Genomic DNA, 57,671 nt, shown 5'->3' on the forward strand with positions numbered 1-57,671 from the left:
ATGCATTTCAATGTGGGAGCCAGCCTGCTGGCGATTGGGCCGGTACAGACGACAGGAAAGTCGAAATTAACGACCCTTCTTCCAGAGATACGCCCCCACCAGAATCCCCACCCCACACAGCACCGCCACGTAATACGCCGGCCCCATCGGGCTTTCCTTGAGCAGCAGGCTTACGATCATCGGCGTCAGACCACCGAAAATCGCGTAGGCAACGTTGTATGAAAACGACAGGCCGCTGAAGCGCACCACCGGCGGGAACGCCTTGACCATCACATACGGCACCGCACCGATGGTGCCCACCAGCAGGCCGGTCACGGCGTACATCGGGAACAACCAGTCCGGGTGGTCGGCCAGGTTGTGATAGAAGGTCCAGGAGCTGGCCAGCAACGCGGTACAACCGATCACGAAGACTCGCCCCGCTCCAAAGCGATCCGCCAGGGCACCGGAAATGATGCAGCCAAAGCTCAGCAGCACAATCGCCACGCTGTTGGATTGCAGGGCTGTGGTTGGCGAGAAATGGTAGACCGTCTGCAACACGGTCGGGGTCATCAGGATCAGTACCACAATGGCGGCGGACAGCAGCCAGGTCAGCAGCATGGAAATGGCGATAGCACCACGATGATCACGCAGCACCGCACGCAGCGGCACTTCTTCGGCCAGGGCCTTGCGCAGTTGCAGTTCGGCGAACACCGGGGTTTCGTGCAGCCAGCGGCGCAGGTACACCGAGAACAGGCCGAACACACCGCCCAGCAGGAACGGGATCCGCCAGGCGTAATCCGACACTTGCGCCGGGGTATAAACGCTGTTGATCGCCGTGGCCACCAGTGAACCCAGCAAGATACCCGCCGTCAGTCCGCTGGTCAGGGTGCCGCAGGCATAACCGATATGGCGTTGCGGCACGTGTTCGGAAACGAAGACCCAGGCGCCGGGCACTTCACCACCAATCGCGGCGCCCTGGATCACCCGCATCAACAGCAACAGGATCGGCGCCCACATGCCGATCTGCGCATAAGTCGGCAGCAGGCCCATGATCAGGGTCGGCACCGCCATCATGAAAATACTCAGGGTAAACATCTTCTTGCGCCCCAGCAGGTCGCCGAAGTGCGCCATCACGATGCCCCCCAGCGGCCGGGCCAGGTAACCGGCGGCGAAGATGCCGAAGGTCTGCATCAGGCGCAGCCACTCGGGCATGTCCGCCGGGAAGAACAGCTTGCCCACCACCGTGGCGAAGAACACGAAGATGATGAAGTCGTAAAACTCCAGCGCGCCCCCCAGGGCCGACAGCGATAGTGTCTTGTAGTCGCTGCGGGTCAATGGACGTGCTGGTTGTGAAGGCTGCGCGATACTCGAGGGCGCTGTGGTCATGGCAAGGGCTTCTCTTATAGTCAGGTCTGCCGCCCCAACAACGCTGGCAGGGGCTCGGGCAGGTCCGGCACGATAGCAAATTGTTCGAAAAAGCACATAGAGGTGCTTATTTGACGGTCAAAATGAGAACCGGACGGTCGTATCGGAGTCTACCGACCGATATACTCGCAACTGTGCAATGGCTTGCAAGGGTTGCTGTGCGAAAACGCCTGTCAGGTTCATAGGCGATTTCGCAGAGTTTCCCTTTAGGCGCCTTATGGAAAACGTGACGAACGTAGTATGTTCGGTGCTGAATCGTTTTTCCTGAAGACGGCTACCACCAGGCATTACCAATGAAGAGTCACGGGTCAGAGGCACCCCCGGCATGATAGAGCTCGAACAAGAAGATCCGATCCCGCAAGGCGACCTGGCCCTGCAAATCACCGCGCTTCCCCGCGAAACCAATGGCTTTGGCGATATTTTCGGCGGCTGGCTGGTGGCGCAGATGGATTTGGCGGGTACCGCGATGGCCAGCAAGGTAGCCGGTGGTCGCGTGGCCACGGTGGCGATCGACCGCATGGCGTTTCTGGTACCGGTGGCGGTGGGCGCCCAGCTCTCCTTCTATACACAGGCACTGGAAATCGGCCGCAGCTCGATCCAGATGATGGTCGAGGTCTGGAGCGACGATCCGCTGTCCAGCGAATGGCGAAAAGTCACCGAAGCGGTGTTCGTATTCGTCGCCATCGATGGCAGCGGCCGCACTCGCTCGGTTCCGCCTCGCGCCCGTTAAAGAGCCTCGTTAAACCCGGCGACCGTTTTACGGTCCATTGCAGTCCTGTCACTGATCGAGAGCTGTCCCATGAGCACGCCCAACGTTGAAGCCGTGAAACTGGATGAACTGAACTGCTGGCGCATCCGCCACAGTCAGGCCGAATTACTGGTGGCCCAGCAAGGCGCGCACATCCTCAGTTATCAATTGGCTGGTGAACCGCCAGTGATCTGGCTCAATGACGAGGCTGTGTTCAAGGCCGGCAAAAGCATCCGCGCCGGTGTGCCGGTGTGCTGGCCGTGGTTCGGCAACTTCTCGCGTAACCCGCAGAGTGTGCAGGCGATGCGCGTCGGCAACGAGCCGCCAAGCGCTCATGGCTTGGTGCGCGCGATGGACTGGGAACTGGGAGGCATCGAAGCCGAGGGCGAAAGCCTGAAGGTCGAATTCCTCCTGCCCTACCCTGAAGGAGGCTTGCCAGGCTGGCCGCATCAGGTGGACTTGAAGCTGAGCATTCGCCTGGACGAGCAACTGCACATCAGCCTGACCAGCCACAACCAAGGCGCTGAAACAGTGACCATCAGCCAGGCACTGCACAGCTATTTCGCCGTCAGTGATGTGCGCAACGTGCATGTCGAAGGTGTGGATGGCTTGAATTACATCGAGACGCTGGATAACTGGAAAACCGTCACCCAGACCGGCGATCTGCGCTTTGACGGCGAAACCGACCGCATCTACCTCGATCCTCCGGCAAAACTGAGCATCGTCGACCCAACCTGGGAGCGGCGCATCGAGCTGACCAGTACCGGCTCGCGCTCGGCGGTGATCTGGAACCCATGGATCGACCGCGCCGCGGCATTCAGCGACATGGCCGACGATGGCTGGCAGCGCATGTTGTGCATCGAGACGGCGAATGTGATGGATGATGTGGTGGCATTGGCGCCGGGAGCCAGCCATACCCTGGGCGTGAGCATCGCCAGCAAGCCTAACTAATATCCAAAAGCCATTGTGGGAGCGAGCCTGCTCGCGAAGGCGGCATAACAGTCAACATTGATGTTGGATGTTATGGCCTCTTCGCGAGCAGGCTCGCTCCCACAGTTTTGATTTTCTACAGGTCTGACTCCTGCACCACCCGCACCTTCGCCGCATCCAGCGCATAGGCCGCGTCCGCCAGGTCGTTGCTGACCTTCTCGATCTTCAGCGTGCCAGTAACCCACAACGGCGTGTAGATATCATTGAGCTTCAGGCCCTTAGGGTAACGCACCAGCACCAGTTGATTGGGCGGAGGTGGCGGTACGTGGATGCAGGCGCCGGGGTACGGCACGAGGAAGAACAACGTGCTGTGGCCCTTTGCATCGGTTTCCAGCGGCACCGGATAACCGCCCAGGCGGATGTTCTTGTCGTTCATCGACGACACGGTCTTGGTCGAATACATCACCGCCGGCAGGCCTTTGCTCTGCTTCATGCCACCCTTTTCGGTAAAGGTGCCATTGGCTTCGGGGGAGTTGTGGTCGATCTCGGGCATGGCCTCGAGGGCTTTCTGGTCCGACTTGGGCATCAGTTCCAGCCAGTCGGTTTCCGGCAGTTCGCCGGCGTGGGCAAGGCCCGTACCCAGGAAAACAAGAGTCAACAGAAGACGGCGCATGAAAATGCTCGGTAGGGTTGAGGAAATCGCCGGGCATTCTAGTCCTCCCGGGCTGCGCAGCCGAGAGGACTTTGTCGCCTGAATCAGTTCTTTTTGATCAAGCCGTAGATGACCAGCAAGATGACAGCGCCCACCAGCGCACCGATGAAGCCTGCGCCTTCACCCGCTTGATAGAAGCCCAGGGCCTGGCCGCCGTAAGTGGCCGCCAACGAACCGCCGATACCGAGCAGGATGGTCATGATCCAGCCCATGCTGTCATCGCCCGGTTTCAGGAACCGTGCCAGCAGGCCGACGATCAAGCCGATAAAGATGGTTCCGATAATTCCCATGGCATTTCCCTCTGATTTGGTTGGTTATGCGAAAGCCTAGTCAGACTTTGGCATCCTGCCATGAGAGAACGGCGGCCCCGCAATGGTTCCGCCGCTGCCAAATGAAACTGATTTACTCGGCGATGAGCGCTTCGACCTTGAGGATCTGCGCGGCCAGCGTTTCGCGGTCTGCACAGCGCAGGTTGGCGTGACCGACCTTGCGGCCGACCTTGAACGCCTTGCCGTAGTGATGCAGATGGCAATCGGCAATGGCCATGACTTTCTCGGTCTCCGGCACTTTGCCGATGAAGTTGACCATCGCGCTTTCGCCGACCTTGGCGGTCGAACCCAGCGGCAGGCCAGCGACCGCCCGCAGGTGGTTTTCGAACTGGCTGCACTCGGCGCCTTCGGTGGTCCAGTGCCCGGAGTTGTGCACTCGCGGGGCGATTTCGTTGGCCTTGAGGCCGCCGTCGACTTCGAAGAACTCGAACGCCATCACGCCGACGTAGTCCAGCTGCTTGAGCACGCGGCTGGAGTAGTCCTCAGCCAGGGCTTGCAGCGGATGGTCGGTACTGGCCACGGACAGTTTGAGAATGCCGCTGTCGTGGGTGTTGTGAACCAATGGATAGAACTTCGTTTCACCATCGCGGGCACGCACGGCGATCAGCGAGACTTCACCGGTGAACGGCACGAAGCCTTCCAGCAGGCAGGCCACGCTGCCCAGTTCGGCGAACGTGCCGACCACGTCTTCAGCGCTGCGCAGTACTTTCTGGCCCTTGCCGTCGTAACCCAGGGTACGGGTCTTGAGCACGGCCGGCAGACCGATGGAAGCCACGGCGGCGTCCAGGTCAGCCTGGGACTGAATGTCGGCGAACGCCGGAGTCGGAATCCCCAGGTCCTTGAACATGCTCTTTTCGAACCAGCGATCGCGGGCGATACGCAGGGCTTCGGCGCTCGGGTAAACCGGAACGAATTGCGAGAGGAATGCCACGGTTTCTGCCGGAACGCTCTCGAATTCGAAAGTCACCAGATCGACTTCATCGGCCAGCTGACGCAGGTGATCCTGATCGCCGTAATCGGCACGCAGGTGTTCGCCCAATGCAGCGGCGCAAGCGTCTGGCGCCGGGTCCAGGAAAGCGAAGTTCATGCCCAGCGGAGTGCCCGCCAGCGCCAACATGCGACCCAACTGGCCGCCACTGATTACACCGATCTTCATCGTCAACAACCTCAGGCGATGCGTGGGTCTGGATTTTCCAGGACGCTGTCTGTCTGTTCAGCACGGAAGGTTTTCAGCACCTTGTGGAACTGCGGGTGCTTGGCGCCAAGGATACTCGCCGACAGCAGCGCTGCGTTGATCGCGCCGGCCTTGCCGATGGCCAGGGTGGCGACCGGAATGCCGGCCGGCATCTGCACGATGGAGAGCAGCGAATCGACGCCCGAGAGCATCGCCGACTGTACCGGCACGCCCAGTACCGGCAGGTGGGTCTTGGCCGCACACATGCCCGGCAAGTGGGCCGCGCCACCGGCACCGGCGATGATCACCTCGATGCCACGCGCCTCGGCTTCTTCAGCGTACTGGAACAGCAGGTCCGGGGTGCGGTGGGCAGAGACCACTTTCACCTCGTAAGGGATGCCGAGCTTTTCCAGCATATCGGCGGTGTGGCTAAGGGTGGACCAATCGGACTTGGAGCCCATGATCACGCCAACCAGTGCACTCATCGTCGTGCCTCTTCTCTCTGGGCGCCCGCAGGCGCGTCAAAAAACAACAAGCCACGCAATGTGCGTGGCTTGAATGTACGAATTATGGCCGGTCGTAACCGGCCGAAGGCCGCGCAGTATACCTCAATGAAGCCAATAAACAGCCCCTGATACGACCATCTGTCATACGGTGCAAACCGGCAGTTTTATTGACTTTAAGGTCAGCCAAAACCACGAGCTAACAAAGGAAACTCAATGAGAGTGAAAATCGCAAGATCGTGTATTGGTAATCCCGTCCTTCAGATGGTCGACCCATGAACTCCAGCCAATAACCTCACGTACTCATTGAACTCCGGCACAGAGGACGCGTGTTGATGAACGGACTCTGACGGGTAGATATGTAATTCAGGTGGCAAAGTTGGTTTCGGGTCGGCATGAGACGCTTGAACAACAAACAACTTAGATAGATCACACATAATAATTCTCCATTAAACATAATAATTCAATAATTAACAATACGCTTGCACACTAAATCTGGTGCAGGCTCATTAAATGACATTAGCATTAAAAAAAACAATACCTAGATGTCGCTCGATGTAACCAGGCACACCTGAAAACACTGGGGTTTGTTGGCGGGAAGATAAGACTGCGTTTGACAAATGGCGAACCGCATGGAGTTTCGCTTACATGAGCAACTCAGCATCGCTTCGTTTACACCGAATATTTTGTCGACCATTAAGCTTGTTGCATACAAACAGTCAAAACCTCCCGAATTCAAATACAACAGCGGGTGGCTATTCACGACACTGAAAGCCACCGCCCTGCGTTTCAATTATTATTTTTTACGGCGCCAAACATCTATTTAGACAAATCCCCTGAACAACACTTCAACAGCGCCGGCATAAACCAAGGGCATTTTTAATAAACAAATGCCAGTCACTTCACCCAATACCGAGTCATGTAGCGCTCGCCGCTCCACCTTCAAGCTTGCGCCACAACAACCGCACGTTGGCTTTACGCACCAACGCGCAGCGGTACAGTCGAATCTCCAGCGGTACATGCCATTGCGGACCGCCGCATACCACCAGTTCACCGCGGGCCAGCTCGGCGCGTACGCTGAGCTGTGGCACCCAGGCAATGCCCAATCCTTCCAGCGCCATGCTCTTCAGGCTGTCGGCCATGGCGGTTTCGTAAATGGTGGTGAAGCGCAATGCCCGTTGGCGTAGCAACATGTTCACCGAACGTCCGAGGAAGGCACCAGCACTATAGGCAAGCAACGGCACGCTGCCCTCACCTTCCAGATCGAACAGTGGTTTGCCATTCGCGTCCGCTGCACACACTGGCAGCATTTCGGTATTGCCCAGGTGCAGTGACGGGAAGATTTCCGGGTCCATCTGCATCGCCGCATCCGGGTCGTAGAACGCCAGCATCAGGTCGCACCCCCCTTCACGCAGCGCATGCACCGCGTCGCCGACGTTGGTCGCCACCAACCGCGTGGCGATGTTCAGACCTTCGTTGCGCAGTTGGGCGATCCAGCGCGGGAAGAAGCCCAGGGCCAACGAGTGCGCGGCGGCGACTTGCATCACTTCGCCCTGCCCGCCTTCCAGATGATGAAGATGACGCAGCACTTCGCCGAGCTGTTCGACTACGGTACGCGCGGTGACCAGAAACAACTGCCCCGCCGCCGTCAGCTCGACGGGCGTACGCGAGCGGTTGACCAGCGTCAGCCCCAGCGCGGCTTCGAGGCTGCGGATCCGCCGGCTGAAGGCCGGTTGGGTCACGAAGCGCCGTTCCGCCGCCTGGGAGAAGCTGCGGGTGGCGGCCAGGGCACTGAAGTCCTCCAGCCATTTACTTTCCAGATTCATCACGTCCTCCCGGACACGCACCAATTTAGGTCACACGCTCACCGCGAACGCGGCGTCACATAGGCATTATGCCGAATATGCATAGGCCAGTGTTTAACAGCATTGGCCCAAAATTCTCCACAAGCCTAGCATTTGCAGTGTTCCGGCACAGACCGGGTCCATATCGAGATGATTTCTATCATGTCCTCCGCTGCATCATTCCGCACAGAAAAAGACCTGCTTGGCGTACTCGAAGTACCGGCTCAAGCGTATTACGGCATCCAGACCCTGCGAGCGGTGAATAACTTCCGTCTCTCTGGCGTTCCGATTTCGCATTACCCGAAGCTGGTAGTCGGCCTGGCGATGGTCAAACAAGCCGCCGCTGATGCCAACCGCGAGCTGGGTCACCTGAGCGAAGCCAAGCACGCTGCCATCAGCGAAGCCTGTGCCCGTCTGATCCGCGGCGACTTCCACGAAGAGTTCGTGGTGGACATGATTCAAGGCGGCGCTGGCACTTCGACCAACATGAATGCCAACGAAGTCATCGCCAACATCGCGCTGGAGGCCATGGGTCACCAGAAGGGTGAGTACCAGTACCTGCACCCGAACAACGACGTGAACATGGCGCAGTCAACCAACGACGCTTACCCGACGGCGATCCGCCTGGGTCTGCTGCTGGGTCACGACGCGCTGCTGGCCAGCCTCGACAGCCTGATCCAGTCGTTCGCCGCCAAAGGTGAAGAATTCAGCCACGTCCTGAAGATGGGACGTACCCAGCTGCAAGACGCTGTGCCGATGACCCTGGGCCAGGAATTCCGTGCCTTCGCCACCACCCTGGGCGAAGACCTGGCACGCCTGAAGACATTGGCGCCAGAACTGCTGACTGAAGTGAACCTGGGCGGTACCGCGATCGGTACCGGCATCAACGCCGACCCGCGTTACCAGCACCTGGCCGTTCAGCGCCTGGCCACCATCAGCGGTCATCCGCTGGTACCGGCAGCCGACCTGATCGAAGCCACTTCCGACATGGGCGCCTTCGTGCTGTTCTCCGGCATGCTCAAGCGCACCGCGGTCAAGCTGTCGAAGATCTGCAACGACCTGCGCCTGCTGTCCAGCGGCCCGCGCACCGGCATCAATGAAATCAACCTGCCGGCGCGTCAGCCAGGCAGCTCAATCATGCCAGGCAAGGTCAACCCGGTTATTCCGGAAGCCGTGAACCAGGTGGCATTCCAGATCATCGGCAACGACCTGGCCCTGACCATCGCCGCCGAAGGTGGCCAGTTGCAGCTGAACGTGATGGAACCGCTGATCGCCTTCAAGATCTTCGACTCGATCCGCCTGCTGCAACGCGCCATGGACATGCTGCGCGAGCACTGCATCACCGGCATCACCGCCAACGAAGAACGTTGCCGGGAACTGGTCGAGCACTCGATCGGCCTGGTCACCGCGCTGAACCCATACATCGGCTATGAAAACGCCACCCGCATCGCCCGTATCGCCCTCGAAAGCGGCCGCGGCGTGCTGGAACTGGTGCGCGAAGAAGGCCTGCTCGACGACGCCATGCTCGCCGACATCCTGCGCCCGGAAAACATGATTGCTCCGCGTCTGGTTCCGCTCAAAGCCTGAGCCGACGCGTTACCTGTAGCACCGCTCACCAGGTCGAGGGACTAGACACCTCTCACCTTTTGAGGGCTTGGAGATCACTCTCCAGGCCCTTTTTTTTAACTTTTTATAGGTAAACACAGACCCTGTGGGAGCGAGCCTGCTCCGGGCGGCGTTCCGACGAAGGGGCCATTACACTCAACATCGATGCTGTCATTTACACCGCTTTCGCGAGCAGGCTCGCTCCCACAGACAAGCATCGGTATAGTGCCGCCCCTCTTCGCGTGAGCGGTCGTCGGTAGCGAGGCCACAACCCATGCGAAACCCGAACTAATAACAAACCCGCGATATGAAACCGGGACGAACATCGACCCGCCCGTTGTGCCGTGCGCCAACGGATGTAACTCGATGTGTCTATCCGGCCAGCATTTGCCTACACAAAAAACAGCGAGGAATAATCCATGCTCGAAGTCATTAACGACTTCCTCTCAGGGAAAGTACTGATCGTGCTCATTGTCGGGCTCGGTAGCTACTTCACGATCCGCTCGCGTTTCGTTCAATTGCGCCACTTCTTCCATATGTTCGCGGTGTTCCGCGACAGCCTGCGCAGCAGCACCGGTCAACTCAGTTCGTTCCAGGCCCTGATGCTCAGCCTCGCCGGCCGTGTCGGCGCGGGCAACATCGCCGGTGTCGGCATCGCCGTAACCCTCGGCGGGCCCGGCGCGGTGTTCTGGATGTGGGTGACCGCATTGGTCGGCATGTCCAGCAGCTTCTTCGAATGCTCCCTCGGCCAGCTCTACAAACGCGCTGACGCCGACGGTACCTATCGTGGCGGCCCGTCCTACTACATCCAGCACGGCCTGCAAAAACGCTGGCTGGGGATGATCATGGCGTTCCTGCTGCTGATCACCTTCGGCTTCGCCTTCAACGGCCTGCAATCCCATGCCGTGACCCACTCGCTGAACAACGCCTTCGGCCTTGACACGACTTACACCGGTATCGCTCTGGCAGTACTGCTGGGCCTGGTGTTCATCGGCGGGATCAAGCGCATCGCCAAGGTCGCCGACCTGCTGGTACCGGTGAAAACCCTGGTGTACATCGGCGTGACCCTCTACGTGATCGTGCTGCAGTTCGATCAGGTGCCGGGCATGTTGATGACCATCGTCAAAAGCGCCTTCGGTCTCGACCAGGCCTTCGGCGGGTTGATCGGCAGCGCGATTATCATGGGCGTGAAGCGTGGCGTGTTCGCCAACGAAGCGGGCCTGGGCAGTGCGCCGAACGTGGCCGCCGTTGCGTCGGTCGAGCATCCGGTGGCGCAAGGCGTGGTCCAGGCGTTCAGCGTGTTCCTCGATACCTTCGTGATCTGCACCTGCACCGCGCTGCTGATCCTGCTTTCGGGCTTCTACACTCCAGGGTTCGAAGGCGACGGCATTGCCCTGACCCAGAACTCCCTGGCCGCCGTGGTCGGTGACTGGGGTCGGATGTTCATCTCCGTGGCCCTGGCGTTGTTCGTCTTCACGTCGATCCTCTACAACTACTACCTGGGCGAAAGTAACCTGCGCTTTTTGATCGGTGAAAACCGCAAGGCGCTGATCGGCTACCGCGCGCTGGTACTGCTATTGATTTTCTGGGGTGCCATCGAAAACCTCGGCACCGTGTTCGCTTTCGCCGACATCACCATGACCCTGCTCGCGTTCGTCAACCTGATCGCGCTGTTCCTGCTGTTCAAGGTCGGCATGCGCATCCTGCGCGACTACGATGACCAGCGCGCTGCCGGCATCGAGACTCCCGTCTTCGATTCAAGCAAGTTCCCGGATCTGGACCTGGACCTCAAAGCCTGGCCGGCCAACCCACCGCCAGCCACCAAGACTCAAACTCAGCCGCAAGGCGTACCCGCGGCGCAACGCTGATTGGTAAACAACGGGCGCATCCCCTGCGCCCGTCAGTTAAAGTGCACACATTGTGGGAGCGAGCCTGCTCGCGAAAGGGCCATCACCTTCAACATCTTCGTTGACTGAGACACCGCTTTCGCAAGCAGGCTCGCTCCCACAGTTTTCTCTTGCGGAGACCTGCTCATGATTTCCAATACCTACCCTGCCGCGCAAAATGTCATGGTGCTCTACACCGGCGGCACCATCGGCATGCAAGCCAGCGCCAATGGCCTGGCCCCGGCGTCCGGTTTCGAAGCGCGGATGCGCGACTATCTGCACAGCCAGCCTGAACTCGTGGTGCCGCAGTGGCGCTTCCGCGAAATGGCGCCGCTGATCGACAGCGCCAACATGACCCCCACCTATTGGCAGCAACTGCGCGAAGCGGTAGTCGATGCGATTGATGTTCAAGGCTGCGATAGCGTGCTGATCCTGCACGGCACCGACACCCTGGCCTACAGCGCAGCAGCCATGAGCTTTCAACTGCTGGGCCTGAATGCCCGTGTGTGCTTTACCGGTTCGATGCTGCCGGCCGGCGTGACCGACAGCGATGCCTGGGAAAACCTCGGCGGTGCGCTGGTCGCTTTGGGCCAGGGCCTGGCACCCGGCGTGCATCTGTACTTCCACGGCGAACGGCTGGACCCGACCCGTTGCGCGAAAGTGCGCAGTTTCGGTCGCCATCCGTTCAAGCGCCTGGAACGTCAGGGCGGCGGTGTGAAGGCCGCTTCACTGCCCGCCGCGTTGAACTACAACCAGCGCAAACAACTGGCGAACATCGCGGTGCTGCCGCTGTTTCCCGGCATCAGCGCCGAGATTCTGGATGGCCTGCTCGACAGCGGCATTCAGGGCCTGGTGCTGGAGTGTTACGGCAGCGGCACCGGGCCAAGCGACAACCCCGAATTCCTCGCCAGCCTGGAACGGGCCCGGGACAAGGGTGTGGCGGTGGTTGCAGTTACGCAATGCCATGAAGGTGGCGTCGAGCTGGATGTGTATGAGGCCGGTAGCCGCTTGCGCGGCGTCGGTGTGCTGTCTGGCAGCGGGATGACCCGCGAAGCCGCCTTTGGCAAGCTGCATGCGCTGTTGGGCGCCAGCCTGGATACCGCAGAAGTTCGCCGTCTGGTCGAACTGGATCTGTGTGGCGAATTGAGCTGAATCTGAAAACCATTGGGTATAAATAATTACCACCTTCCCTGACTGATGGCTCCCTAGCATGGAAAACCCGAGGCTTGTCCTCGGGCAACTTCCATGACTTTGAAACGCAGGGATGCACCATGAGCTCATCCGTCTCCCCCCCCACACAGCAGACGCCCCCCCATCAGGACGCCATCGATGCCCTGATCACTCAACTGAACATCGGCCCCGACTTGAGAGACGTGGCGGCCGTGTTGCTGCGCCAATCTTTGCAAAAATTGTATCCGGCGCTGGATTTCGACCCAAGCATTCTCATGGTCGGCACGCCCTCATGGGAAATCTTCGATGATGAAATCGTGCCCGGCCCCACCCACTATCAAGCGCTGACTGAAATCCTCGCCAATCAGATGGTGCTCGCAGTGCCGGCCCTGTACATCGAGGGTGAGCACTTCCTGACCCAACAGCCGATTTCCGAACCGGTCATTCATTTGCCGGTGCGGATCGACGAAATTGCCAACATGATCAATTTGCTCGCTCCTGTGATGCTCAAGGCCTTTCAGGAGCAGCAACTGGAGTACTGGAACAACGCCGAAGGCAGTTCCGGTCCGCGCTGGCACGAGCTTTCGAACACACTGCGGAGTTTTTGGAATGTCGATCAAGTCACCGGGTGGAACGAAGATGACTGCAGCATGGCACGCACCTTGTTCCGCACACCGGACCTGACAACCCTTGAAGTCGTGGATCCGTATAAAAGCAAAGCGTATCTGGTTGCTATTGACCTGGTAGACGGTGAGAACACAGTACATCTGGACGAGATGTCGATCGCCGTTCTGGTCGGTACCCATCAGAAGAAAACCGCCGTCCTGACCCACTCGTTGCTCAAGGGGTATGAAAAATTCGACTCCCTGGAACAGTTTGGCGCAACGCTGCCCGCCCACGTAAATGTGGCACCAGGTCAGGAAATCCAGTGGCAGTTAGTGGAGGTCAGCGGAAACTATTTCGACCATCTGGCTTGCATGCTGGTATCTATCCAGATTGCCATTATCGGTGCTCTTGATTTCTCCCCCCTCAGACACACTCGCCCGCACAAACCTCGCCTCGCCCCTGATGTGGATGTTAACGAAGCCAAAACAGCAGGTCCGAAGCTTGATTGGTACAAGGACGCTCTCCCTGACTGGCTCAGCTCCGCTTCCCTCCCGGATTTAAACAACTACTCCCGGCACTTGAAGGATCTGGCAGTGTTGCACAGCCAGAATGAAGGCAAGACTTACCTGGAAGACATCCTGCCCATCGAGCAGTACGCCCTCGACGTGCTGACCGCCCAAATGAAAAGCGACCATCCAGACGAACCGCAGCCGGATCTGGCCACGATTGAAATTCGCGTCCGGAATCTTGTCATTTGGGGAACATTCGTCGTCCCCGGTAAAGTCGAGACTTCCACATTCAGCGTGGTTGATCTGGCGCTGCAGAACCTCATCGCCCTCCCCCTCGGAGACAAGTCCATTCTCTCCACCAACGGCAAGCCGCTACCTGAGTGGATGACCGTAGAGTATGTGGAAGGACTCGTCAGCAAAGCGAATATCGGTAGCACCTACCCGGCCCTGATCAAGGAAAAACTGCTTGATGACCCGAAAGAATCGACGCGCCGACAAGCCTTGTACGCCCAGCACCTGAAGATCCAGTTACCGTTGCTGGCCTTGCAATGCAAGATTCGCGAGGAAGCCGGCATCGACGCACGCGGGTACCGTTATGTCGCTGCCGTGATGGAGTCCGAAATCACTGATCGTGTGGTCGAAGGTCAGACCATCGTGATGCGTCCTCTGGCCTTTGTCCCGAAGCGTCGAACAGGTGGCGCCGAAGACGAAGTCGCCAACATGTTCGTGATTGGCCCCCAGGACACGACGGCCGGCCCATGCCTGCTGTATCGGCCAATGCTGGATCAACCATTGACCCAATACCCTTCTCTATTCAACTTGTTTTACGCCATTCAGCAATCCGTCAGCCTGCGCGAATCGGTGCTGGCGTGGCTGCCGGACGACAGTCGCAGCGACTATACCAATTACGTTTTCCCAGGTTCTCTGCCATCACCCTGGGCTGTTGTCGAGTTTCTGGCGGATCCCATCAAACTCGTGGCAATGACCGGGCCGATAGCCCTGGGAGGAAAGGCCATGGAGGGCGATCTGTGCGCGGCCCTGTTCAAGGCAAACGCAAATGCCCTGGTTGAGCTCGCCGATCGTCAATCGGTATCAAACACCGAAAGCCGGTGGGCCAGTTTCAAGCGGGCCGGCTGGATGTTGTTCAACGCAGTCCTGCCCTTTTTGGGGCGAACCATCGGTATGGGGGCCTGGATCTGGCAGATCATGGACCAGCTTCAAGAACTGCATGACGCGAAAGAACAAAACGACAATCAGGCGCAATGGGCAGCCCTCGCTGATCTATTGCTCAATCTCGGGATGGCGATCACGTTGCATATCGCCACTCAGGACACTTCAGGCAAACACCAGGCGAAGAACGAGCCAGCAGTTAAACCCACCTTAACCAAGGCACCGGTGGTAGAAAAAACCAGTGTTAAACAACTGACCAGTAGCGCCTCCCATGAGACACCCAGCCCTCAGCAAACCCTGAACATCAATGGAGCGGTAAATCGAACGCCCATTACATTGGCTAAGGTTCTGGACCGCTTCAAAATTACCCGACCTGCAAGTATCGGTACTGCTCATGCCGAGGCAGACGTCCATCGGCATCTCTACAGTGCCAACAAGAAATGGTATGCCCCCGTGGGGGAGAACTGGTACGAGGTCTCGGCGGATGAAGACGGTAACGTTACGATCATTGACTCCACACAACCCACACGCTCAGGCCCGGCCCTGATCAACAATACGAAGGGTGAATGGTTTATCGATCCCCGTCTGCGTCTGCGAGGCGGAGGGGTGAAAAGCCATTCCAGGACAGCTCAGGCTCAAGCCACCACAAAAGCTCAGGATCTGCGTACAAAACTGGCTGCATTCGAAAGCGGCAAAGCAGCCGCGCAAAAAGAGCTGCAACAGGCCCGCCAAGCAATGATCGATGCCGATACCGAGACCGCTCAAGCCAAGCGTCTGCTCTACCTGCAGAAGCTGGAATCCCAGCAAGAGGACTACGCAACAGCGCTGAAAAATCTCAAGACTTTACATGTCTTTTCACCAACGGCGGACTATCAACAGAAGTCGCTGAGCTACCTGAACGCTCAGCTCGAACTCATTCATGCCGGCATTCGAGAAAGGCTCACCACCTTCACCCCCAAAATGCGAACTGTCCTGGATCACATCAATCGTCAGGCCGAAAACCCACAAGAGCGTCATATCGAAGACGCGAGGCAAATGTGTGTGATGTCCCAAGACATGATTGCGCGCCTGGACAACATCCAGTCGCGGGTCCGGGAACTCAAGGGTTTTGGAAAAGAAGGGCTACACTTGAGCCAGCAGACCCTCCAGCATCTACCCGTATATAAAGCCGATGATCTCAAGGCGCTGCAGGTGACACTGGCGCGCAATCTATGCCTGCCCAAAACTACGCTGGCCACGATGGCCGACGCCTGGTCCACCCTGGACAACATCGTCGATAAGGCCGACATGGCCGTTCAAGTCTTGCGAGAAACATTGGATGAACGCAGTGTGGCCCGCCTCGACGAACGAATCGACACCCTCAACAACCTGATTGAACAATTCAACATCATTGACGAACGCCTGCAGGATTTCCAGACGATGTATTCCAAGGATGTCCTTGAAGAGCCGCTGAAAAGCCTGCGCCACCAGCTCGATGAGTTCAAAGGCCGCGCCGCGCGCAATCTGGTGCTGGTAATCGAAGAAAGAGATGCGATACGCGCTCTACCCTCCGCGCCTCTGTTTAAGCCAAGGCCAAAGAAGGTATTTATCAAGACGCGGTATCACGGCGTTCTCATCGGGCAACCACGTCTCACCGCGCAGGGTTTGGAGACTGACCTGGTGGATATCACCTCCCCACTCACCGCAAAGGTCATCGCAACGTTCCACCGCAAAAACTCGGACACCTGGGTTGAGCACGTGGAAATCGCGGCGGCCAGCAACGCCATTGCGGATCTGCAACCCAGCATCAGTGAAGGCCAGGCCTTGCTTGACGAGCTGCCAGCGTTCAAGACGCGCATGACCGAATTACTGAAACAGCCAGGGCGTTCACCTGGCGGTGTGGAGTTCCTGTTTCACCAGCACGCGACTCAACTGGAACGGGCCAGCAAAAAAATCGAGCAAGCGCTGACCGACAGCAATGCCACCGAGAGCAATGGCACCGAGAACAGCAGCGCAAGTTCGGCCGCCCAAGTGAATAAATCACTCACCGACGCCGCACAGGATCTCTATCAACAAGCCACCAGCAACATGCTGAAGTTGACCAAACAGCAAGCACCCACCGTGGCGGGCATTGAATGGTTAAAAAACAAGCAAGAAATAAGCATCACCAAAACCGTCGATCGACGGCGCCTTAAAGGTGGCAAGATCCAGTATCTGGACGAATACACCATCAGTGACAAGAAAAGCCGCGAGATCCTCTGGTATGCGCATTTTCTGTATTCCACTTCGTGGGTGCCTGCCAAAGCCTTTCTCTACGCACGTTTGAAAACCCCAAAAGAGCAAAGCCTGGGTATGAGCGCCGACACCCCTGAAGGGCTCAACAGCTCACAACGTCTGGCCTATTACCGCAGCATGATTGGTCTGGAGCAGGCCACGCAGTTGTTTTTCAATGCGGGTACAGAAAACAAAAGTTGTGAAGTCTGCTGACATCCAGCGCCCTTCCGTCGTATACGCTCAAAACTCCGCAGGAGCCGACTTGCCGGAGATCAAGTCAACGCAGTGTACTAGTTACACTGCGTTATCGAACTTCGCCAGCAAGCCGACTCCTGGAATCGCCCATCCCGCCAGAACGGCTGGCTTTAAGTTTTTATCGGAGAAATACAGAATTCTCCGTTCTTTAGCTCGGAGACCGGTGCTCCATCTCGCACCTTAATATGAAATTTCCCGGTGACCGGGGACGCATCAAAACAGACCGTTAGTGCTCCGCTTTTCGGATCATATGCTTGAGAGTCATGGATGCAGCGAACCAACGCATAGGGGTGTGGTAAAACAATTTCCTTCCCGAGATCGACCTCGTGAATTCTTATGAAGACTCCCTCTTTTACATGGTTTCCATCTAGATGACCAAAGAATATAAAAAATGCACCATTAGTCCAATTTAAAGATTGCGCCGGATAGATTTTACTCACGCCATCCACTTCTACCGTAGCCTCTCCAACTTCTTTTGGCGCATGCGCGGATTTATTGCTCAGCCATTTTTTAATATCCTTCATCTTCATTTCGTTCACCTTTTAAAATTAATGAACAACCTGATATGTAACGATCGAAAACCTAGCTCACAGTTAACGCAGGGTCAAATTTAAAGCCGCCAATAAACTATCATTTAACAACTTTAAAAAAATCCGACGAAATACTAATTCCACCCATCTAAACTGATATTAATGACAGTGGGCAAACTCGCTAAATATCTATAAATTTAAATGGCGAGCAGCCACATCTTGAATACTGTGCTATTTCAACCCGGCACAAAACTTGCCTTTCGTTGCGTATATTCAGTAACCGGATGCTTACATGCTCCACTCCCACCTCACCACCCTCAACGCCGTCTCCCTGATCCTCAGCACCTTCAAGGCCGAGGGCCTGTCGAGCGAAGCGCTGCTGGCCGGCAGTGGCATCAGTGCGGCAGACCTCAGCCGGGCCGACACGCGCATCACGACCAATCAGGAGATGCAGGTCTGCGCCAACGCCGTTGCCCTCAAACGCGACATCGGCCTGGAGCTGGGGCGGCGCATGCACGTTTCGTCCTACGGCATGCTCGGTTACGCATTGCTCACCAGTGCCACCTTCGGTGACGCATTACGTTTGGCGATGCGTTATCCGGCACTCCTGGGAACACTGTTCGAACTGAGTCTGGAAGACGACGGCGAGCGCGTCTGGTTCGTCGCCGCCGATTACCGGGAGAACCCGGCGCTGGCGGTGTTCAATGCCGAGTTCTGCCTGGTCTCGCTGAAAGTCATCTGCGACGACTTGCTCGGTCACCCGCTGCCGCTGCTGGCCGCACGCTTTGAACATGCCGCACCCGATTATGAATCGACTTACGCCGAGCACTTTGATTGCCCGCTGCACTTCGGTGCGCGGGACAACGCCTTTGCCTTCGACCAGCAGTGGCTAGACCAACCCTTGCCACTGGCGGATGTCATCACCCACCAGGCCATGGCTGAACGCTGCCGCAAGCAGAACACCGAGTTCACCGGGCGCCAGGCGTGGCTGGGGCGGATTCGCCAGCTGCTCAGGGCGCAATTGAATGCGGCACCGGGGCTTGAAGGCCTGGCCGAACAGATGAACTGTTCCGCGCGAACCTTGCGCCGGCACCTCAAGGACCTGGGCTGCAGTTATCAGGAGTTGCTCGACGAACTGCGTTTCGAACAGGCCAAGCAAATGCTTTGCGAGGATCAACTGCCGATCTACCGGATTGCCGAGGCGTTGGGCTTCAGCGAAACCGCGAGTTTCCGTCATGCGTTTGTGCGCTGGAGTGGTGTGGCGCCCAGCCAGTTCCGCCCGCACTGATCTTCATGTGGGAGCGAGCCCGCTCGCGAAGGCGTCGATGGTTCCGCCATAAATGCGACTGATACGCCGCTTTCGCGAGCAGGCTCGCTCCCACAGGTTGTGCATTCCATGCCCGGTTCGGGTGTTCAGCCGTGCCAACAAGGGGCGAATTTCGGTCAAATGTTTTGGCCACATTAATCCCCTTTTGGCCTTTCCTGCCGTTCTCCAAAACCGTCTGCGCCGCAAGACTGTGTTCAACCGAATCAGCCTGCGGAGAACAAGAAATGCTGACGATCTACTCGGACGATCACCACCTGCACCACGGCCGTTGTGAATTGATCGACGGGCAACTCAAGCCCTGCTTCGAGATGCCTTCACGTGCCGACCATGTATTGGCACGGGTGCAAAACCAGAACCTCGGTCCGGTAGAAGGACCGAAGGATTTTGGCCTCGAACCCATCGCGCGCATCCACAGCCGCGACTACCTCGACTTCTTCAAAGGCGCCTGGGCCCGTTGGACCGAGTTCAACACCGACGGCGACTTGCTGCCCTACACCTGGCCGGCCCGTACCTTGCGCCGTATCAAGCCCACCAGCCTGCACGGCGAACTCGGTTACTACAGCTTCGACGGCGGCGCCCCCATCACCGCCGGCACCTGGCAAGCCGCGTACAGCGCGGCGCAAGTGGCGCTCACCGCTCAAGCGCAAATCCAGCGCGGCGCCCACAGCGCCTTCGCCCTGTGCCGTCCACCGGGACACCACGCCGCCGGCGATTTGATGGGGGGTTATTGCTACCTCAACAACGCCGCCATCGCCGCTCAGGCGTTCCTCGATCAGGGCCACAAAAAGGTCGCGATCCTCGATGTCGACTACCACCACGGCAACGGCACCCAGTCGATTTTCTACGAGCGCAGTGACGTCTTGTTCACCTCGATCCACGGCCACCCGGAAGCCGAGTTCCCATTCTTCCTCGGCTATGAAGATGAGTTGGGCGAAGGTCCCGGCGAGGGTTTCAACTTCAACTACCCGCTGGCCGCAGGTTCGGGCTGGGACATCTGGAGCGCGGCGCTGGAGCAGGCCTGCAAAGAGATCGAAAACTACGGTGCCGACATCATCGTCGTGTCCCTGGGCGTCGACACCTTCAAGGATGATCCGATCTCGCAATTCAAGCTCGATAGCCCGGATTACCTGGCCATGGGCAAGCGCATTGCCGGTCTTGGCAAACCAACGCTGTTCGTGATGGAAGGTGGCTACGCCGTTGAGGAAATCGGCATCAATGCCGTGAACGTTCTCGAAGGTTTTGAAAGCGCCCAGGGGAAATAACAACAATGAACAGACTCAAGCGTTTTATCGCGCCAGCGTTATGCGCCACGGTACTCAGCGGCGCTGTGCATGCCCAAGAGCGAACGTTGCGCGTCTACAACTGGTTCGACTACATCACGCCCAAGGCCCTGGAAGACTTCAAGGCGCAGAACACCCAGACCAAACTGGTCTACGACATTTTCGACACCAACGAGGCCCTTGAAGCCAAATTGCTGACTGGCAACTCCGGCTACGACGTGGTGGTGCCATCCAACGTGTTCCTCGCCAAGCAAATTGAAGCCGGTGTGTTCCAACCGCTGGACCGCAGCAAGTTGCCGAACTGGAACCACCTCGATCCCAAGCTGATGAAACTGATCGAGGCCAATGACCCTGGCAACCAATTCGCCGTGCCTTACATGTACGGGACCATCCTGATCGGCTTCAATCCGGACAAGGTCAAGGCAGCGCTGGGTGCCGATGCTCCGGTGGACAGTTGGGACCTGATCTTCAAGGAAGAGAACATCAGCAAGCTCAAGCAGTGCGGCGTCGCCCTGCTCGATTCGCCATCGGAGATCCTGCCCCTGGCCCTGCAACACCTGGGCCTGGACCCCAACAGCAAAAAACCTGCGGACTACGACAAGGCAGAAGCGCTGTTGATGAAAATCCGTCCGTACGTCACCTACTTCCATTCCTCCAAATACATGGCCGACATCGCCAACGGCGACATTTGCGTCGCAGTCGGTTATTCCGGCAGCTTCTCCCAGGCCGCCAATCGCGCCAAGGAAGCCAAGAACGGCGTGATTGTCGACATGCGCCTGCCCAAGGAAGGCGCGCCGATCTGGTTCGACATGCTGGCCATTCCGAAAGGTGCGAAAAACACAGAGGACGCCTACACCTTCATCAACTATTTGCTGCAACCTCAGGTGATCGCCCCAGTCAGCGACTTTGTCGGCTACCCGAACCCGAACAAGGACGCCACAGAACTGGTCGACCCGGCAATCCGCAATAACCCGAACCTGTACCCGACCGAAACGGCGATGAGCACGCTCTACACCCTGCAACCGCTGCCGCGCGATGCCGAGCGTGCGCGGACCCGGGCCTGGACCAAGATCAAGTCCGGGACTTGATAACAAGCACTGTTGCACTGACGACCATGACCTGTGGGAGCGAGCCCGCTCGCGAAAGGGTCGGTACATCCGCCAAATCTGCTGTGGTTGGAATACCGTCTTCGCGAGCAGGCTCGCTCCCACAGGAGTTACGCTTTAGTGACCCCACGCCGAACGCAACCGCACCAATGCCGCCTGAATGTCAGCGTCCGGCACAGCGGCGAACCCCAACACCAGACCGGCACGCTCATCTGCTGGCCGGGTCGAATCCGGTAGCCAATAGCTGCTCAACGCATTGATCTCAACCCCCACCGTCTCGGCTAGCGCCACCAACTCACGTTCGCGAGCCACGCTCTCGACCGGAACTGTCAAATGCAGCCCGGCTGCCACACTCGGCAGACTGCCCAAGCCGGGGATATCTTTTGGCCAATCCGCCAGAAGGGTGTTGCGACGACTCAGAGCAGCCCGCCGCATCCGCCGGATGTGTCGCTGAAAATGCCCTGCCGCCATGAACTCGGCCATCACCGCTTGAGTGCTGACTTCCGAGTGCCGGACGTCCACCGCGCGGCGTTGCGAAAACGCATCCACCAGTGGCGGCGGCAGCACCAGATAACCCAGGCGCAACGCTGGAAAAGCAACCTTGCCGAAGGTCCCGACGTACAAAACCCGCCCCTGACGATCGAGTGCCGCCAACGGCGCCAATGGCGCGCCGCTGTAGCGATACTCGCCATCGTAGTCGTCCTCGACGATCCAACCTTGGGTGCGCTCGGCCCAGGCGAGCAATTCAAGGCGGCGCGCCAGGCTCATGACCACACCGGTCGGGTACTGGTGCGAAGGTGTGACATAGACCAGACGACAGTCATTGAGCGCTGACAATTCGGCGCAATCGATGCCCTCGCTGTCCACCGACACGCCGTGCAGGTGCGCCCCGGCCACCGCGAAGGCATGACCGGCAGCCCGATACCCCGGATTTTCAATGGCCACCCCATCGCCGGGCTCCACCAGCAACTGTGCACAAAGGCTGATTCCCTGTTGCGCGCCACTGGTGATCACAATTTGCTCAGCTGTGCACTGCATGCCGCGGGAACTGCGCAAATAAGCCGCGATCATGCCCCGCAACCGCGCATCGCCGGCCGGGTCGCCATAACACAGCTGTTGTAAATCCGGTTTGCGCCAGAAAGCCGCGTTCAGCTTGGCCCACACCTCAAAAGGAAACAGATCGAATGCCGGAACACCCACCCTGAAAGCACGAGGCGGACCGCTCGGTGGCACAGGTAAATGGTTCTTTTCAACACGTCGTAAAGCACCGCTGTGGATAACTTTGCTGGATGAAACTACAGGTAAATCCTGCCATTTTGTGGATAAGGCTGTGGGTAAGCCTGTTGACAACCCTGTGGATACTTTTGTGGATAGTTTTTTCCCAGGCATCGCGCTTTGCGGCAACTGCGCGACATAAGTCCCGTCACCGACCCGCCCCTCGATAAAGCCTTCTGCATACAGCTGATCGTAGGCGCGCACCACGCTGTTGCGCGAAATCGACAGTGCCGCGGCCAGATCCCGGCTGGCCGGCAAACGCGTGCCGCTGGCCAGTCGTCCGTCGAGCACGCGTAAACGCAATGCCTGATAGAGCTGACGGCTCAGGCCCTGGCGGCGATCGAGTTCGATGCCGGCCGGGTTGAACGACAGGGACAGCGGCTCGCTATTCATGTTAATGGACCTATGAAATTGGTCATTAATGGCTCTTACAACAGACCAATAGCGTGCCTAGGATGCAGGCATTCGCCAAGGAAAACTTCACCATGTATACGCCCCGCGCTTTTGCCATCGATGAGTTGTCCCAACTGCACGAACTGATCCTGGCCACCCGCCTCGCCATATTGGTAACCAACGGCGAACACGGTTTGCAGGCCAGTCATGTACCCGTGCTACTCCATCGTGAACAGGGCCCGAACGGCACGCTGTACGGGCATCTGGCCAAGGCCAATCCGCAGTGGAAAGACCTGCGCGACAGCGCCGAAGCCCTGCTGATTTTTTCCGGTGCCGATGCCTACGTCAGCCCGGGCTTTTATCCGAGCAAGGCCGAGCACGGCAAAGTCGTCCCGACCTGGAACTACGTCGCCGTACACGCCTATGGCCGCGCCGAAACATTCAGCGATGGCGGACGGCTGCTCGACCTCGTCAGCACCCTGACCGATCGCCATGAGAGCAGCCGTGCCCAGCCCTGGAAAGTCGCCGATGCGCCCGCCGATTACATCGACGGCATGCTCAAGGCCATCGTCGGTTTCGCCGTGCCGATCGAACGCCTGGAGGGCAAGCGCAAGCTCAGTCAGAACCGTAGCACCGCAGACATCGCCGGTGTGCGCGAAGGGTTGGCCGCCAGCCCTGACGTGCACGATCAGGCCCTCGCCCACTTGATGCGTTAAGGAATGAACATGAGTCAGATCGAGATTCGCCCGGTCAGCGCCGACGACCACGGCGCCTGGCTGCCGCTGTGGCAAGCCTACCTGCGCTTCTACAACACCGAACTGCCCGAAGCCGTCACCCAAAGCACCTGGCAGCGCCTGCTCGACCCGAGCGAACCGACCCACGCCGCCCTCGCCTGGGCTGACGGCAAAGCGGTGGGCATGGTGCATTTCATCTACCATCGTTCGAACTGGAGCATCGAAGATTCCTGCTACCTGCAAGACCTGCTGGTAGAACCGCAAACCCGTGGCACCGGCGTCGGTCGCCTGCTGATCGAACACGTCTACGCTACCGCCAAGGCCGACGGTTGCTGCAAAGTGCATTGGCTGACTCACGAAACCAACGCCACAGCGATCCAGCTCTACGAGCGCATCGCCGAACGCCCCGGTTTCATTCAGTTTCGTAAAGCCATCTGAGGCTCAAGGAGAACAACATGTCGACTTCACTCGCCGATTGGAAAGGCGTTCCGGCACCTTCGGTGCAAACGATCGAAGGACGCTTTATCCGCCTGGAAAAACTCGACCCGGCGCGCCACGGCGACGATTTGTTCAAAGCCCTGCAAGGCCCCGGGGCCGACCCCAAGCTCTGGGACTACTTGCCGTACGGCCCGTTCCCGGAACGCAGCGCCTTCAATGACTGGCTGAACAACCACGCCGCCAACAGCGACCCGTATTTCTTCAGCGTGATCGACCGCGCCAGCGGCGAGGTGCAAGGCATCCTCAGCCTGATGTCCATCGTCCCGGCCCAGGGCCGCATCGAAATCGGCCACGTCACCTTCGGCGCCCCGATGCAGCGCTCGCCGAAAAGCACCGAGGCAGTGTATCTGCTTGCCAAGGAGTCCTTCGCCCTCGGCTACCGTCGCCTGGAATGGAAGTGCAACAACGGCAACGCCCGCTCCAAATACGCGGCTGAGCGTCTGGGCTTCACTTTCGAAGGCGTGTTCCGCCAGCACATGGTGGTCAAGGGTCAGAACCGGGATACGGCGTGGTATTCGATTCTGGACTCGGAATGGCCGGCGATTGCCGCGGGGTTCGAGCAGTGGTTGAGTGATGAAAACCAAACGGGGTCGGGGCAACTGAAAACGCTGACTGAGTGCCGTGGATAATCTTCAGCGCCTGGATGTACGCCTTCGCGGGCGGCGTTCCGACTTGCCCGCGAAGCGCTTTTCAACACAGCCCGACATCAATCTGTAAAAACCATCCGCTATACAGGACGCCCCGCTTATAACGAAACGGACGTCCAAAATGCCCTTCTCGCCCCAGCGCCTGGCGCTCGTCATCGCTCTGTCGATCAGCACCGGCACCCTCGCGGCACCGTATAAAACCGTGCAGATCGATACCGCCACCACCACAGCGCAAACCCTGGGTGGCGCTGACACGTTGACGATTTCGGCGCCGGGCAGCATTACCAATGCCGGCAAAGCCGTCAGCCTCAAGGACGGTACTGCCGGCGCCGGGGTGGTGATTGATAACGCGGGGCAGATTGTTTCTACCGGTGGCCGGGCGATTGACAGCAGTGGCGACCTGACCCAGGCGCGCAACTACAGCATTTACAACCGCGCGGGCGGGCAGATTCTGGGGTTCAACGATGCGCTGCGCATCGACAGCAACTTCGTCAGCGGCAGTCTGTTGATCGATAACAGCGGCATCATCCGCTCCACCACCGGCCAGGGCCTGGACCTGGATGCACTGCGCAGTGCCGGGGTCACGACCACGATCATCAACCGCGCGGGCGGACTGATTCGCGGCGATGCCAGCGACGGCATGAAGACCGGTGCCAACGCGACCATCACCAACTACGGCGAGATCTCCACCGGCGATTCACACAATGCCGACGAGAAGTTCGACGGTGTCGATATCGACTCGGCAACTGGCGTGACAGTGACCAACTACGGCAACATTTCCGGTGGGCGTCACGGCATCACCACTGATCTGGGTGCGACCCTGACCAACTTTGGGCACATCACCGGGCGCAACGGCTCCGGTTTCGGCTCCGATGGCGATGGCACGGTGATCAACCACGGCATCATTACCGGCGCCTATTCAGGGTTGCAGCCAAATGGCGACGGCGATGGCGTAGACATCGACAAAATCGCCCATATCGAAAACTACGGCACCATTCAGGGCGTCGGTGCCGGTGGTGTGGACAAGGCTGGCTTCGCCAACGGCAGCGAAGGCATCGCACTCGGCGGCGGCTATATTCTCAACGCCAGCGGCGCGCTGATCAGCGGCGCCGACAGCGCGATTCTGGTGGATGACGGCAGCGGCGGCTCAGGGTTGGCGGCGACCACCCTGGAGAACTTCGGGACCATCCAGGGCCTCAATGGCTTCGGTGTGAAATTCGTCGGCGAGTTCGCCGACAGCGTGACCAACGGCGGCACCATCAGCGGTAGTAACGGCCTGGCGCTGGACCTCGGCGGCGGCAACGACAGTCTGACCCTGCGCAACGGCAGCCGTTTCATCGGCGCAGTGGATGGCGGCAGCGGTTACGACCGTGTGGTGATGGACGACGCGGCGGGCGGCAGCTTCGGCGGCAGTCGCCATTTCGAATGGCTGGAGGTCAAGCAAGGCGCCTGGACACTCACCGGCAGCGGCGACTTCAGCGACGGCGGCGCCGTGCGCAACGGCGCAACCCTGATCAACCACGGCAGCATTGCCGGCAGCCTGACGGTGGATGCCGGCGGTGTGTATGCCGGGGGTGGTTCGGTGGGCAATCTCGACGTCAATGGCACCTTGCGAACCGACACCGGTCTCGGCACGGCAACCATCGTGCACGACCTGAGCATGGGCCGCGCATCGACCCTCGCCTATGGCGTCAATGCTGACGGCAGCAGCGCCCCGGTGCAGGTCGGCGGCACAGCCAACCTCAATGGCGCGACCCTGGCGGTCAATCCCGGCAGCGGTACCTATCCGTGGCAAAGCCACTACACCGTGCTGCAAGCCGCACGCATCAACGGCACGTTCGGCACGGTCACCAGTGACTACGCATTCCTCACACCAACGCTCGCCTACACGCCAACCCAGGTCGATCTGACCTATACCCGCAACGACGTGACCTTCAATGAATTCGCCGTCACCGGCAACGGCAGCAACGCCGCCAACAGCCTGGCGTCACTGGGCAGGAACAACGCGTTGTATAACGCTTTGTTGAACACCACCAACGCTACGGCCGGCGCGGCGATTGAACAACTGAGCGGCGCCAGCAATGCCAATCTGACCAGTGCGACACTCGGCGCCAGCAGTCAGGTCGGCGCCAGCATGCTTTCGGCGATGCAGCAAATGGGCGGCAGCCCGGGCCTGATGGTCGGTCTGGATCAACGCGACACGCCGGTCCTCGCCGCCAATGGCGTACCGTTCGAAGCCCGCCATTTGAACGACCCGAATGCTCGCGGCCGTCTCTGGCTGCAGGCCATCGGCGGTTACGGCAAGCTGGACGGCGAACACGGCAACAACGGTCTGGAACAACGCACCAAAGGCAGCGTGCTGGGTGCGGATTGGTCGCTGAATCCACAGTGGCGCCTGGGTGTGCTTGGCGGCTATTCGAAGACCGATCTGGATGCCACGGGCGCCGACGGCAAAGTTGAGAGCTGGCATGCCGGTGTTTATGCGCAACATCAAAACGGCCCATTGGCCCTGCGCCTCGGCGCGGCGTACAGCGGCCATCAGGGCGAGAGCAAACGCACCATCGCATTCAATGGTTTCAGCGACCGCCCCAAAGGCGACTACGACGCCGACAGCCAGCAGGCTTTCGCTGAACTCGGCTACGCCATGGGCAGCGGCCGGCTCAGTGCCGAGCCGTTTGCCAGCCTCGGCTACCAGCGCTACCACCGTGACAGTTATCAGGAAAAAGGCGGCGCCGCCTCTCTGCACGTCGATGGACAAACCCAGGACAACTTCAGCACCACCTTCGGCCTGCGCCTGGCACACCTGAGCAGTCTGGATAACGGCATGAGCCTGACCCCGCGTATGACTGCGGGCTGGAAACACACCTACGGCGATGTCAGCAATTCAACCCGGCAGGCATTTGTGACGGGTGGCACGGCGTTCAGTGTCGATGGCGTTTCGCTGGATCGGGACAGCCTGGTGCTGGAGGCAGGGCTGGATGTGGGCATCTCGGCTCGTCATTCGCTGGGTATCGGGTACAGCGGGGAAATCGGCAACAACAGCCGCAATCACGGTTTGATCGGGCAGTGGCAAATGAGTTTCTGATCGCTGAATCAATGCAATACCTGTGGGAGCGAGCCTGCTCGCGAAGGCGGTAATACATTCAACATTTGTGCAGGCTGACACTACGCATTCGCGAGCAGGCTCGCTCCCACAATTAACCCGCGTTTCTTCAGTGCAAAAAAAAGGGGAGCACATGCCCCCCCGAGGTTTAAAGCGTTGTACCGAGGTTGTTAATTCAACCTTCGATCTCGATCAGGATTTCGCCAGGGTTGACCCGGTCGCCCTTGGCCACGTGAATGGCGGTGACTTTACCGGCGATGGCAGCCTGGACTTCGGTTTCCATCTTCATCGCTTCGGTGATCAGCACGGCCTGGCCTGCCTTGACGGTGTCGCCTTCCTTGACCAGCACATCGACGATGTTGCCCGGCATGGTGGTGCTGACGTGGCCCGGCGCAGTCGCTTGCTTGCGCTTGCTGCTGCCGCCGCTGACGAATTCGTTGAGCGGTTCGAACACCACTTCTTCCGGCATGCCATCGATGGACAGGTAGAAGTGACGCTTGCCTTCAGCCTTGACGCCGACACCGGTGATGTCGACGCGATAGGTTTCACCGTGAACGTCGATGACGAATTCGGTCGGCACGCCTTCACCGCCGGCCGAGGCAACACCGCCGGCCTCAGGAATCGGCAACAACACTTCCGGTGTCAGGGTGCCGGCGGCACGCTCTTCGAGGAACTTGCGGCCGATGTCCGGGAACATGGCAAAGGTCAGCACGTCTTCTTCAGACTTGGCCAGGGCACCGATATCGGCACGCAGCTTGGCCATTTCCGGCTTGAGCAGGTCGGCCGGGCGAACGTCGATCACCTCTTCGCTGCCAATGGCCTGGCGACGCAGTTTCTCGTTCACGGCGCCTGGCGCCTTGCCGTAGCCGCCTTGCAGATACAGCTTCACTTCGTTGGTGATGGTTTTGTAGCGCTCGCCGGCCAGCACGTTGAAGAACGCCTGGGTGCCGACAATCTGCGAGGTCGGGGTCACCAGCGGCGGGAAGCCGAGGTCTTCGCGAACACGCGGGATCTCTGCCAACACTTCGCTCATGCGATTAAGGGCGCCCTGCTCTTTGAGCTGGTTGGCCAGGTTGGAGATCATGCCGCCCGGGACCTGGTTGACCTGTACGCGGGTATCGACGGCGGTGAATTCGCTTTCGAACTGGTGGTACTTCTTGCGTACGGCGTAGAAATACAGGCCGATTTCCTGCAGCAGTTCCAGGTTCAGACCGGTGTCGTACTCACTGCCTTTAAGGGCGGCGACCATCGACTCGGTACCCGGGTGGCTGGTGCCGGAGGCGAAGCTGGAGATCGCGGTGTCGATGTGGTCGGCACCGTTTTCGATGGCCTTGAGCTGGCACATCGCGGCCAGGCCGGCCGTGTCATGGGAGTGGATGAACACAGGCAGCGACTGCTCGGCTTTCAACGCCCTGACCAGTTCGCCGGTGGCGTATGGGGTCAGCAAACCGGCCATGTCCTTGATCGCCACCGAGTCACACCCCATGGCTTCCATTTGCTTGGCTTGTGCCACGAACGCATCAATGGTGTGCACCGGGCTGGTGGTGTAGGCGATGGTGCCCTGGGCGTGCTTGCCCGCTGCTTTCACCGCTTCGATGGCCACACGCAGGTTACGCACATCGTTCATGGCGTCGAAGATGCGGAACACGTCGATGCCGTTGACCGCGGCCTTGGCCACGAAAGCCTTGACCACATCATCGCTGTAGTGGCGGTAACCCAGCAGGTTCTGGCCGCGCAAGAGCATTTGCAGACGGGTGTTAGGCAATGCCGCGCGCAGCTGACGCAGACGCTCCCACGGGTCTTCCTTCAGGAAGCGCACACAGGCGTCGAACGTGGCGCCGCCCCAGCATTCCAGCGACCAGTAGCCGACTTTGTCGAGCTTGTCGCAGATCGGCAGCATGTCTTCGGTGCGCATGCGGGTCGCGAGCAGCGATTGGTGGGCGTCGCGCAGGATGGTGTCGGTTACGTGAATCTTCTTGCTCATTGTTCTATTCCTCACAGGCCTGCGTGGGCGGCGATGGCGGCGGCGATGGCCAGGGCCAGCTCTTCGGGTTTGCGCTTGATCGAGTAGTTGGTCAGTTCAGGGTGGCTTTCAACGAAGCTGGTATTGAACTGGCCGCTACGGAATTCCGGATTGCGCAGGATTTCCTGATAGTAGGCGGCGGTGGTCTTGACCCCTTGCAGACGCATGTCGTCGAGGGCGCGCAAACCACGGTCCATAGCCTCTTCCCAGGTCAGCGCCCACACCACCAGTTTCAGGCACATGGAATCGTAGAACGGCGGAATGGTGTAACCGGTGTAGATCGCCGTATCGGTACGTACGCCGGGACCGCCGGGTGCGTAGTAACGAGTGATCTTGCCGAAGCTCGGCAGGAAGTTGTTTTTCGGGTCTTCGGCGTTGATCCGGAATTGCAGGGCGAAACCACGGTGGTGGATGTCTTCCTGTTTCACCGAAAGCGGCAGGCCGGAAGCAATGCGGATCTGCTCGCGGACAATGTCGATGCCGGTGATTTCTTCGGTGATGGTGTGTTCCACCTGCACCCGGGTGTTCATCTCCATGAAGTACACCTCGCCCTCGGCGAGCAAGAACTCCACGGTACCGGCGTTCTCATAACCCACGGCTTTGGCGGCACGTACCGACAGGTCGCCGATGTAGGCGCGCTGCTCAGGGGTCAGCTGCGGGCTCGGGGCAATCTCGATCAGCTTCTGGTTGCGGCGCTGGATCGAGCAGTCACGCTCGAACAGATGCACCACGTTGCCAAAGCTGTCGCCGAGGATCTGCGCTTCGATATGTTTCGGATTGACGATGCATTTTTCCAGGAACACTTCCGCAGAACCGAAGGCCTTGGTGGCTTCGGAGATGACCCGCGGGAAAGCCTGCTCGAGTTCTTCGCGGCTGTTGCAGCGACGGATACCGCGGCCACCACCACCGGACGTGGCCTTGAGCATCACCGGATAACCGATGCGATCGCCTTCGCTCAGGGCTTCTTCGATCCCCGAGACGTTGCCTTCGGTGCCCGGAGTGACCGGCACGCCAGCCTTGATCATGCTGCGGCGGGCTTCGGTCTTGTCGCCCATACGGCGAATGACTTCAGCCGATGGACCAATGAACTTGATACCGCGCTCGGCGCAGATGTCCGCCAATTCGGCGTTTTCCGAAAGGAAACCGTAGCCAGGATGCAACGCATCGCAACCGGTCTCCACGGCCAGGTTCACCAGCTTGCGCGGGTTCAGGTAACCCGCCAGGGGCTCGGCACCAATACTGTGGGCCTCGTCCGCACGCTTCACATGCAGGGCATGGCGGTCGGCGTCGGAATAGATCGCGACCGAGCGGATGCCCATTTCGGCGCAGGCACGCACGATTCGTACGGCAATCTCACCACGGTTGGCGATCAGGATCTTTGTTATCACTTGGAAATTCCCTTGAGCCGGTGGTACCCACGACCTGCTAGACCAGGTCGACGCGTGACCAAATGTTTCAATTTGATCGCAGGACCACACTAGCGCTCACAAGGGATTAACAAAAATGAATAATAATTGGGTCACGCATAAGTAAAGACTTATAGTTAGCTCATCAGCCTGCGGCGAGAAAATAAAAAAATGCGTAAGTCCTTGATGCGTATGACGTTGCGTCAATTGCAGATCTTCAACGAAGTCTGTGATCTAAGGTCCTATAGCCGCGCAGCCGACGAAATGTCGCTCACACAACCGGCCGTCAGCCTGCAGATTCGTCAACTCGAGGAGCTGATTGGTCAACCTTTGTTCGATTACGTCGGCAAAAAACTCTACATGACGGAAGCGGCTGAAGCACTGCAACGCGCCAGCCGGGACATTTTCGGGCGCCTGGAAAACCTCGACATGCAGCTCTCCGACATGCAGGGCTCATTGCAGGGGCAGCTGAAACTGGCGGTTGAATCCAGCGCCAAGTACTTCGTCCCCCACCTGTTTGCCGCGTTCAAGCGTCAGCATCCGGAAGTGAACCTGCAACTGACGGTGGTCAACCGCGGCCAAGTGATTCGACGCCTCTCCGATAACCGCGATGACCTGGTGATCATGTCCATGGTGCCGCAAGACATGGGGCTGGAGTTCCTGCCGTTCCTCAACAACCCGATCGTCGCTGTCGCGCCGCCCGATCATCCGCTGTGCCACATGGGGCCGTTGCGCCTGCAGGATCTTGAACCTTACACCCTGTTGCTGCGCGAACCCGGCTCCGGCACACGCCTTGCCTGCGAAGAGTATTTTAAGGAGAAGCGCGTGCACTTCAACCAGACCCAGGAAGTCTCGTCAGCCGAAGCCCAGCGTGAATGTGTGTTGGCAGGCCTGGGCGTGGCGCTGTTGACGCGCCACGCCCTGAACCTGGAACTGGCGACCGGCGGGTTGATTGAGTTGCCGGTCGAAGAATTGCCGCTGTACCGCAGCTGGTGCCTGGTGCAGGCCAAGGCCAAACGGCTGTCACCGGTGGCTCACGCATTCCTTGCGTTTGTGCGAAGTGAGCGGGTGCAGATCAGCGGCCTGGTTGAGCGTTTCGACGGGAAGCTGTCGAGGCCGCCTGCCAGTAATTGAGTTCGAACTCTTCCGGAAAATCGCCGATCTCGGCAAGAAGCTGACGGCGTTCGCAGCGATCTTCGATGGCGCGGCGAAATTCCATGCGGCGCTGATCTTCCTGCTGACGACGGGTTTTGACGGCGCTGTTGCGTTCTTCGTAGGGCTGGGCCATTTCGAGTCTCCCAAGGCGAGTACGGGAGCTTCAAGATAGGCGCGGGGGATGACGGTTTGGCGGCTTGGGCGTTACAGCCTGATGAAAGTTACCGCCGCTCCTGTGGCGAGGGAGCTTGCTCCCGTTCTGTTGCACAGCAGCCGCAGATCGTTGAATACCATCCAACAGAAACTGCGGAGAATGATTTTAGGGCCGCTTCGCGGCCCAGCGGGAGCAAGCTCCCTCGCCACAAGGTCGGCGCCCGACCTGAATCAGTCGTCCAGCGCTTTCACCGACTTTGGCGACAATCGCAAACTGCGCAGGCTGCGCTTGACGCTCTTGAGGTGGTTGACCAGGCTCGGCCCGCGCGCCATGGCCACGCCCATTGCCAGGACGTCGATCACCACCAGGTGAGCGATCCGCGAGGTCAGCGGCGTGTAGATTTCGGTGTCCTCATGCACGTCGATTGCCAGGTTGACGGTCGACAGCTCAGCCAACGGCGTCTGGCTTGGGCACAGGGTGATCAACGAAGCACCGCTTTCGCGCACAAGGTTGGCGGTGATCAGCAGGTCCTTGGAACGCCCGGACTGGGAAATGCAGATCGCCACATCGGTCGGTTTCAGGGTCACCGCCGACATCGCCTGCATGTGCGGGTCGGAATACGCTGCCGCTGTCAGCAGCAAACGGAAAAACTTGTGCTGCGCATCTGCCGCTACCGCACCCGAGGCGCCAAAGCCATAGAACTCCACGCGCTGGGCCTGGGACATCAGCGTCACCGCTCGCTGCAACTCCACCGGATCGAGCTTCTCGCGAACCTCCATCAGGGTATGCAGGGTGGTGTCGAAGATTTTCAGGCTGTAGTCGGCGACCGAGTCATCTTCATGGATCGCGAACTGCCCGAAACTCGCACCTGCCGCCAGGCTTTGGGCCAGTTTCAACTTCAGGTCCTGAAACCCGGAGCAACCGATGGCACGGCAAAAACGCACGATGGTCGGTTCGCTGATGCCGACGCTATGGGCCAGGTCGGCCATGGAACTGTGCATCACGGCCGCGGGGTCAAGCAGCACGTGATCGGCGACCTTGAGCTCCGACTTGCGTAACAGGTGGCGAGACTGGGCGATGTGTTGCAGCAGATTCAAAGGGCTGGACTCTTTGTTATTGGCAGGTGCCGGGGATGTAGCACGCTTGTAGTTATACTACATGAATCGGCATTTTGCCTGCTCAATGCGTAACCAGATCCCTCGATTTCAGGTACTCGCACCTCATGTAGCACTCCGTTTCGATGCTCAAGCACGTCATCGTTGCGCGAACTGGCCATGACAACGAATAAATATTCGCCGATCAAAGTACTACCCGTAGTTATTACATTGACATTCACAAAAACATACAGCCTTACAAACCAGAACCTCAAACCTCTCCAATTCTCCATTTCAGATAGATATATTAATCCGGCAGGAAGCCACCTTATTTAATTAAAGGGATTATTAAACATGAGTATTAAAACCAAAAACTGGACCGCACAAATCGACCGGATGCCGGGCAACCCGTCGTTCCGTGTCTATGCCACCGTAACCGTACCCCACAGCGGTGTCACACCCAAACTGGAATACATGAAGCTGCAGGACAAGTCATTCAATGTGCGGTTGGAACTGAAACTGGAAACATCCGATGAGCCATCCTTGCAAGTTGAAACCGACAAGTTTGTCGAATACAAAGTAATGGGTGACTCCAATGTCCCAAGCGTTAGCATTTTCTATAAAGGCGAGTTGCTGCACCGTATCGATAAAGTTCAGATAACCAACTAAGAAAAAGAGTAGCTTCAGGGCTTCCCGTCGCCCCTCGAACAGGGGCGGCGGGACATTCCCTTCACTCCATGCTTTGTTCGCGCAACAAGCCTGCCAGCCCATCCGCCTCTATCGGCCGACTGATGAGATAGCCTTGAACCTCATCGCAGTGCTCGCCATTGAGAAATTCAAGCTGCTCGCGCCGCTCCACGCCTTCAGCCACGACTTTCAACGACAAGCCATGGGCCATGGCAATGATCGCTCGGGTGATCGCTGCATCCTCTGTGCCCTCCCCCAGGCCCCGAATGAACGCTTGATCGATCTTCACGTAATCCACTGGAATCCGCTTGAGGTAGCTCAGGGATGAATAGCCAGTGCCAAAATCGTCGATCGCCAGCTTTACGCCCAGATCACGCAGCTGCTGGAAGGTCGCGATGATGTGCTCGACGCTGTCCAGCAACTGACTTTCAGTGAGTTCCAGCTCCAGGTAGTGCGGTGCCAGGCCGGTTTCTTCCAACACCTGCCGCACGAGACTGACCAGCTTGCCCTGCCGCAGTTGATGCACCGACAAATTGACGGAAACCCGAATCGGCTCAAGCCCCAGCCGCTGCCACTCGCAGGCTTGCCAGCAAGCCTGGCGCAGCACGAACTCGCCGATCGGACCAATCAAGCCGGTTTCTTCGGCCAAGCCGATGAAGTCTCCCGGCGGCACGCGCCCCATGGTCGGGTGATCCCAACGCACCAACGCCTCGGCGGCATTCAGTTTGCCCGTGGCGAGGCACAGTTTCGGCTGGTAAAAAACCTTCAACTGCTTCTCTTCAACCGCTTTACGCAGCTGGTTTTCCAGCTGCAAGCGCTCCAGCGTGCTGGCTTGCAAGCTGTCGGTGTAGAACTGGAAGTTGTTGCCACCCAAATGCTTGGCATGTTGCATGGCCATGTTCGATTGGCTGACCAACGCGGAAATTTCCCGGGCATTGTCCGGCAACAGACTGATGCCCATCGACGCGCTGACCACCAGTTCATGCCCTTCGACCGTCACCGGCAAACGCAACTTGTTCGCCAAACGTGTGGCCACCCGCGCCAGGCTCGACAGGTTGCCATAGGCGTTGAACAGCACCGCGAACTCATCGCCGGACAAACGCGCGATGGTGTCCGCCTCGGGCAGCGCATTGACCAGTCGCCGGGCCATTTTCTGCAACAACTGGTCGGCGACTTCATGACCCAGACTGTCGTTGAGTTGTTTGAAGCGGTCCAGGTTGATGTGTAGCAGCGCCAGGCTGCGATAGCCGCCCTGACGCACACGCTGATGCGCCTCGCTGAGCCGTTCGCGAAACATCGAACGGTTGGCCAGGCCGGTGAGTTCATCGTAATGGGTCAGGTAGCGCATCCGCTCTTCGGATTCTCGGCGAGCGGAGAGATCTGCGAAGAAGCCGACGATATGGCTAACCTTTCCCCGAGTATCGCGCACAGTATTCAACTGCAACCATTGCGGATACATCTCGCCATTCTTGCGGGTTTCCACCAGTTCGCCCTGCCAGCTGCCGTGCTGCTCCAGCGCCTGATGAATCGCTGCGTAATGACGGCGAGCGTCGCGGCTGCATGGCAACTCGACGACATTGCGCCCGAGCATGTCCTCGATCTCATAACCGGTTACACGACTGAAGGCCTGATTGACCGCGATCAGGGCGTAGCTGGGGTCGAAGATCATGATGCCTTCGCTGGCTGCCTCGAACACCGTCGCCGCCAATTGTTGCTGCTCTTCAAGTGCCTTGCTGACGCTGATGTCACGGCGAGTGCCCACCATGCGGATCACCCGGCCGTTTTCGGCCCGCTCGACCGCCCGCCCGCGATCCTCGATCCAGACCCAGTGACCGTCGCCGTGGCGCACGCGGTATTCGATCTGATAATCCTCGGTGCGACCCTTCAAATGCTCGACCAACGCCTTTTTCAGTGCCGGAAGATCCTCGGGATGCAGACGGGGCTTGAGGTGGCGCAACATCGCCGTCACGTATTCCGGCTCCAGGCCGAACAATTCCTGAATGTGCGTGTGATGGACTTCGTCGGTTTGCAGGTTCCAGTCCCACAGTCCCAGCTCACTGGCCTTCAATGCCAACGCCAGACGCGCTTCACTCTTGCTCAATGCCTGGTTGGCGGCGTCCAGTTCCAGGCTGCGCTGGGCCACGCGAGTTTCCAGATCGACCTGGATTTCACGCAATTCGTCTTCGGCACGCCGGCGTTGATCGATTTCCCTGGCCAGCTCTTTATTGAGTTGATCGCTGCAGTTTTGCGCCTGCTGCAGATGTTCGATCAGCGCCTGATTCTGGAACCGTCGCAACAGGCCGTTATCGATCAGCCGATTGACCTGCCAGGCAACCACGCTCAATGCACCGAGCAAAATCAGTCCAAACCAGCCCCACCCCTGCTCCTGCCCCCAAAACATGTAGGCGATGGCCGGCAATAAACAGGGCAAGGTGAACGACAGAAACGCCGGCAGGCTGACGGCGTAGGCAACACTGGCTGAAAGGGCGGCCGCGCCGATCAGACCGAAAACCCAGGCTTGCTGGATGAAATTGTCGGCGGGAACCAGGGCGATACCCGCGCCGGCCAGCGTCAGGCCGGTGAGCCCCGAACCCAGTAAAAACATGCGTCGCCAGATTGGATGGGCCTGGCGGTTGGGAATCGCCGAATCGAAGGCGGCCACCTGAATCACCCGCAACGCCACCAACGACAGCAACCACACCAGCCAGACCGAGACCAGGAAGTAGCGCTGCGGGCTCCAGAGCAAACCGGCGCAGACCAGACCATTAGTCAACATGAACAAAGTGGGCAGCAAAGAGCCCTGATACAGCAGACGCGTGCGTTCAACCGCCATTTCCATGGCGTATTGCTTTCGGATAACCCGGGGCTCCACAGAGGGGCCCGACAGATCGGAGCTGAGGGTCATAGGCAATGTTCTTGTTCTTATAATGATGAGCATGAGCCCGAAACATCGACGGAGCATACACAAGGCAGTGCCCGTACCAAACTGCTACAGATCAAAAAACAGACAAAAGCACCGACCGCCCGACTCGACCACGGAGCCGCCAGCGTAGAGCGGCCAACGCTTGCAGGCGATGACTGACCGGTCGTCCCGCGCGCATCTTTTATCGGCTAAAGCAAAGCGGGGTTTGCCCGGTGTGTCGCCGCCCCCTAGAATGCCCCGATGCGCGATGATCTCTCCCTTCTGCTGAACTCCCTCAACGATGCCCAACGCCAGGCCGTAGCGGCCCCCGTGGGTCGTCAGTTGGTCCTGGCCGGTGCTGGTTCCGGTAAAACCCGAGTGCTGGTGCACCGTATCGCCTGGTTGATCCAGGTCGAAAACGCGTCGCCCCACTCCATCCTGTCGGTGACATTCACCAACAAGGCTGCTGCCGAGATGCGCCAACGCATCGAGCAGCTGATGGGCATCAACCCGGCCGGCATGTGGGTCGGTACCTTCCACGGCCTGGCGCACCGCTTGCTGCGTGCGCACTGGCAGGAAGCCGGGCTGAGCCAGACCTTCCAGATTCTCGACAGCGACGACCAGCAACGGCTGGTCAAGCGGGTGATCCGCGAGCTCGGTCTGGATGAGCAACGCTGGCCGGCCCGCCAGGCCCAATGGTTCATCAACGGGCAGAAAGACGAAGGTCTGCGCCCGCAACACATTCAAGCCAGCGGCGACTTGTTCCTGGCGACCATGCGCAGCATCTACGAGGCCTATGAGGCCGCGTGCCTGCGCGCCGGCGTCATCGACTTCTCCGAACTGCTGCTGCGTGCCCTCGACCTGTGGCGCGACCACCCGGGGCTGCTGGCGCATTATCAGAAGCGTTTCCGGCACATTCTGGTGGACGAGTTCCAGGACACCAACGCCGTGCAGTACGCCTGGTTGCGCCTGCTGGCCAAGGGTGGCGACAGCCTGATGGTGGTCGGCGACGACGATCAGTCGATTTACGGCTGGCGCGGGGCAAAAATCGAGAACATCTACCAGTATTCCGAAGACTTTCCCGACGCCGTGACCATTCGACTGGAGCAGAACTATCGCTCCACCGCCGGCATCCTGAAAGCCGCCAACGCCCTGATCGCCAACAACACCGGTCGTCTGGGCAAGGAACTGTGGACGGATGGCGGCGAAGGCGAAGCGATCAACCTGTACGCCGCGTTCAACGAGCATGACGAAGCCCGCTACGTTGTCGAAACCATCGAAAGCGCGCTGAAAACCGGCCTGGCGCGTAGTGATATTGCGATTTTGTACCGCTCCAACGCCCAATCACGCGTTTTGGAAGAAGCTTTATTGCGTGAGCGTATTCCATATCGTATCTATGGCGGTCAGCGCTTCTTCGAACGGGCTGAAATCAAGAACGCCATGGCTTATCTGCGCTTGCTCGAAGGCCGAGGCAACGATGCCGCGCTGGAGCGGGTGATCAACGTGCCGGCCCGTGGCATCGGCGAAAAAACCGTCGAAGCGATTCGCGACCATGCGCGACACAGCGATGTGTCGATGTGGGAAGCGATGCGCCAACTGGTGGCCAACAAGGGCCTTACCGGTCGCGCCGCCAGCGCACTGGGCGCGTTTATCGAGCTGATCGAAAACCTCGCAGCCAAGTGCATGGACATGCCGCTGCACTTGATGACCCAGACCGTCATCGAGCAGTCGGGGCTTATCGCCTACCACGAAGCGGAAAAAGGCGAGAAAGGCCAGGCTCGGGTAGAAAACCTTGAGGAACTGGTCAGCGCCGCGCGCAACTTCGAAAACAGTGAAGAAGACGAGGATCTGACGCCACTGGCCGCGTTCCTCGGTCACGCTTCGCTGGAGGCCGGGGACACCCAGGCCGACGAGCACGAAGACAGCATTCAGCTGATGACCCTGCACAGCGCCAAGGGCCTGGAATTCCCCTATGTGTTCCTCGTGGGCATGGAAGAGGGTCTTTTCCCGCACAAAATGAGCCTGGAAGAGCCCGGTCGCCTTGAGGAAGAACGTCGTCTGGCTTATGTCGGTGTCACCCGCGCCATGCATAACCTGGTGATGACCTATGCTGAAACCCGACGCCTGTATGGCAGCGAAACCTACAACAAGGTCTCGCGTTTCGTACGCGAAGTGCCGAAAGGCCTGATCCAGGAAGTACGGCTTTCCAACAGCGTCAGCCGTCCGTTCGGCGGTGGCCAGCAGCAGAGTACCAGCAGCCTGTTCGGCGGCAGCGAAATCCCGCAGACCGGGTTCAGTCTCGGCCAGGCAGTACGGCATTCGGTGTTCGGCGACGGCGTGATCCTGAACTTCGAAGGCGCCGGCGCACAGGCGCGGGTTCAGGTGAACTTCAGTGAAGGCAGCAAGTGGCTGATGCTGGGGTATGCCAAGCTGGAGGCGATCTGACAGCTTTCCGGGGTGGCTTTCTGTGGGAGCGAGCCTGCTCGCGAATGAAAGCACTTCGGTCTATCTGGAAAACCGGGGGGCGCAGCTTTCGCGAGCAGGCTCGCTCCCACAGGTTGGTCTGACTAAAGGAAAAAGTCATGGGCTCAGGCTTCTTTTCTTCCTGGACATTCTGGGCCTTGTTATCGGCTGTCTTTGCGGCGTTGACCGCCATTTTCGCGAAGATCGGTGTCGAAAACGTCAACGCTGACTTCGCCACACTGCTGCGAACGGTCGTGGTCCTGGTCAGTCTGGCCTTGATTTTGTACGCCACGGGCCAATATCAGGCATTAGGATCGATATCGTCCAAAAGCTACCTGTTCCTGCTGTTGTCAGGCCTGGCTACCGGTGCATCGTGGATTTGCTACTTCCGCGCATTGAAGGTCGGTCCCGCGTCCCTGGTCGCTCCAGTGGACAAACTCAGTGTGGTTCTGGTGGCCGTGCTCGGCGTGATCCTGCTAGGTGAAAAACTCGACCTGCGCCAATGGGGCGGAATCGGACTGATCACGGCAGGGGTAGTGATGTTGGCGCTACGACGCTAGGCATCTGTCCTACAGAACTTATCCACTCATCCTACAGACCAAAGTTAACAAGCCTTATTGCGCTGACTGAAGCTGAACCGAACCTGTCAGGCAAAAGCCCGAAACACTCTGCCGCTAGCCAGTAACACTTCAGCTGTGCAACATGGCGCGCGTGCCTTCCACAAATGGGAATTCCCTTTATGAAACGTTTTCTTAGCATCGCCATGGCGTTGTGCATCGGCCTGACGATGAGTCTCGACGTCAATGCCGCCAAGCGCTTCGGTGGTGGCAAAAGCGCAGGCGCTGCGCCGACTCACCAGACCAGCCAAATGGCTCCTTCTTCTCCTGGCATGGGCGGCGCCGCAGCGACCGCTGGTGCTGCCGGTGCCGCTGGCGCTGCTGCCAAGGCCGGCGGTGCTTCGCGCTGGCTCGGTCCTCTGGCCGGCATCGCCGCCGGTGGCCTGTTGGCGTCCATGTTCATGGGCGACGGCTTCCAGGGCATGCAGATCCTCGACATCCTGATCATGGCGGTCATCGCGTTCCTGGTCTTCCGTTTCATCGCCGCCCGTCGCCGCAAGCAGCAGGAGCAGTTCGCTCCGGCTGGTCACGCGCCGATGCAGCGTGAAGCGTTCGAACAGAAGCCTGCTGGCGGTTCGATCTTCGGCGGCTCGGCTGCACCGGTTGCCGCACGTCCGGTCATCAATGCACCGGCCTGGTTCAATGAAAGGAATTTCATTGAAGCGGCCCGCAACCACTTCCAGTCCCTGCAACAGCACTGGGACGCCAACGAAATGGACAAGATCGCCGAGTTCGTGACCCCGCAGATGCTGGAGTTCCTCAAGCGCGAACGTGCCGACCTGGGCGACGGTTTCCAATCCACCTACATTGATAACCTCAATGTGCAACTGGACGGTGTGGATGATCGCGCCGACAAGACCATCGCCACCCTGACCTTCAGCGGTGTGTCGAAAACCTCGCGTTTCGACCAGGGCGAAGTGTTCAGCGAAAGCTGGAACATGGAACGCGCCCAGGGCGAAAACCAGCCTTGGCTGGTGGCAGGTATCCGCCAGAACGGCTGATCCCCCTCCGCGCTTGATACGCTGTAATAAAAACCCCGGCTTGCCGGGGTTTTTCTATTTCGCGATTGCATCTATAGCGAGCTACTGTATAAACCGCCCCATATAAACCGCGCCATTCAAGCAAGAGGATCCCGGACGTGGAAGAAATCATCGAACAACTGCGTGAAGCCAACGAACCGGTACCGGTCCCCTTGGAGTTGCCCGACGAAGATCTGCTGGTCGAAATCGAAGAACAACTGTTCATCGACATTCCATTTGTCTTCAGAGAGTTTTTGCTGACCGTCAGCGACGTGGTCTACGGCAGCCTGGAGCCGGTCACCGTCACCGACCCGCAATCCCACACTTACCTGCCGGACGTCGCTGCCAACGCCTGGGATGCTGGCGTCGATCGCAGCCTGATTCCGATCTGCCAGGACGGCGACAACTACTACTGTGTCGAAGAAGACGGCACCGTGGTGCTGTGGCAAGGCGACGAAGAGCTGATCGCCGAAGAAACCTGGGAGTCGGTGTGGCACTGGGCGCGGGACGTCTGGCTGGAAAGCTGAGTCAGCTGACGCCCCATCAGGTCAGTGCCCTGGCGAATCCTTGTGGTTGTCCAGGGTATCCAGCAAGGCCACTTGCATGCGCGTGTGAACGCGGATAAACCAGCGCCACAGCAGCGCAGCCACGGCAGCCGCTACCACGGCGATCAGCACCAGCAACTTGTTGGTCGGCAGAATACTGGCCGACAAGGCTGCCAACAGCAGGAAAATCACCAACAGCGAGAGGATCGGGATCACTTCGGCGATCACCCGGCGCACTCGCTGCGTGTGACGTCCGGCCATTTCCGGCTTCACCCCCATTTCCGCCAGCAACATCGACAGCGCCTTGAGCTTGCGATACGCGGCAATCAGGAAGGGCAGCGAAAGCAGCAGCGCCCCACCCCAGATCAACGCTTTCTGCCAGCTTGGGTCACTGATCCAGTCTTGCAGGTAAGTAGACATTCGCTCAGCGAAGTAAGCGCCCGCGAAGAAGATCGCAATCACCAGCGCCAGATTGACCCCCACCTGCAGCAAGATCCGCCGAATCATCGAGGCCAGCAACGCCCCCTCTCCCTGCGGCTGAATGCTGCGCAACCATTCGCCATACATCCCCAAAACCCGAGCCAACCGTTGCGGCATCACCGCGGCCAGCTTGATCGACAATGGGTCGGCCGCGCGGATCAAATAGGGCGTCATCAACGTGGTGAGCACCGAAACTGCCACGGCCACCGGATAAAGGAAGTTACTGGTGACCTGCAGGGTCATGCCCAGCGAGGCGATGATGAAGGAAAATTCGCCAATCTGCGAAAGTCCCATCCCCACACGCAGTGAGGTGCGTCCGTCATTGCCGGCGATAAAGGCGCCCAGACCGCAGGACAACATCTTGCCGAGCACAACCGCCAACGTGATCACTGCGATTGGCCAGGCGTACTGCAGCAAAATCATCGGGTCTAGCATCAACCCGATCGCCACGAAGAAAATCGCGCTGAACAAGTCTCGAACCGGTTCGATCAGGCGCTCGATTTTCAGCAACTGCCGGGATTCGGCCATGATCGCGCCAATCAGGAATGCGCCGAGCACCATGCTGTATTCGAGTTTGACCACCAGCAGGCAGAAGCCGAAACACAGGCCCAGCACGGTGATCAGCAGCATTTCGTTGCTGTCGAATTTGGCCACGTAGGCCAGTAGCCGTGGAACCAGCAAGATGCCGATCACCAGCGCGACGATCATGAACAGCGAGAGTTTTCCAACGGTGGAAAATACCTCGCCCGAGCTAACCGTTCCGCTGACCGCGATGCTCGACAGCAAGGCGATGATGCCGATGCCCAGAATGTCCTCAACGATCAGCACACCGAAAATCAGCTGCGCAAAGCGCTCGTTTTTCATCTTCAGATCGTTGAGCGCCTTGACGATGATGGTGGTCGAGGAAATGGCCAGAATCGCGCCGAGGAACAGCGAATCCATGGTGTTCCAGTCGAACCAGCGACCGATCTCGTAGCCGATCCAGATCATCAGCACGATTTCCATGAACGCCGCGATAAACGCCGTGGCGCCGACCTTGAACAGCTTGCGCAGGCTGAATTCCAGACCCAGGCAAAACATCAGGAAAATCACCCCGAGTTCAGCCAGGGTCTTGATGGTGCCTTCGTCGTGGATCAGGCTGAACGGCGGCGTGTGCGGACCAATGATGAAGCCGGCAACGATATAGCCAAGCACCACCGGCTGTTTGAAGCGGTGGAACAGTACGGTCACCACACCTGCGACCAACATGATCACTGCCAGATCCTGAATAAAACTGATGGCATGCATGGTGTGGGGCTCCTTGGTTGGACAACGTTCAATCGCAGACGCGGGAAATGTCCGATTGAGCAGAGTAAAAATTCGTTTTTGGTGTAGGAATTTGCCTTTTGGGGTGGGCTTTTGCAGGGTAACACCGCGACTTCCGGCAGAAATGCGGTGCAATATATGGAAACAGATCGATCCGGCGTGACGGCGGCTTACCGTCCGGCGTCCCGATAACTGTTGGTTCGAAAAAACCACGCAGGCACCCGCAGAGGTGCATCCCTCAAACCCTGCCTTGATCCGTGAGAACGCTATGGAACCCGGAAACGCCCAGCTGTCGATGACGGTATTGATGACCCCCGACATGGCCAACTTCTCTGGCAATGTTCACGGCGGTACCCTGCTCAAGTACCTCGACGAAGTCGCCTACGCCTGCGCCAGCCGCTATGCCGGACGCTACGTGGTGACCCTGTCGGTAGACCAGGTGATTTTCCGTGAGCCGATCCATGTCGGCGAACTGGTGACCTTCCTTGCTTCGGTCAACTACACCGGGAACACCTCGATGGAGGTAGGCATCAAGGTGGTGACCGAGAACATCCGCGAGCGCTCGGTGCGCCATACCAATAGCTGCTTCTTCACCATGGTCGCGGTGGATGACCAGCGCAAACCCGCGCCGGTACCGCCTCTGCAGCCGGAGAACAGCGAAGACAAGCGCCGCTACATCCAGGCCCAGCAGCGTCGTCAGATTCGTCAGGAACTGGAAAAGCGGTATCAGGAAATCAAGGGTGATGCCTGAGGCGCATCAGGTCGTTTGATGGCGCGCTTTAGATAGTCTTCGCGAGCAGGCTCGCTCCCACAATGGATCTCGGTCTGCACAAATTCTGTGACCGCAGCAAATCCGTGTGGGAGCGAGCCTGCTCGCGAATGGGACCAGCGAAAAATTAGAGGCTGATAGAGGTCGCTTCGAACCGCACCCGAGGATGGGCGATCCGGTCCTGCGCCCGCACCAGCTCCAGCTCGTAGCTGGCGCAGGCCTGGGTTTCCAACAGCACCTCATGCACCGCCGACGCCGCGAATTCGAAAGCAGCCAACAGGCTGTCACCCAGCAGGACGCGCGCCAGAAACAATCCAGAGGTCAGGTCGCCAACACCCACCGGCTGACGCGGAAACGCCAGTAGCGGACGTTGCAGATGCCAGCTGCCCTCGGCCGTCACCAGCAGCATTTCGAAGACGCCCGGCGTTTTGCCCGGGTAGTCCAGATGCTTGACCAGCACCGCTTTCGGCCCACGCGCCAGCAGCGCCCGCGCCATCGCCAGGCAGTCGAACAGCGACTGCGGCTTGCGCCCCGAGAAGCTGTCGAGTTCCAGCTGATTCGGGCACATGAAGTCGGCCACGGCGGCGGCCTCCTCCAGCAGGAAATCACTGACTTCCGCCGGTACACTGCAGCCTTTTTCCGGATGGCCCATCACCGGGTCGCACAGGTAAAGCGCCTTGGGATTCATCGATTTGATTCGCGCGACACCCGTGAGGATGGCTCGGCCTTGAGCCGCGCTGCCGAGGTAACCCGATAACACTGCATCGCAATTGCCCAACTCGCCAATCGCCGCGATACCTTCTACCAGATCGGGGATCTGGTGCGGAGCCAACACGTCGCCGGCCCATTGGCCGTACTGGGTATGGTTGGAGAACTGCACGGTGTTGAGCGGCCAGACATTCACCCCGACCCGCTGCATCGGGAAAACCGCGGCACTGTTGCCGGCGTGACCGAACACCACGTGGGACTGGATAGCGAGCAGATGGGGCGTACGTTTCATGCGGTGAGTTTCCGTAAAACGATTGAAATTCGAGCAGCGCAGTATGCGACTAAACGCAGCCTGTACGACAGACCGGCGACGCAGTTAAGCTGACACTATCTTGTTGGAGCGCCCTGTTGATGCTGACCCTTGGAAATATTTTCGTGCTGATGCTGCTTGCCACCGCGGGTGCCTGGCTGTGGCACAACCACGGTTTGCGCGAACGTGCACTGGAGCGGGTCAAGCAGCATTGCAGCAACGTCGGGATTGAATTGCTGGATGGTAATGTGGCGCTGAAAAAGATCGCGTTCATCAAGGATGCCAGTGGCCGGCGGCGCCTGGCCCGTGTGTATAACTTCGAATTCACCGTGACCGGCGAAACCCGTCATAACGGCACTATCACCCAGTTCGGCTCCCACAGTGTGCAAATCGAACTGGCGCCCTACCCGATGCCGTTCGACGACACCCCGCCCGTCGCCGACGTGGTCAAGCCCAGCGCCCAGGTGATCGAACTGAGCCATTGGCGGCAGGAACATAACAAGTGGCGGCCTTGATGATTGATGCCGTCAGTTGAATCCATTCGCGAGCAAGCTCGCTCCCACATTTGGGAATGGGCTCCCCTGTGGGAGCGAGCCTGCTCGCGAATGGGCCATTAGCCACAATACAGAAACCCGCTAGTTCTATTGAACCCTGCATTCCGCCAAACCTCTCTGCAGCAAATCAACCTCCTGCGACTCACTGAAAATCAATTCAACCCGCGAATCCTGCCGCCATTCACTCGACTGCCATTCCAGTATCGAGTTATCCACTGCATTCGCCGACACCCAGCCTTGGCCACTGTGGATAACCAACTTCGCCCTTCGCCAGGCAAGGCCTTCAAGCCATTGCTCGACAAGTGCCAAATCGAATGTCTGGCTTGGGTGCCAACGCCAGCCGACGCTCCAGCCACCCTCCTGTTCCTGACTCAAGCAAATCGGAAAGGCCGGATCAGTCCAGATCGCCGGAACCTGCGCCAGCCCCTTGGGCACAACAAAGTTATCCACACCCGCCACGGCCCGAGCCTCCACGCCGGGCAGTTCGCTCAATGGCAGCATTGCTTGTTGCGTCCAGTACAACGGTCGAACCGGTAGCTGATTGGCGAGGCGCTGGCGATCAGCCTCATCGAGATTTTCCGATTTATTCATCAGCAGCAGTCCGGCATCGTTCAGCGCCTCCTGTTGCGCCTGCGGCAGCAACTTGCCGTCCGCGAGCGCCTGAGCGTCCAAAACCAGTACACAAGGCAGTACACTTAGTACACCTCGCCACGGCGTTTCACTCAGCTGACTGAGCAGCTGCGCCGGATGGCCCAGGCCAGATGGCTCGATAAACAGGCGATCCGGCCGCGCCTTGCGCAGCAGCCGGCCGAGCCCGATCTGAAACGGCGCGCCGTTGACGCAACACAAACAGCCCCCGGCCACTTCACCCAGTGAGATACCATCGGCATCGCGAGTCAGCAGCGCAGCGTCGAGGCCGATCTGGCCGAATTCGTTGATCAACACCGCCCAGCGCTCACCGTCAGGGCGTTGCGCCAGCAGGTGCCTGATCAGGCTGGTCTTGCCGGCCCCCAAGGGTCCGGCGATGACGTGGGTGGGAATGTTCTGCAACATGATCGAAGGTTCTGAGGAGGTAAGGATGCGGTGGATGGGATGGTCGCTACTGCTGTCGCTTACCAGCGGCGAGGCGCTGGCCCAGGCCTGCGTAGTCCACAGCCAGGCGGAACGGCTCGACGTTAAAGTCTGCCAGCAAAACCGCAATATCCCGGAAAAACTGTTCGCCGACGGATTCTGCCAGCCAAACCTGGCCGGGCAGAACGTCGAAGTGCAGTACGTCGACCAGTGCCCCAGCGGGGCGTTCGGCGTGTGCAGCGACGCCCAAGTCGCCAATATGCCTTACCGACAGGATATTCACTATTACGGCGTTGCCACGGATGCGGCGTATCTGAAGCCGTATTGTGAAACCAAGAGCCAGGGAACCTGGCTCAAGCCTTGAACTCAGTCGTCGTTCACGCCACCTCTTCGAACCACGGACCAAACGGATCCGGCAGCCTCTGCCAGCCCTCTTCACCCATTGCCATTTCATCGTCGGTCAGCAAGCAATCATCGAGCTCGGCAGTGAGCTGTGCGAAATCAATGTCCTGGCCGATGAACACCAGTTCCTGTCGGCAATCACCGGAGGCAGCGGCCCAGTTTTTCATGATGGCGGCCGTGCTTTCGGCGTCCTGCGGCCATTGACTCTTCGGCACGAAACGCCACCAGCGCCCGGCATAGCCATGGCGCATCAACCCACCTGCCTGGGACCAGCTGCCGGCGTCCATGGGTTTGCTCGCCAGCCAGAAAAAGCCCTTGGAACGCAGTAACTTGCCATTGGGCCACGGCCGGTCGATGAAGTTGAAAAAACGCTGTGGATGAAAGGGACGGCGCGCACGATAAGCGCGAGAGGCGATGCCGTACTCCTCGGTTTCCGGCACATGTTCACCGCGCAGTTCCCGTAGCCAGCCCGGTGCCTGTGCAGCTTTTTCGAAGTTGAAGCGTCCGGTATTGAGGATCTTCTCCAGCGGCACTTCGCCCATGACCATCGGAATGATTTCCGCCTGCGCGTTGAGTCGTTCGAGGATCGCCGTCAGCTCCAGGCGGTCGCGGCTGCTGATCAGGTCGGCCTTGCTGATCAGGATGACGTCGGCGAATTCGATCTGCTCGATCAACAGATCGGTAATCGCGCGTTCATCCTCCTCACCCAGGGTTTCGCCACGGGAAGCAAGACTTTCGGCAGCCTGATAATCGAGCAGGAAATTCATGCCATCGACCACAGTGACCATGGTGTCGAGTCGCGCGATGTCGGTGAGGCTTTGGCCGTTTTCGTCACGGAAAGTAAACGTCTCCGCAACCGGCAGCGGTTCGGAAATACCCGTGGATTCGATCAACAGATAATCGAAGCGACCGTCCCGTGCGAGTTTGCTTACCTCCTCTAATAAATCTTCGCGCAGGGTGCAGCAAATGCAGCCGTTGCTCATTTCCACGAGTTTTTCTTCTGCTCGATTGAGGCTGACATCGCGCTGGACTTCACTGCCGTCAATGTTGATTTCACTCATATCGTTGACGATTACAGCAACCCGCAGATTATTACGATTACGTAGTACGTAATTAAGAAGTGTACTTTTTCCAGCCCCTAAAAAGCCCGACAGGACGGTAACGGGGAGACGATTGGCCATCAGATAGTCCTCACAGGGTTACCCGGTCAAATTGCCGGGCTTGATTAGTGTTATGTTATAACTATATTGTTATACAGTAACACACCAAATCAACCCCTCTCACGATGGACCTGCTGATGAATGCGCTGACTCTGCCGGATATCGCCGCGCAGGCCTCACGCCAAACCCTGCCACTGGAGTGGGTGGGTATGTGTGGCATTGCTCTTCCTGTTCTGATTGGAAACGAACGTGTGGCTGCAACGGTTGATGCCGGTGTGAGCCTCGACAACGGTGAGGCGCGCGGTATTCATATGTCGCGGCTTTATCTGGCGTTGGAAAGGCTTGAGCACGAACCCCTTTCACCCGATCTGCTTCGGCGAGTCCTGTTGAGTTTCCTCACCAGTCATGACGGTCTGTCGAACAATGCTTACTTGAATATTCACACGGATTTACTGTTGAAAAGGCCGGCGCTGATCAGCCCTTTGGCCGGCTGGAAATCCTATCCCGTCAGCATCCAGGCACGTTTGAAAAACGCGATGTTCCACGTGGAACTAAAAATCCAGGTGCCTTATTCCTCGACGTGCCCCTGTTCAGCAGCGCTTTCCCGACAACTGATCCAACAACAATTCGTCGATGACTTCGCCAACAAGGCTCTACGCCATGCCGATGTGTTGGCTTGGCTCGGCTCTCCCAAGGGCATCGTTGCAACCCCGCATAGTCAACGCAGCACAGCGCAGTTGTGCCTGCGCCTGGACGACTATCTCGATGATCTGCCGCTGATCGCGTTGATCAATGACGCCGAAGCGGCCCTCGGCACCGCTGTGCAAACCGCCGTGAAGCGCGCCGACGAACAAGCCTTCGCACTGGCCAACGGTCAGAACCTGATGTTCTGCGAAGACGCCGCTCGACGCTTGAACCTGGCCCTGAAACGCTCACCCGGTATCAACGGTTTTCACATTCGAGTTGTTCACGCCGAGAGCCTCCACGCCCATGACGCGGTTGCCGAAAGTCTCTGGAACTGGGAGCAGACATGATCCGTTTTCAGGCTTTGCGTTGGGGCGCGCCGGGGCAACCGCTGACGCCGCCTCTCGATATCGAGCTGTCAAAGGGAAGCATGACCGCCGTGATCGGTGCCAATGGCTGCGGCAAAAGCAGCTTGTTGAAAGTCATCGCCGGGCTGCAAAAACCGCTCGCGGGAAAGGTCTTGCTGGATGTACCACGCAAGGGCTCCCTCTCGTTTCTGCCGCAGCAGCAACATCTTGATCGCCAATTCCCCATCAACCTTCAGGAACTGGTCGCCGCCGGTTTCTGGGGCAGTAAGCAATCGCCTGCGTGGCGTCGTGATCGTCTTGAATCGGTACTGGAAGATTGGTGCCTGAGCGGCCTCGAACGGCGCCCCTTGATGGCCCTTTCGGGGGGCGAGTTGCAGCGTGCGTTGCTCGCCCGCTTGAGCCTCATAGATGCGCCATTGCTGCTGCTCGACGAACCCCATGCCGCCCTGGACGAACTCGGTCAGAAACTGCTCTGGAGACACATCCACAGGTGGCATGCCGCCGATCGAACCCTGGTGGTTGTGTGTCATGACCTGGCCGCCGTTCGCCATCACATCCCCCACACACTGCTGATCAAAAGCAGCGGATGCGTCTTCGGGTCGAGCACCGATCTCATTCGCCAACAACCTCAAGCACAGGTGGCCTGATGCTTGGCGCCGCTCATCTTTGGCAACCCTTCAACGAATTCGTGTTCATGCGCCGGGCGTTGTTGGGTGGTTTGGTTCTGGCGTGCAGCACAGCGCCCCTGGGCGTATTTCTGATCCTGCGACGGATGAGCCTGATCGGTGACGCGGTGGCACACGGCATCCTGCCCGGGGCCGCATTGGGTTTCTGGTTCGCCGGCTTGAGCCTTCCCGCATTGACCCTCGGTGGCCTCGGCGCGGGTCTCGGCATGGCCGGGCTCGCCGCCTGGATCACCCGTCGCACGGGCTTGCGAGAGGACGCCAGTCTCGCGGCGATCTACCCGATTTCCCTGGCCAGCGGCGTGCTGATTCTTGGTATCGCCGGTAAACGCCTGGACCTGTTGCACCTGCTGTTCGGCTCGGCGTTGGCAGTCGACGCCCCGACTCTGAACGGCATGCTCTGGGTCTGCGGGGTGAGTCTGATCGCCATGCTGGTGATCTATCGCCCCCTGCTGCTGGACACCCTCGACCCGCTGTTCCTGCAATCCGTCAGCCGCCTCGGCCCCCTGGCCCATGGCGTATTCCTGACGCTGGTGGTGCTGAATCTGGTGATCGGTTTCCAGGCCATCGGCGCGTTGATGGTGGTCGGCCTGATGATGCTGCCCGCCGCGGCCTCACGGTTCTGGAGTCGGCGCTTGCCGGTGTTGATGGCTATTGCCGCGCTGCTCGGCAGTCTCTCGGTTTGGCTCGGGTTGTTGCTGTCGTTCCATTACTCGCTGCCCAGCGGTCCGGCCATCGTCCTGGTGGCGGGCGGTTGGTATCTGCTGTCCGTCGTGTTCGGACCTGTGCACGGGTTGCTGCGCCGCCCGCCTTTGCTCACATCCCAATGAGGTATTACCCGATGCGCGCTTTATTCGTGCTGTTCAGTTTGATGCTGTCGATGTCGCTGTCTGCCGCAGAAAAACTCCAGGTGGTCACCAGTTTCAGCATCCTCGCCGACATGACGCAGCAGCTCGGCGGCGATCACATCCAAATCACCAACATGGTCGGCCCAGACGCCGATGCCCACACTTATGAGCCAACCCCGGACGACGGCCAGGCGCTGCTCAAAGCGAAGCTCATCATTAAAAACGGTTTGGGATTCGAGCCATGGCTCGATCGCCTGGTGATCAGTACCGAGACCAAGGCGCCGGTAATCAGCGCCAGCCAAGGCGTGATCCCGCGCTCCCTGGATGAAGACGGCGAGACTGTTCCCGACCCGCATGCCTGGCACAACCTGGCGAACGCCGAGCTGTACATCAGCAACATCACCAAGGCATTGATTGCCGCCGACCCGGCGAACAAGGCCGACTATCAGCGCAACAGCCAGGCTTACCTGAAGCAAATCTATGCCCTGCTGGCGCAAGCCAGGGCCAAGCTCGGTTCACTGCCGCCGGGCAACCGCAAGATCGTGACGTCCCATGATGCCTTCGGTTATCTGGGACAGGCCTACGGGATCGATTTCATGGCGCCCCAGGGTTTGTCCACCGAGCGCGAACCTTCAGCCGCCGAAGTCGCTGCGCTGATTACCCAGATTCGTCAGGCCAAGGTCAAAGCGGTGTTCATGGAAAACATCAAGGACTCGCGCCTGCTCAAGCAGATTGCCGACGAAAGCGGCGCCCGGATCGGCGGCACCCTGTACTCAGATGCGCTCGCTGCGACCGGCCCGGCCAGTACGTTTACCGGGTTGTTCGAATACAACATCAACACCCTGTACGACGCGCTGAGCAAGCCATGATCCGTGTCCCGGAGTGTTCGCAAACGTGGCTCGACAAACGTCTACATGACAAAAGCAATCGTTTGCCGCTAATGTTGATGCGCTAGCGCGTGTGATCGAAGCATCCGAGAACAATAACCATGATCCAGATCACCCTGCCCGATGGTTCATTGCGTGAGTATGACCAACCGCTGTCCGTACATGAGGTTGCCGCGAGTATTGGCCCCGGGCTGGCCAACGCAGCGGTAGCCGGTCGGGTCAATGGCGTGTTGGTGGATTGCGAGTTCATGATCAAGGCGGATGCCAGAGTCAGCATCGTAACGGCGCAGGAGCCCGACGGGCTGGAGATCCTCCGCCGCTCCTGTTCGCTGATGCTCGCAATGGCGGTCAAACAACTGCACACCCATGCGCAATTGCGAACGGGCTCGGAGCTGGGTGATGGATTCTATTGCGAGTTTGCTGTCGACCGTCCTTTGACCACAGCGGACCTTCCCCTCATCGAAGCGCGCATGCAAACACTGGCGGCGACCAACCATTCGATCCGCCGACGTCCGACGCCCTCTCCATCGACACCTCCCGAGCATCTGTCGCTGTACCGCCTCGGTGACACCGAGTATCTGACAACTGGCCCGCACGTCCCTACCACCAAGGTGCTGCAGGCATTTGCCCTTGATCATGTCAGCGGGACCTTGCAGCAACGCATCTACGGTACCTGCTGGTCCAGCCACCAGGAACTGCAGCAGTGGCGCTTGCCGCCTCATGTGGTGGTCGTCAGCATGGATGAGCGCCAGACGAGCTATGCACACGCGGTCACCGAGCGCCTTCGCCGCAGTGGCGTGCGTGCCCTTGCGGATCTGCGCCACGAGAAAGTCCGCCACAAGATTCGTCATCACAGCCAGACAGTGCCGTACGTGGTAGTGGTCGGGGAGAAGGAAAAGGCCGGTGGGTTTGTCAGTGTTCGCAGTCGCGATGGACAGGATTTTGGCAGGATGGCGGTTGAGGCGGTGTGTGAGTGGTTAGGGCAACCCGGGATTTCGGGTGTCTGAACGGATGCCATCGCGAGCAAGCTCGCTCCCACAGGGGATAGTATTTAACCTGTGGGAGCGAGCCTGCTCGCGAAGCTTTTAAGCTCTCGGCTTGACTGTCCCGCAATCCTGCCCCAACCACACGGCGCGACTTTCCAGGCTGCCCTTCTGTTGGAGGCCGGTGGCATTGAACGTGCCGTTGACCTTGGTAGTGAACTCACGGTCACTGAGGAAAGTCGCAACACCCGCACCCTGCGCTTTCGGGCAACTGAAGCGGAACTTCCACTGGTTACCGGTGCGGTCGGTGATTTCCTGCTTGCAGCCCGATTGCGGGTCCGTCAGCGGGATATCGTCGGTCTTGACCTGCTCCGGCGTCAGGCACGCGCGAATCCCCTTGCCGCCCATGGTGATGCCCTGTTTTTCCAGCTGCGCGCGCTGTTCAGGGGTCATCTGACTTTGTATCTGCCCGAGGATCAGTTGCAGATCCGGCAGGTTCTGGTCATCGACCTTCATGTTGCTGGTGGTCAATTCCCACAAACCTGGCTGCAGCATCTGCGCCTGAGCGGCCACAGGAAGTGCCAAACCCAGCGTAATGGCCAAACCCAGCAAACGAACGTTCATCATGTAACTCCTGATCAATGGTGGCCGTTAGACGTCAGCCACGGGCTTCGGTTCATGGGCCAATTAAATAGCGACATTCTGCCCGGAACATGGTCTGTTAAGCATTGAATCTTCAGGAGCAAGGCTGCCCCCCATGGATTATTTTGGACCCCATATTTTCGGCTACACCATCGCATTGTTGCACTCCCTGGGCACGATCGCAGCGATCCACGCCGTGTTGACCGTTCGAACCGCCCAAGGCTCGATCGCCTGGGCCTTGTCTCTGGTCTTCATGCCCTACCTGACGCTCATCCCCTATCTGGTATTCGGCCGCAGTACCTTCGACGGTTACATCAAGGCCCGGCGCCAGGCCAACGAAGAAATGCGCAAAGCCGTCTCCGAGCTCAATTGGCGGCCGTGGGTAGAAGAAGCGCTTACCGCTCGCGCTTCCAATGCTTATGCGTCGCTCAGGGCGATGCCGAAGCTGGGGCGCATGCCGTGCCTGGCAAACAACGAAGTGAAACTGCTGATCAATGGCCGGGCCACCTTCGATGCGATTTTCAACGCCATCCGCCAGGCCAAAGAAGCGGTGCTGATCCAGTTCTTCATCATTCATGACGACCGCCTCGGCCAGCGCCTGCATAACCTGCTGCTGGAGAAAGCGGCCGAAGGCGTGGCGGTCTATCTGCTCTATGACCGAATCGGCAGCCATTCCCTGCCCCACCGTTACGTGCAGGCGTTGCGCGATGGCGGTGTCGAGGTCAAGGCATTCGCGACCCGCAGCGGCTGGCTGAACCGCTTCCAGGTCAACTTTCGCAACCACCGCAAGATCGTGGTGGTCGACGGCATCCTCGGTTTCGTCGGCGGACACAACGTCGGCGACGAATACATGGGTGAGAAACCGCCGCTGGCGCCCTGGCGTGATACCCACGTACAGGTACGCGGCCCCGTGGTGGCCTGCATGCAGGAATCCTTCGCCGAAGACTGGTTCTGGGCGGCCCGATCGTTACCGCCGCTGATCCTGCCAGAGCAGTACCCGGACGACGGCGTCCTGTGCCAAATGCTCGCCAGCGGCCCGGCAGACCCCTACGAGACCTGTTCACTGTTCTTCGTCGAAGCCATCCACGCAGCGACCGAACGGGTGTGGATCACCAGCCCGTATTTCATACCCGACGAAGCCGTATTCGCCGCATTGCGCCTGGCGGTGCTGCGCGGGGTAGATGTACGGATTCTGCTGCCGTCACGGCCCGATCACCGTATCGTCTACGCGGCCTCGAGTCTGTTTGCCTTCGAAGCGGTGCGTGCGGGCGTACGGGTGTTCCGCTACGAACCCGGTTTCCTGCATCAGAAAGTGGTGTTGATCGACAGCGAAATCAGCGCCATCGGCAGTGCCAACATGGACAACCGTTCGTTCCGCTTGAACTTCGAAGTGATGCTGCTGACGGTCGACAGCGCGTTTGCCGCCAAAGTAGAGCAGATGCTCAACGATGACTTCGCCCAGGCCCACGAAATCGCCAAAGGAGAGGGCCGGGAGACCGCACGCCTGCAACAGGTCGGCATGCGGATCGCCCGGCTTATTTCGCCGATTCTTTAGGGGTTGTAGATGTCGTCCCGGGTCCATGGCAGTTCATGGCTGCCATCGGGGTGCGCTTTGACTGCAAGGATCTGGTGCAGGTTGATCCAGCCCCTGGCGAACGCATAGGCGCAGCCCGCCAGGTACAGGCGCCAGATCCGCAACGCTTGTTCCGGCACCAGTTTCGCGGCGGCCTCGAGATTGTCTTCCAGACGTTCGCTCCAGTGATCCAGGGTACGTGCATAGTGCAGGCGCAGGCTTTCGACATCGACGATCTCAAGCCCTGCTTCGCTGATCTCGGCAGAAATCATCGACAGGTGCGGCAGCTCGCCGTTGGGAAACACATACTTCTCGATGAACTCACCGGCACCGCGTCCCACCGGGCGACCATCGGTGTGTTTGGCGGTGATCCCATGGTTCATCACCAGGCCGCCCTCCTTCACCGCGCCGAACAAGGTTTTGCAGTACTCGGCCAGGTTCGCATGACCGACGTGTTCGAACATGCCGACGCTGACCACTTTGTCGAAGCGCCCGTCCTGCGGCAGGTCGCGGTAGTCGAGCAACTGCAGCTCGATCATGTCCTCCAGACCTTCTTCTTTCACGCGTTCACGGGCTAAAGCCAGTTGCTCTTTACTGAGGGTAATACCAAATACTTTCGCGCCGAATTCACGGGCCGCATACCGCGCAAGGCCGCCCCAACCGCAGCCGACATCCAGCAAATACTCGCCCGGTTGCAGGCGCAACTTGCGACATAGATGACGAAACTTGGCCTGCTGGGCCTGCTCCAGCGACTCGCTGCCGGTCTCGAAATAAGCGCAGGAATAAGCCATGTCGCTGTCGAGCCACAACTGATAAAAGGCGTTGGAAAGGTCGTAGTGGTAGGAAATGGCCTTGGCGTCGGTCTCTTTATCGTGGGCGGTACGGACGGGCTGATTGTCCTCATCCGCATCAAGCAACGCCTGGCTCAATTCATCACACACGCGGATCACATCACTGATAGAGCCTTCGAGCTCCAGCTTGCCCTCGACAAACGCTGCTCCGAGCGAGCTGAGGCTTGGATGGGTGAACTGGGTAACCATCTGTGGGTCCTTGACCACAATGGTGACGCTGGGCGTCGGCCCCAGATTGAATTCATGGCCATCCCAGAGTCGCAGGCGTAGCGGTAACTGCAGATTCTGTAAGGCCGGTGGAAGTTGCGCGAGCATGGAAAATCCCCCTTGTTTCAGACGTCTGCTGAGAGGTTAGACCATCCTGGAAAAATAGCTGCCTATCGATTTCATAGCGGATTTCTATGAAGCTGCTGCACCCGAAAATTCGTCGTGAATTCACAGAAATGATCGCTCTTACCCTAAATGACTACAGATTTGGCGCACAGTTCTGTAAACCATTTGTAGGAGCGAGCTCTGCTCGCGATGGACGTGAACGATAACGCGCCCTGCCTGAATGAGCGCGTTACCTGGACGTTTTTCGCGAGCAGAGCTCGCTCCTACAGCTTGAGCAACGGTTCCTGAAACCGCAGCAAACGCCCGGCATTGCCCAACACCAGCAATGTGCTGAAGTTATGCAACAACGCCGCGATCATTGCCCCGGCCGCGCCGAGCCAGCCGAACGCAGCGAAGGCAACGATGGCCAGGGTCCAGCCCAGACCAATGATCACGTTGACCTGCAAGGTTTGCCGACACTGGCGACTCAAGCGCACGCAGGTCCCCAGACGACGCAAGTCACTGCCGATCAACACGATATCTGCCGACGCCAGGGCGATGTCCGCGCCGCCGGCGCCCATGGCCACGCCTACCACGCCAGCCTTGAGGGCCAACGAATCATTGATACCGTCCCCCACCACCATAGGCCGAAAACCATTACCAATTTCTTTCAACACACGGTTGAGTTTGTCCTCAGGCAACGCCTGCGCTTCGACATCACTGATACCCACATCCCGCGCCAGCGTATGCGCCACGCTTTTGCGATCGCCGGTGAGCAACAGCTGTCGTCCCAAGCCAAGATCACGCAACTCGCTCAGGGCAAACCTGGCTTCGGGTTTCACGCTGTCGGCCAGCAGCAGCCAGGCGAGGAACTCCCCGTTGAGTGCCAGTCCGGCAATCGGGCCGTCGTGGTCGGGAACGGTTGAAGTGGGAATCTTCAACTGAGCGAACAGCTCCGGTCGCCCGAGCGCAGCCTCACCCTGCTCCGTCATGGCCACCACACCCAGGCCCTGACGTTCATGAAT

General features: G+C 59.0%; 48 protein-coding genes (1 of these 48 running past the window's edge). 28 read left to right on the forward strand and 20 right to left on the reverse strand.

Translation table 11 applies throughout. The features are described from left to right. Nucleotides 1-66: 66 nt before the first annotated feature. Complete coding sequence (locus tag ACW9HW_RS02240; RefSeq protein WP_095194604.1) at nt 67-1,365, reverse strand: MFS transporter; 1,299 nt, start codon at nt 1,363-1,365, stop codon at nt 67-69. Between the two features lie 364 nt (nt 1,366-1,729). On the opposite strand from ACW9HW_RS02240, the gene ACW9HW_RS02245 reads away from it, so the two are divergent. After that, a complete protein-coding gene (locus tag ACW9HW_RS02245) occupies nt 1,730-2,134 on the forward strand; it encodes an acyl-CoA thioesterase (protein WP_007896491.1) in 405 nt (134 codons plus the stop codon). Between the two features lie 69 nt (nt 2,135-2,203). Further along, entirely contained in the window at nt 2,204-3,103 is a 900-nt protein-coding gene (locus ACW9HW_RS02250; protein WP_457398005.1) for a D-hexose-6-phosphate mutarotase, read from the forward strand. A gap of 115 nt (nt 3,104-3,218) precedes the next feature. Here the strand turns inward: ACW9HW_RS02250 and ACW9HW_RS02255 are convergent, their stop codons facing one another. The 5 genes from ACW9HW_RS02255 to ACW9HW_RS02275 form a co-directional block, all read right to left on the reverse strand. After that, on the reverse strand, nt 3,219-3,755 hold the full coding sequence (locus ACW9HW_RS02255; protein ID WP_095194602.1) for a DUF3299 domain-containing protein: 537 nt from the start codon (nt 3,753-3,755) through the stop codon (nt 3,219-3,221). 83 nt (nt 3,756-3,838) lie between these two features. Then, on the reverse strand, nt 3,839-4,084 hold the full coding sequence (locus tag ACW9HW_RS02260) for a GlsB/YeaQ/YmgE family stress response membrane protein (protein ID WP_008064532.1): 246 nt from the start codon (nt 4,082-4,084) through the stop codon (nt 3,839-3,841). Nucleotides 4,085-4,196: 112 nt separating this feature from the next. Next, the gene (locus tag ACW9HW_RS02265; RefSeq protein WP_457398010.1) at nt 4,197-5,279 is read right to left on the reverse strand and encodes a 5-(carboxyamino)imidazole ribonucleotide synthase; all 1,083 of its coding nucleotides are present in this window, start codon (nt 5,277-5,279) and stop codon (nt 4,197-4,199) included. A gap of 11 nt (nt 5,280-5,290) precedes the next feature. Beyond that, entirely contained in the window at nt 5,291-5,782 is a 492-nt protein-coding gene (gene purE / locus ACW9HW_RS02270; protein ID WP_095194600.1) for a 5-(carboxyamino)imidazole ribonucleotide mutase, read from the reverse strand. Between the two features lie 935 nt (nt 5,783-6,717). Continuing rightward, a complete protein-coding gene (locus tag ACW9HW_RS02275; RefSeq protein ID WP_095194599.1) occupies nt 6,718-7,626 on the reverse strand; it encodes a LysR substrate-binding domain-containing protein in 909 nt (302 codons plus the stop codon). A gap of 180 nt (nt 7,627-7,806) precedes the next feature. Between ACW9HW_RS02275 and aspA the strand changes: the two genes are divergently transcribed. The 4 genes from aspA to ACW9HW_RS02295 all read left to right on the forward strand — a co-directional run bounded on the left by aspA (nt 7,807) and on the right by ACW9HW_RS02295 (nt 17,056). Continuing rightward, complete coding sequence (aspA, locus tag ACW9HW_RS02280) at nt 7,807-9,231, forward strand: aspartate ammonia-lyase (RefSeq protein ID WP_020797941.1); 1,425 nt, start codon at nt 7,807-7,809, stop codon at nt 9,229-9,231. Between the two features lie 437 nt (nt 9,232-9,668). Further along, nucleotides 9,669-11,117, forward strand: coding sequence for an alanine/glycine:cation symporter family protein (locus tag ACW9HW_RS02285; RefSeq protein ID WP_457398015.1), 1,449 nt, complete (start codon nt 9,669-9,671; stop codon nt 11,115-11,117). Nucleotides 11,118-11,282: 165 nt separating this feature from the next. Beyond that, entirely contained in the window at nt 11,283-12,287 is a 1,005-nt protein-coding gene (locus tag ACW9HW_RS02290; RefSeq protein WP_457398018.1) for an asparaginase, read from the forward strand. Nucleotides 12,288-12,406: 119 nt separating this feature from the next. After that, a complete protein-coding gene (locus ACW9HW_RS02295; RefSeq protein ID WP_457398020.1) occupies nt 12,407-17,056 on the forward strand; it encodes a hypothetical protein in 4,650 nt (1,549 codons plus the stop codon). A gap of 152 nt (nt 17,057-17,208) precedes the next feature. On the opposite strand, the gene ACW9HW_RS02300 is transcribed toward ACW9HW_RS02295, so the two are convergent. Next, nucleotides 17,209-17,628, reverse strand: a complete 420-nt coding sequence (locus tag ACW9HW_RS02300) for a hypothetical protein (protein ID WP_457398023.1) — start codon at nt 17,626-17,628, stop codon at nt 17,209-17,211. A gap of 292 nt (nt 17,629-17,920) precedes the next feature. Here ACW9HW_RS02300 and ACW9HW_RS02305 point away from each other — a divergent pair, with 292 nt between their 5' ends. The 3 genes from ACW9HW_RS02305 to ACW9HW_RS02315 all read left to right on the forward strand — a co-directional run bounded on the left by ACW9HW_RS02305 (nt 17,921) and on the right by ACW9HW_RS02315 (nt 21,323). Then, the gene (locus ACW9HW_RS02305; protein ID WP_095194594.1) at nt 17,921-18,916 is read left to right on the forward strand and encodes an AraC family transcriptional regulator; all 996 of its coding nucleotides are present in this window, start codon (nt 17,921-17,923) and stop codon (nt 18,914-18,916) included. Between the two features lie 263 nt (nt 18,917-19,179). After that, nucleotides 19,180-20,217, forward strand: a complete 1,038-nt coding sequence (locus ACW9HW_RS02310) for a histone deacetylase family protein (protein WP_457398025.1) — start codon at nt 19,180-19,182, stop codon at nt 20,215-20,217. 5 nt (nt 20,218-20,222) lie between these two features. Next, nucleotides 20,223-21,323 (forward strand): polyamine ABC transporter substrate-binding protein, encoded by a 1,101-nt coding sequence (locus tag ACW9HW_RS02315; RefSeq protein WP_457398028.1) that lies wholly within the window; start codon nt 20,223-20,225, stop codon nt 21,321-21,323. A gap of 135 nt (nt 21,324-21,458) precedes the next feature. On the opposite strand, the gene pdxR is transcribed toward ACW9HW_RS02315, so the two are convergent. Next, a complete protein-coding gene (gene pdxR / locus ACW9HW_RS02320; protein ID WP_095194590.1) occupies nt 21,459-23,009 on the reverse strand; it encodes a MocR-like pyridoxine biosynthesis transcription factor PdxR in 1,551 nt (516 codons plus the stop codon). Between the two features lie 92 nt (nt 23,010-23,101). Between pdxR and ACW9HW_RS02325 the strand changes: the two genes are divergently transcribed. The 4 genes from ACW9HW_RS02325 to ACW9HW_RS02340 all read left to right on the forward strand — a co-directional run bounded on the left by ACW9HW_RS02325 (nt 23,102) and on the right by ACW9HW_RS02340 (nt 27,973). Further along, on the forward strand, nt 23,102-23,725 hold the full coding sequence (locus tag ACW9HW_RS02325) for an FMN-binding negative transcriptional regulator (protein WP_457398032.1): 624 nt from the start codon (nt 23,102-23,104) through the stop codon (nt 23,723-23,725). Between the two features lie 9 nt (nt 23,726-23,734). Beyond that, nucleotides 23,735-24,181, forward strand: a complete 447-nt coding sequence (locus tag ACW9HW_RS02330; protein ID WP_457398035.1) for an N-acetyltransferase family protein — start codon at nt 23,735-23,737, stop codon at nt 24,179-24,181. A 17-nt stretch (nt 24,182-24,198) separates the two neighbouring features. Further along, nucleotides 24,199-24,870, forward strand: coding sequence for a GNAT family N-acetyltransferase (locus ACW9HW_RS02335; RefSeq protein WP_095194588.1), 672 nt, complete (start codon nt 24,199-24,201; stop codon nt 24,868-24,870). Between the two features lie 139 nt (nt 24,871-25,009). After that, on the forward strand, nt 25,010-27,973 hold the full coding sequence (locus ACW9HW_RS02340; protein WP_457398038.1) for an autotransporter outer membrane beta-barrel domain-containing protein: 2,964 nt from the start codon (nt 25,010-25,012) through the stop codon (nt 27,971-27,973). A gap of 193 nt (nt 27,974-28,166) precedes the next feature. Here ACW9HW_RS02340 and oadA read toward each other — a convergent pair whose 3' ends face one another. Together oadA and ACW9HW_RS02350 are read right to left on the reverse strand one after the other, a co-directional pair. After that, on the reverse strand, nt 28,167-29,975 hold the full coding sequence (oadA, locus tag ACW9HW_RS02345) for a sodium-extruding oxaloacetate decarboxylase subunit alpha (protein ID WP_095194586.1): 1,809 nt from the start codon (nt 29,973-29,975) through the stop codon (nt 28,167-28,169). A gap of 11 nt (nt 29,976-29,986) precedes the next feature. Then, a complete protein-coding gene (locus ACW9HW_RS02350; protein WP_137806586.1) occupies nt 29,987-31,402 on the reverse strand; it encodes an acetyl-CoA carboxylase biotin carboxylase subunit in 1,416 nt (471 codons plus the stop codon). A 189-nt stretch (nt 31,403-31,591) separates the two neighbouring features. Between ACW9HW_RS02350 and ACW9HW_RS02355 the strand changes: the two genes are divergently transcribed. Beyond that, nucleotides 31,592-32,554 carry a LysR family transcriptional regulator gene (locus ACW9HW_RS02355; protein ID WP_095194584.1) on the forward strand — a complete coding sequence of 321 codons (963 nt, stop codon included), beginning with the start codon at nt 31,592-31,594 and terminating at the stop codon, nt 32,552-32,554. Here the strand turns inward: ACW9HW_RS02355 and ACW9HW_RS02360 are convergent. Together ACW9HW_RS02360 and hexR are read right to left on the reverse strand one after the other, a co-directional pair. Beyond that, nucleotides 32,496-32,708 carry a PA3496 family putative envelope integrity protein gene (locus tag ACW9HW_RS02360; protein WP_095194583.1) on the reverse strand — a complete coding sequence of 71 codons (213 nt, stop codon included), beginning with the start codon at nt 32,706-32,708 and terminating at the stop codon, nt 32,496-32,498. The genes ACW9HW_RS02355 and ACW9HW_RS02360 overlap by 59 nt on opposite strands. Nucleotides 32,709-32,959: 251 nt before the next feature. Then, a complete protein-coding gene (hexR, locus tag ACW9HW_RS02365) occupies nt 32,960-33,826 on the reverse strand; it encodes a transcriptional regulator HexR (RefSeq protein ID WP_007927594.1) in 867 nt (288 codons plus the stop codon). Nucleotides 33,827-34,177: 351 nt separating this feature from the next. Between hexR and ACW9HW_RS02370 the strand changes: the two genes are divergently transcribed. Further along, complete coding sequence (locus ACW9HW_RS02370) at nt 34,178-34,492, forward strand: hypothetical protein (RefSeq protein ID WP_457398044.1); 315 nt, start codon at nt 34,178-34,180, stop codon at nt 34,490-34,492. Nucleotides 34,493-34,553: 61 nt separating this feature from the next. Here ACW9HW_RS02370 and ACW9HW_RS02375 read toward each other — a convergent pair whose 3' ends face one another. Next, entirely contained in the window at nt 34,554-37,415 is a 2,862-nt protein-coding gene (locus ACW9HW_RS02375; protein WP_457398047.1) for an EAL domain-containing protein, read from the reverse strand. Nucleotides 37,416-37,673: 258 nt separating this feature from the next. Between ACW9HW_RS02375 and uvrD the strand changes: the two genes are divergently transcribed. The 4 genes from uvrD (at nt 37,674) to ACW9HW_RS02395 (ending at nt 42,038) form a co-directional block, all read left to right on the forward strand. Beyond that, entirely contained in the window at nt 37,674-39,857 is a 2,184-nt protein-coding gene (gene uvrD, locus ACW9HW_RS02380; protein ID WP_095194580.1) for a DNA helicase II, read from the forward strand. Nucleotides 39,858-39,994: 137 nt separating this feature from the next. Further along, nucleotides 39,995-40,435 (forward strand): EamA family transporter, encoded by a 441-nt coding sequence (locus tag ACW9HW_RS02385; protein WP_095194579.1) that lies wholly within the window; start codon nt 39,995-39,997, stop codon nt 40,433-40,435. A gap of 179 nt (nt 40,436-40,614) precedes the next feature. Beyond that, nucleotides 40,615-41,493, forward strand: coding sequence for a Tim44 domain-containing protein (locus tag ACW9HW_RS02390; RefSeq protein WP_095194578.1), 879 nt, complete (start codon nt 40,615-40,617; stop codon nt 41,491-41,493). Nucleotides 41,494-41,630: 137 nt separating this feature from the next. Next, the gene (locus tag ACW9HW_RS02395) at nt 41,631-42,038 is read left to right on the forward strand and encodes an SMI1/KNR4 family protein (protein WP_095194577.1); all 408 of its coding nucleotides are present in this window, start codon (nt 41,631-41,633) and stop codon (nt 42,036-42,038) included. A 21-nt stretch (nt 42,039-42,059) separates the two neighbouring features. On the opposite strand, the gene ACW9HW_RS02400 is transcribed toward ACW9HW_RS02395, so the two are convergent. After that, nucleotides 42,060-43,823 carry a cation:proton antiporter gene (locus ACW9HW_RS02400; RefSeq protein WP_457398051.1) on the reverse strand — a complete coding sequence of 588 codons (1,764 nt, stop codon included), beginning with the start codon at nt 43,821-43,823 and terminating at the stop codon, nt 42,060-42,062. 286 nt (nt 43,824-44,109) lie between these two features. Between ACW9HW_RS02400 and ACW9HW_RS02405 the strand changes: the two genes are divergently transcribed. Then, entirely contained in the window at nt 44,110-44,592 is a 483-nt protein-coding gene (locus tag ACW9HW_RS02405) for an acyl-CoA thioesterase (protein ID WP_095194575.1), read from the forward strand. Between the two features lie 145 nt (nt 44,593-44,737). Here ACW9HW_RS02405 and pdxY read toward each other — a convergent pair whose 3' ends face one another. Beyond that, complete coding sequence (pdxY, locus tag ACW9HW_RS02410) at nt 44,738-45,610, reverse strand: pyridoxal kinase PdxY (protein ID WP_095194574.1); 873 nt, start codon at nt 45,608-45,610, stop codon at nt 44,738-44,740. Nucleotides 45,611-45,729: 119 nt separating this feature from the next. Here pdxY and ACW9HW_RS02415 point away from each other — a divergent pair, with 119 nt between their 5' ends. Next, nucleotides 45,730-46,143 (forward strand): DUF3301 domain-containing protein, encoded by a 414-nt coding sequence (locus ACW9HW_RS02415; RefSeq protein WP_457398054.1) that lies wholly within the window; start codon nt 45,730-45,732, stop codon nt 46,141-46,143. A gap of 126 nt (nt 46,144-46,269) precedes the next feature. Here the strand turns inward: ACW9HW_RS02415 and ACW9HW_RS02420 are convergent, their stop codons facing one another. Next, the gene (locus ACW9HW_RS02420; RefSeq protein ID WP_457398057.1) at nt 46,270-47,235 is read right to left on the reverse strand and encodes a CobW family GTP-binding protein; all 966 of its coding nucleotides are present in this window, start codon (nt 47,233-47,235) and stop codon (nt 46,270-46,272) included. A 25-nt stretch (nt 47,236-47,260) separates the two neighbouring features. On the opposite strand from ACW9HW_RS02420, the gene ACW9HW_RS02425 reads away from it, so the two are divergent. Further along, nucleotides 47,261-47,617, forward strand: a complete 357-nt coding sequence (locus ACW9HW_RS02425) for an NADH:ubiquinone oxidoreductase (RefSeq protein WP_457398059.1) — start codon at nt 47,261-47,263, stop codon at nt 47,615-47,617. A gap of 13 nt (nt 47,618-47,630) precedes the next feature. Here the strand turns inward: ACW9HW_RS02425 and zigA are convergent, their stop codons facing one another. Beyond that, nucleotides 47,631-48,836: a zinc metallochaperone GTPase ZigA gene (gene zigA / locus ACW9HW_RS02430; protein WP_457398062.1), complete on the reverse strand. Its 1,206-nt coding sequence runs from the start codon at nt 48,834-48,836 to the stop codon at nt 47,631-47,633. Nucleotides 48,837-48,952: 116 nt separating this feature from the next. On the opposite strand from zigA, the gene folE2 reads away from it, so the two are divergent. From folE2 to ACW9HW_RS02455, 5 genes are all read left to right on the forward strand, one after another. Continuing rightward, nucleotides 48,953-49,849 (forward strand): GTP cyclohydrolase FolE2, encoded by an 897-nt coding sequence (folE2, locus tag ACW9HW_RS02435; protein WP_457398140.1) that lies wholly within the window; start codon nt 48,953-48,955, stop codon nt 49,847-49,849. Continuing rightward, nucleotides 49,846-50,514, forward strand: a complete 669-nt coding sequence (locus ACW9HW_RS02440; protein ID WP_457398064.1) for a metal ABC transporter ATP-binding protein — start codon at nt 49,846-49,848, stop codon at nt 50,512-50,514. Before folE2 ends, ACW9HW_RS02440 begins: the two co-directional genes overlap by 4 nt. Next, nucleotides 50,514-51,380, forward strand: coding sequence for a metal ABC transporter permease (locus ACW9HW_RS02445; RefSeq protein ID WP_095194568.1), 867 nt, complete (start codon nt 50,514-50,516; stop codon nt 51,378-51,380). Before ACW9HW_RS02440 ends, ACW9HW_RS02445 begins: the two co-directional genes overlap by 1 nt. Nucleotides 51,381-51,391: 11 nt before the next feature. Beyond that, a complete protein-coding gene (locus tag ACW9HW_RS02450; RefSeq protein ID WP_457398067.1) occupies nt 51,392-52,267 on the forward strand; it encodes a metal ABC transporter substrate-binding protein in 876 nt (291 codons plus the stop codon). A 119-nt stretch (nt 52,268-52,386) separates the two neighbouring features. After that, nucleotides 52,387-53,292 carry a His/Gly/Thr/Pro-type tRNA ligase C-terminal domain-containing protein gene (locus tag ACW9HW_RS02455; RefSeq protein ID WP_095194567.1) on the forward strand — a complete coding sequence of 302 codons (906 nt, stop codon included), beginning with the start codon at nt 52,387-52,389 and terminating at the stop codon, nt 53,290-53,292. A gap of 78 nt (nt 53,293-53,370) precedes the next feature. Here the strand turns inward: ACW9HW_RS02455 and ACW9HW_RS02460 are convergent, their stop codons facing one another. Further along, nucleotides 53,371-53,892 carry a DUF3617 domain-containing protein gene (locus ACW9HW_RS02460; protein ID WP_095194566.1) on the reverse strand — a complete coding sequence of 174 codons (522 nt, stop codon included), beginning with the start codon at nt 53,890-53,892 and terminating at the stop codon, nt 53,371-53,373. A 133-nt stretch (nt 53,893-54,025) separates the two neighbouring features. On the opposite strand from ACW9HW_RS02460, the gene cls reads away from it, so the two are divergent. Then, complete coding sequence (cls, locus tag ACW9HW_RS02465) at nt 54,026-55,465, forward strand: cardiolipin synthase (RefSeq protein WP_457398071.1); 1,440 nt, start codon at nt 54,026-54,028, stop codon at nt 55,463-55,465. Here cls and cfaB read toward each other — a convergent pair. Further along, nucleotides 55,462-56,649 carry a C17 cyclopropane fatty acid synthase CfaB gene (cfaB, locus tag ACW9HW_RS02470; RefSeq protein WP_457398073.1) on the reverse strand — a complete coding sequence of 396 codons (1,188 nt, stop codon included), beginning with the start codon at nt 56,647-56,649 and terminating at the stop codon, nt 55,462-55,464. The genes cls and cfaB overlap by 4 nt on opposite strands. 281 nt (nt 56,650-56,930) lie before the next feature. After that, nucleotides 56,931-57,671, reverse strand: partial view of a cation-translocating P-type ATPase gene (locus ACW9HW_RS02475; RefSeq protein ID WP_095194563.1) — the end only. Its footprint extends 1,158 nt past the window's final position; the window shows 741 of its 1,899 coding nt (coding positions 1,159-1,899); its start codon lies beyond the right edge, outside the window — the gene reads right to left on this strand; the stop codon is at nt 56,931-56,933.

Source organism: Pseudomonas sp. SDO5532_S415, assembly GCF_054071155.1.

What these genes read in the sequence shown, in the direction of transcription:
- ACW9HW_RS02240 (WP_095194604.1), bottom strand. Translation starts at nt 1,365, where the DNA reads ATGACCACAGCGCCCTCGAGTATCGCGCAGCCTTCACAACCAGCACGT.
- ACW9HW_RS02245 (WP_007896491.1), top strand. Translation starts at nt 1,730, where the DNA reads ATGATAGAGCTCGAACAAGAAGATCCGATCCCGCAAGGCGACCTGGCC.
- ACW9HW_RS02250 (WP_457398005.1), top strand. Translation starts at nt 2,204, where the DNA reads ATGAGCACGCCCAACGTTGAAGCCGTGAAACTGGATGAACTGAACTGC.
- ACW9HW_RS02255 (WP_095194602.1), bottom strand. Translation starts at nt 3,755, where the DNA reads ATGCGCCGTCTTCTGTTGACTCTTGTTTTCCTGGGTACGGGCCTTGCC.
- ACW9HW_RS02260 (WP_008064532.1), bottom strand. Translation starts at nt 4,084, where the DNA reads ATGGGAATTATCGGAACCATCTTTATCGGCTTGATCGTCGGCCTGCTG.
- ACW9HW_RS02265 (WP_457398010.1), bottom strand. Translation starts at nt 5,279, where the DNA reads ATGAAGATCGGTGTAATCAGTGGCGGCCAGTTGGGTCGCATGTTGGCG.
- purE (WP_095194600.1), bottom strand. Translation starts at nt 5,782, where the DNA reads ATGAGTGCACTGGTTGGCGTGATCATGGGCTCCAAGTCCGATTGGTCC.
- ACW9HW_RS02275 (WP_095194599.1), bottom strand. Translation starts at nt 7,626, where the DNA reads ATGAATCTGGAAAGTAAATGGCTGGAGGACTTCAGTGCCCTGGCCGCC.
- aspA (WP_020797941.1), top strand. Translation starts at nt 7,807, where the DNA reads ATGTCCTCCGCTGCATCATTCCGCACAGAAAAAGACCTGCTTGGCGTA.
- ACW9HW_RS02285 (WP_457398015.1), top strand. Translation starts at nt 9,669, where the DNA reads ATGCTCGAAGTCATTAACGACTTCCTCTCAGGGAAAGTACTGATCGTG.
- ACW9HW_RS02290 (WP_457398018.1), top strand. Translation starts at nt 11,283, where the DNA reads ATGATTTCCAATACCTACCCTGCCGCGCAAAATGTCATGGTGCTCTAC.
- ACW9HW_RS02295 (WP_457398020.1), top strand. Translation starts at nt 12,407, where the DNA reads ATGAGCTCATCCGTCTCCCCCCCCACACAGCAGACGCCCCCCCATCAG.
- ACW9HW_RS02300 (WP_457398023.1), bottom strand. Translation starts at nt 17,628, where the DNA reads ATGAAGATGAAGGATATTAAAAAATGGCTGAGCAATAAATCCGCGCAT.
- ACW9HW_RS02305 (WP_095194594.1), top strand. Translation starts at nt 17,921, where the DNA reads ATGCTCCACTCCCACCTCACCACCCTCAACGCCGTCTCCCTGATCCTC.
- ACW9HW_RS02310 (WP_457398025.1), top strand. Translation starts at nt 19,180, where the DNA reads ATGCTGACGATCTACTCGGACGATCACCACCTGCACCACGGCCGTTGT.
- ACW9HW_RS02315 (WP_457398028.1), top strand. Translation starts at nt 20,223, where the DNA reads ATGAACAGACTCAAGCGTTTTATCGCGCCAGCGTTATGCGCCACGGTA.
- pdxR (WP_095194590.1), bottom strand. Translation starts at nt 23,009, where the DNA reads ATGAATAGCGAGCCGCTGTCCCTGTCGTTCAACCCGGCCGGCATCGAA.
- ACW9HW_RS02325 (WP_457398032.1), top strand. Translation starts at nt 23,102, where the DNA reads ATGTATACGCCCCGCGCTTTTGCCATCGATGAGTTGTCCCAACTGCAC.
- ACW9HW_RS02330 (WP_457398035.1), top strand. Translation starts at nt 23,735, where the DNA reads ATGAGTCAGATCGAGATTCGCCCGGTCAGCGCCGACGACCACGGCGCC.
- ACW9HW_RS02335 (WP_095194588.1), top strand. Translation starts at nt 24,199, where the DNA reads ATGTCGACTTCACTCGCCGATTGGAAAGGCGTTCCGGCACCTTCGGTG.
- ACW9HW_RS02340 (WP_457398038.1), top strand. Translation starts at nt 25,010, where the DNA reads ATGCCCTTCTCGCCCCAGCGCCTGGCGCTCGTCATCGCTCTGTCGATC.
- oadA (WP_095194586.1), bottom strand. Translation starts at nt 29,975, where the DNA reads ATGAGCAAGAAGATTCACGTAACCGACACCATCCTGCGCGACGCCCAC.
- ACW9HW_RS02355 (WP_095194584.1), top strand. Translation starts at nt 31,592, where the DNA reads ATGCGTAAGTCCTTGATGCGTATGACGTTGCGTCAATTGCAGATCTTC.
- ACW9HW_RS02360 (WP_095194583.1), bottom strand. Translation starts at nt 32,708, where the DNA reads ATGGCCCAGCCCTACGAAGAACGCAACAGCGCCGTCAAAACCCGTCGT.
- ACW9HW_RS02370 (WP_457398044.1), top strand. Translation starts at nt 34,178, where the DNA reads ATGAGTATTAAAACCAAAAACTGGACCGCACAAATCGACCGGATGCCG.
- ACW9HW_RS02375 (WP_457398047.1), bottom strand. Translation starts at nt 37,415, where the DNA reads ATGACCCTCAGCTCCGATCTGTCGGGCCCCTCTGTGGAGCCCCGGGTT.
- uvrD (WP_095194580.1), top strand. Translation starts at nt 37,674, where the DNA reads ATGCGCGATGATCTCTCCCTTCTGCTGAACTCCCTCAACGATGCCCAA.
- ACW9HW_RS02385 (WP_095194579.1), top strand. Translation starts at nt 39,995, where the DNA reads ATGGGCTCAGGCTTCTTTTCTTCCTGGACATTCTGGGCCTTGTTATCG.
- ACW9HW_RS02390 (WP_095194578.1), top strand. Translation starts at nt 40,615, where the DNA reads ATGAAACGTTTTCTTAGCATCGCCATGGCGTTGTGCATCGGCCTGACG.
- ACW9HW_RS02400 (WP_457398051.1), bottom strand. Translation starts at nt 43,823, where the DNA reads ATGCATGCCATCAGTTTTATTCAGGATCTGGCAGTGATCATGTTGGTC.
- ACW9HW_RS02405 (WP_095194575.1), top strand. Translation starts at nt 44,110, where the DNA reads ATGGAACCCGGAAACGCCCAGCTGTCGATGACGGTATTGATGACCCCC.
- pdxY (WP_095194574.1), bottom strand. Translation starts at nt 45,610, where the DNA reads ATGAAACGTACGCCCCATCTGCTCGCTATCCAGTCCCACGTGGTGTTC.
- ACW9HW_RS02415 (WP_457398054.1), top strand. Translation starts at nt 45,730, where the DNA reads ATGCTGACCCTTGGAAATATTTTCGTGCTGATGCTGCTTGCCACCGCG.
- ACW9HW_RS02420 (WP_457398057.1), bottom strand. Translation starts at nt 47,235, where the DNA reads ATGTTGCAGAACATTCCCACCCACGTCATCGCCGGACCCTTGGGGGCC.
- ACW9HW_RS02425 (WP_457398059.1), top strand. Translation starts at nt 47,261, where the DNA reads ATGCGGTGGATGGGATGGTCGCTACTGCTGTCGCTTACCAGCGGCGAG.
- zigA (WP_457398062.1), bottom strand. Translation starts at nt 48,836, where the DNA reads ATGGCCAATCGTCTCCCCGTTACCGTCCTGTCGGGCTTTTTAGGGGCT.
- folE2 (WP_457398140.1), top strand. Translation starts at nt 48,953, where the DNA reads ATGAATGCGCTGACTCTGCCGGATATCGCCGCGCAGGCCTCACGCCAA.
- ACW9HW_RS02440 (WP_457398064.1), top strand. Translation starts at nt 49,846, where the DNA reads ATGATCCGTTTTCAGGCTTTGCGTTGGGGCGCGCCGGGGCAACCGCTG.
- ACW9HW_RS02445 (WP_095194568.1), top strand. Translation starts at nt 50,514, where the DNA reads ATGCTTGGCGCCGCTCATCTTTGGCAACCCTTCAACGAATTCGTGTTC.
- ACW9HW_RS02450 (WP_457398067.1), top strand. Translation starts at nt 51,392, where the DNA reads ATGCGCGCTTTATTCGTGCTGTTCAGTTTGATGCTGTCGATGTCGCTG.
- ACW9HW_RS02455 (WP_095194567.1), top strand. Translation starts at nt 52,387, where the DNA reads ATGATCCAGATCACCCTGCCCGATGGTTCATTGCGTGAGTATGACCAA.
- ACW9HW_RS02460 (WP_095194566.1), bottom strand. Translation starts at nt 53,892, where the DNA reads ATGAACGTTCGTTTGCTGGGTTTGGCCATTACGCTGGGTTTGGCACTT.
- cls (WP_457398071.1), top strand. Translation starts at nt 54,026, where the DNA reads ATGGATTATTTTGGACCCCATATTTTCGGCTACACCATCGCATTGTTG.
- cfaB (WP_457398073.1), bottom strand. Translation starts at nt 56,649, where the DNA reads ATGCTCGCGCAACTTCCACCGGCCTTACAGAATCTGCAGTTACCGCTA.